A 57671-nucleotide genomic window follows, 5' to 3' on the forward strand; every position below is an offset into this window, starting at 1 on the left:
TGGCGGCCGAGGACCAGCGGGTCGCGACATCCGCCTCCTTGATCTTCTTGAGCGCGAGCGACACGGCCTCGGGGAAGCCGATCAGGCCCTCCTCGGGGTCGGGCACGTACCGGCTGATGTCGTGCTCCCCGCAGACCGACTCGTTGCGCAGCGACTCGACCAGCGGCCGCGCGATCCCCGAGGGGACCGGGGTGACCAGCCCCACCCACAGGCTCGACAGTTTCGGGGTGAGCACCCGCACCGGGATGATCACGCGATGGGGCAGGTCGGCCACGGACGCGTACCCCCGCATCATGTCGGCGTAGGTCAGCACGTCCGGGCCGCCGATGTCGAAGGCGCGGTTGACCTCGTCAGGGACGCTCGCCCAGGCGGTGAGGTAACGCAGCACGTCCCGGACGGCGATGGGTTGCGTGCGGCTGTGCACCCAGCGAGGCGTCGTCATGACCGGCAGTCGTTCGGTCAGGTGACGCAGCATCTCGAAGGAGGCCGAACCCGAGCCGATGACCACCGCCGCGCGCAGCACCACCGCCGGCACGCCCGCCCTCAGGAAGATCTCGCCGACCTCGGCCCTGGAGCGCAGGTGCGGGGAGAGCCGCCCGCCGGGGACGAGGCCGCCGAGGTAGACGATCCGGCGCACCCCGGCCCGCTCGGCCGCCGCCGCGAAGGTCTCGGCCGCCCTGCGGTCGTTCTCGGCGAACCGGCCGGTCCCGCCCATCGTGTGGATCAGGTAGTAGGCCACCTCGATCCCGTCCAGGGCCTGTCGCGTCTGTCCGGGATCGGTGACGTCCGCCTTGACGATGTGCGTCCGCGCCGCCCACGGCAGGTCCCGCAGCCTCTGCGGGGACCGCGCCATGCAGCGGACCTCGTGACCGGCCGCGAGCAGCTCGGGGACCAGCCGGCCGCCGATGTAGCCGGTGGCCCCCGTGACCAGACAGCGCGCCATCTCCGTGCCCTTCGTAGCCCCTTTCTCCGTCCGCTTCCATCAGGGGCCGAGGGGAATCCGGATCGGGCGCAAAGATGTCTTTGCCTTGGGCCGGCGGTGTCCTACTCGACGGCCCCCGACTGGGTGAGCAGGTCCTGGTACCAAGTGCGGTACGGGTAGTTGGTCGCCGGATAGTTCGCCGGCGGGTCGGTGGCGTTGCTCGCCGAGTCGAAGTCCCAGCCGCGCACGAGCCGCCCGGCCTGCCGTGCCGCGGTGATGAACGAGGACTGGGTGGCGGGCGCCGCGTAGAACAGCGCGCCCTGCTGGAGTTCCGCGCTGTCGCCCTGCTGGAACTCGTCGAAGGCGGTCTGCTGGTAGCGGATGCGGTCGCCGGTGTACCTGTCGGTGTCCAGCCGCAGGGTCTGGGACGGGGTCGGGCCGTCGGCGCCGGTCCACACGTGTACGCGGGAGGTGCCGCTGGTCGAGGTGGTCTTGTCGTAGCGGGCGTCGGAGGTCTTGGCGTTGCCGCTCCACGAGACCGTCATCGCGCCGGCGTCGAGCACGCCGTCCCAGGTCCAGTTCTGGCTGTTGCTCTGGCTGCGGTGGATCTCGCGTACCCGGGTGCCCGTCGCGTCGGTGAACCTGACCGTCGGCAGGACGCCGTCGTCGTACCGGCGGCTGGATGACCAGGTGATCTCGCCGTCGGCTCCGAGGCGGCCGGTGCGGTACCACAGCGTGGTCGCGTTCTCGGACTGGTGGACCTCGACCAGGTCGCCGTTGTCGTTCAGCGCGACGGCCGGTGTGACGCCGGTGTCGTACCTGCCGTGGCGTAGCCAGGTCACGCGGCCGTCGGGTCCGTACGTGCCGCTCCAGTACCAGAGCGCGCCCGAGCCCGAGTCATGCACCTCCACGACCTGGCCGCGGCCGTTGATCGCGACGGCCGGGTTGTAGCCGATGTCGCGTTTGTACAGGGTGCGGGTCTGGCCGTCGCCGGAGATCACCGGAAGGACTCGACCCCGCAGCGCGTCCACCGTCGGCGGGCTCGCCGGGTAGTCCTTGGCCCAGTACAGCCGCGACCCGAAGACGGAGGTGAGCTCCTGGTTGAGCGCGGCCAGGTTGCCGGCGGCGTACGAGGCGTTGTCGGTCAGGTCGTCCTTGATGTCGAGCGCGACGACGATCGGCGCGGCGGTGGGGTGCTGCGCGGACCAGGTGTTGATCACGTTGAGCCAGTCGCGCAGGAGGTTCGAGGCGGGGTTCCCCGTGTGGTCGACCAGGTTGCCCGGGGAGTCGTGGCCGACGGAGTAGTCGTGCGAGGTGGCGTAGTCGTTGTCGTGGATGTCGAGTTCGATGAAGCGGATGCCGTGGTCGAGTTGGTAGGCGATCGAGTTCTTGGCGCCGTCGACGTTGCCGGAGTAGCTGTTGTGCGTGGCGCGGAAGATCGCCGAGGGTAACGGGAGGTCCGCGGACGCCTCGGCGTTTCCGCTGATCAGCAGCGTGGAGGCGGCGACGGCGAGCACCGACAGGGCGGCTCTTGAGGGGGGCATTCCCTGATCTTCACATCCGTGGCAGTCCCCGACAATACGCTCCAGATACTGGGTTCGCGTGATGACTTCGATCTACCGCGACATTTCCGGCGGCCCGATTTGCTAAATTCCTTGCACGATGGGGCACTGTGTTGCCCAAGGGGAGAGCGGATGCGCAGGTGGACTGCTCCGTCCGTGATCGGCTGGACGCTCGCGTCGATCGTTGTGCCAGGCGCCGCGCATTTGCGCGCCGGGCGCAAGCGCACCGGTCTGATCATGGTGGGGATTTTCGGGGTGTTGCTGATCGGCGCCGTGGTGGCGCTGCTCAACGCTGAGGCACTGGCTGGTCTGCTCCTTGACCCGACCTGGCTGGCCGTGGTCACAGGGCTGTGCGTGGTGGCCGGGCTGGCCTGGGCCGCGGTCGTGATCAGCTCGTACATCGTGCTGCGCCCTGCCAGGCTGAGCAGGCAGGGCCAGATCGGGACGGGCGCCGTCGCGGGCGTGCTGGCGGTGACCGTGGCGCTGCCCTTCGGGCTGGTCGCCACGACCGCCCGCACCTCCAACGACGCGATCGGCAGCGTCTTCCAGGACTCGCCCTCGCAGCCGGTCGATCACAAGGATCCGTGGCGGGGACGTGATCGGCTCAACATCGCGCTGCTGGGCGGCGACGGAGCGAACTCGCGCAAGGGGGTGAGCATCCGCACCGACAGCATCAACGTGGTCAGCATCGACGTCCGCACGGGCGACTCGATGGTCTTCGCGCTGCCGCGCGAGATGGAGAACGCGCCGTTCCCGCCGGGCTCCGCGCTGGCCAAGCGGTTCCCTCCGCCGAAGAACTTCTGGCTGCCACCGGGGCAGGGCCGCGGCTCCGCGGACCTGATCAACGGCATCTGGGCCTACGCCGACATGCACCCCGAGGTCGCCGGCCACGCCGCCAACCGCGCGCCGGAGGCGGTCAAGGGCGCGCTCGGCCAGATCCTCGGCCTCAAGATCGACTATTACATGCTCGTCAACATGTGGGGCGTGGCGCGGCTGATCGACGCCCTCGGCGGCGTCACGATCCATGTCGAGCAGGACATCTGCTACGGCGTGGGCCGTTCCGACGGCGGCGTGGTCAAGGCCGGCACCCGCACGCTCAACGGCACCCAGGCCCTCTGGTACGGCAGGGCCCGCGACCATCCCGGCAGCACCTGCGCGGGCGCCGACAACCACACCCGGATGCGCCGCCAGCAGTGCGTGATGAGCGCCATGCTCACCCAGCTCAACCCGAGCAACGTGCTGCTGAAGTTCAACGCCCTCGCCCACGCGGCCAAGCAGACCTTCCGCACCGACATCCCGCGCGACCTGCTGCAGGACCTGGTCCCGCTCGCGCAGAAGGTCAAGGGCGCCCGCGTGTCCAAGCTGAACTTCGTTCCACCCGCGTACAACCCGGCCTACCCGGACTATCCACGCATCCGCAAGGCGGCGAGCGCTGCCATCGCGCGCTCCCGCGGCTCGGCCCAGGCCGTCCGCACCGCGCCCGCCACCCCTTCTCCGAGCAGTACGGCCACCGCCACGCGCTCGCCGCGGCCGCGCACCACGCAGCAGTCCGGCCGGGTGGAAACGCTGGGCTCGTCCTGCGTGCCCGGCACCGGCAAGAAGGGAACCTAGCCAGGGCTGCGCGCCGGCGTCGGCGCGCAGCCTCCTACTGCCCTTCCCACACAGGAAACACGTTCTCCAGGAAGGTCTTGGTCGACGTGAGGTAGGCCGAGCAGAGCATGCTGCCGAGGCGCGTCGCTCTGCCGTCACCGAGGCGCCGGGTGGGGACGCCCATGGCGTTCACGCTGCGCTCCACGGCCACGCTGGAGACCGCGACCACGGCGTCACCGCGCTGATCGACCCAGCGGAACGCCTCCCGTAGCAGCGCGCGGGCGAGGGGCCCGAAACCCGTCGCCACGGGACGGGACCAGCCGCGGCCGGTGGCCAGGCGGCTGAGCTCCCAGACGGCCGGATCACAAGGAGCCTGGCCGCCACGTAACGCCTCGGGAAAAACGTCGCGGAGCATGTAGGGACCGACGGTGGGCAGCAGCCGGCAGCACCCCGTGACCTCCTGGCGGCCCGCCACATGACTGATCACATAAACCGGGTCGCAGTCGTCGAAGGCATCGCGTTCCCGTCCGCGGATGCTGGCGACGTCCCAGCGGAGGCGTTCGAAGAACACTCTGTGGCGGAGGCGGAACATGCCGTCGATCAGCCACGCCGGCAGTTCGCCCGCTCCACCGACCACGATCCGTTGCGCGCGTCTGTCCCCCGGGAAATCGTCCACGAACACCCCTCCGCGAATGAACCGGCTCCTCGCCGATCACTTCTTTTCGAGTTGTTCGCGGCCCCGGGGGCTCAAGATGACATGATCTGCCGGTCTCTAGCAGGACAGCGGTGACGAGGCGAGTGCAACGTCGTCGTACCAGAGGGTGTCCTGGTCGCTGCCGTAGCTCTCCCAGCCGAGCCGTAGCGTGGCCGGGCGCGGCGCGGTGGTGCGGCGCAGCCACTGGGAGTCGATGTCCTGGGTCGGGGTCCCGTCCACGCGCAGGCCGGCGATCTCCTGGTCGTCCAGGTACGTACGCATCGACTGCGTGGTGGTGTCGATCTGGTAGCGGAGGCAGACCCAGCGGTTGACGGGGAGCGCGGTGCTGAGCGCGACGCCCGCCGGGCTCTGCTCGGGCAGGGTGGCGTCGTCGGATTCGCGGTTCCATTGCAGGGCGCCGTTCTGGCCGCCGATGCGCAGGTCGCGGTTGCCGTCATTGGCGTCGGCCATGGTGATCATGCTGACGTGGGTCGCGGGCAGGGCGGTCGTGTGCCGGACCCACATCCTGGCGTAGACCACCGGGCCGACGTGGGAGACGTCGCGGGTGGTGCCGACGAAGAGGTGGTTGCAGTACCCGCCGCCCCCGTTGACCCGCAGGGACTTGCCGCCGCTGTGCGCGATCGCGGTGTCGATCGCGGCCGTGCCGGTGCCGGCGCAGTTGGGGGTGACGACCTGCCAGTCACCGGACGGGCTGCCCGTCTGGTCCTCGAACCCCGAGCAGACCGTCGCCCCGGAGCAACCGGGCGGCACGGTCGGGGTGACGGTCGGCGTGACGGTGGGTGTCACCGTGGGGGTGACGGTGGGGGTCTGGCTCGGGGTCGCGGTGCCGTTGCAGGCCACGTCGTTGAGCGTGAAATCGGTGGGCGCGGGGTTGGCCGCCGACCAGGTGGCCTGCAGGCCGAACTCGGCGCTGCCACCCGTCGCGAGCGCGCCGTTCCACGCCACGTTGACCGCCGTCACCACCTTGCCGCTCTGCTCCACCTGGGCGTTCCATGCGCTCGTCACCCGCTGGTCCCCCGCGTACGTCCACCGCAGCCGCCACACGCTGAGTGCCGTCCCCAAGTTCGTCACCTTCACCTGCGCGGTGAAGCCTCCCTGCCACGAGTTGACGGTGTAGTCCACCTTGCATCCGACGGCCGCCGACGCCGGGAGGCTCACGGCGATGCCGCCGATCGCCAGGGCGACACAGGCGACGACTGCCCAGAGCCGGGCGGGCAGCGCGAGAGGACGGGACATGACATCGCTCGCCTTCTGGGCTCGGTGGGGCGCGGCCACAGAATGGGAGCGCTCCCAAACCATCTCCTGACGACGATGTTTCGCAGCACCGCGCCGAAGTGTCAATGCCGCCCCTCCCCTGCGCCCGCCGACCACACCTCCCCCGCCTCACCTGACCAGGCAAGCTCACCGTCCGACCGGCCCGGCCCGCGACTGAACCTTTCATCACCGTCACCGGCAGCACCCCGCTGTGTTGCGACCGGTAGGGTCACCCAGGACACAGCGCGGCGAAAGGGAACAACCCGGCGTGAACATGGGCGTCATCGGGCAGGCAGCGGGATTGTTCGCCGCCACCAACATCGACGACATCTTGCTCTTGGCACTCTTCTTCGCTCAGGGCGCCGGACGCCGGGGCGCGGCCGCGCGAGTCGTGGCCGGCCAGTACCTCGGATTCCTGGGCATTCTCGCCGTGGCCACGGCGGCGGCCTTCGGCGCCACCTTCCTGCCTGAGCCGGTCCTGCCCTATCTGGGCCTGCTCCCGCTCGCCCTGGGGCTCAAGGCGGCGTGGCAGGCGTGGAAGAACCACCGCGACGGAGGCGAGGACGACCCCACCGGCGAACATGACGGTGGGCCGAAGGCGCTGGAGGTCGCCGCCGTCACCTTCGCCAACGGCGGCGACAACCTCGGCGTGTACGTCCCGGTGTTCGCCACCGCCGGCGCCGGCTCGACGAGTGTCTACATCATCGTCTTTCTGGCGCTGGTCGCCGTGTGGTGTGCGGCGGGACGGTTCTTCGCCACCCGCCCGGTCATCGCTCAGGCGCTGAGCCGCTGGGGCCACATCCTGCTGCCGATCGTCCTGATCGGCGTCGGCGTGCTCATTCTCGTCGAGGGCGGCGCCTTCGGCCTGTCCTGATCCGCGGCCGGCGCCGGCTTCAGAAGTCCTGGCCTGGGATCATGTCACCACCTACGTGCATGCTTTTCATCCGTACGTGCAGGTGCCCCTCGGAAGGGAAGACAGGGGGCTGGGCGGGGAGTACGGAGCTCAGGACGTATCGGCATTTCTCGGCCACGCGGCAGGAAGCGTGGTTGTCCACGGCGTGAAACAGATCAAGGCGGGCCAGCGGCATCACGTGCTGCGAACCGAGCGCCCACCGCGATACGCGCTCAAGGGCGCGGGAAGCGATTCCTCGGCCCCGGGTCTCGGCCGATGTCCAGTAGCCCACCTCAGCGGAGGCGCCGGCGGGATCGACGCCTCCCTTGACCGCGATGTGGCCGACCGGCCGGTCGCGCTCCACTATGGCGAAGCTGAAGCGGACACCGTCGTCCCACCCACTTCTCTGATCGTCGATCCAGCGGCGGGCGTCTGCCTCGCTGACCAGAGAAGTGATCAGCCACCGGCGCATGAGGGGGTCGCGGTGAGCCGTCACGAGGGCCGCTGTGTCCTCGGCTCGCCACGGTCGAAGACACAATGCCGGCGCGGATGCGGTGGGTTCTACGTACATAACTGTTTTCATGGGCCCCCTGAGCCTAATGCCGGAGCCCAGGTCAAATGTCCGACCCACTGGCGCCGACTGCTGCAAAAGGGAAACCGCACCCTCTTCTTCGATATCGGAAGCAATAAGATCATCATAAATTTCGGACAGCTCTCCATGGCGCTCATTGAGCGTGTCGCATCGATTACTCATAGACGTTTCCGTCGCCACTCACTGCAGAAAGCCAGGATTCATGAGCGCCTGACCTGGGCTTATCCGATGCCGGCCCGCGAGCGCTGAAAGGGATCTTGACAGAGCTCCCCCGAGTGTTAGCATTACGCTGGATATCGGACAGACCGTAATGGGCGGAAAGGACGGTAAATGTCAGCGCTTCTTGAGATGGAACCCCGGGTGGCCGGGACCGACGTAATGGAGCCGGTCGTCGAGTTCGAGCAGCGGTGGGAGAGCCAGGTCGATCAGGACCGCTGCCCGGTGACGCGACCCGGAGTCTCGCTTATCTGCTGATTACCGAGATCGGCGCAGCGCGGACGTACCGGAATTCACTCAGATGGGGGGCTGACAGGAGATGGATGAGACGGGTTCCCCAGACTGGGTAGAACAGGTCGTCAGGCAATACGTCAGCGCCGACCACACGGTGACAAGCGGCCCTGTCTGGCTGGTTGTCAGGCCGGACGGGGCCGTTTTACCGGATCACGGATGGAAGTTACACGTATCTTCCCGCACCTCGAACTTTCCCGCGCTGGTGGAAAGACTGGTCCCATTCCTGGTGGCCGAAGGCTGCGTATTCAAGCTGGCTCGTTCGCAACAGGTGCTCCACGAGTTGAACGATGGCCAGTCAGCCGCGGAGAGCGTCGGTAAGGCATTTACCGTCTATCCGGACCAACAACTTGTCCGTGAAGTCGGCACCCGGCTCGCCCGGACGCTGCGCGGCCACCAAGGGCCGCGCGTACTCAGCGACCGGAGAGTGTCCCCGGATGCTCCGGTGTACTACCGGTACGGGTCGTTCGTCGCCCGACGGACCACCGACGCGCGCGGACAACAGATAACACGGCTGCAAGGGCCCGCCGGCGAGGAGTTCGACGAGCCCGCCGGGCTCAGCTACCGGCAACCCTCGTGGGTCGAGGATCCGTTCACCGGTGCTCGGACGGAGCCCGACCCCTCCCGCGGCGATGTCCTGCTCAGCGGACGCTACCGCGTCGTCGTCGGGATCAGGGAAGCCGCCCAGGGCAATGTCTACCGTGCGATCGACGAGCAGACCAACCGCCAGGTGGTCATCAAGCAGGCGCGCGCCTTCGTCGCCGAGCATGGCGATGGGAACGACGGCCGGATGCGGTTGCGCAACGAGCGTCGCATCCTGCAAGCTCTCGATGGAGTCGCCGGTGTGCCGCGGTTCCTCGACCACTTTCGGTACGGCGACGACGAGTTCCTGGTCACCACCGACTGTGGCCCTCGGACCTTGGCCGAAGACGTGCGGCAGAACGGTCCATACCCAACCGGGCCAGGCACAGGCGCGCGCAGCCTCGATCGGCTGGCGGGTGAGCTGGCCCGTATCCTCACCACGATCCACGAACGCGGCGTCATGATGCGGGATCTGTCCCCCGCCAACGTGGTGATCGGTGATGGCGCCAGCATCATCGACTTCGGTCTTGCCTCCTATGACGGAGTGCACCTGCCCGGGAGGACACCAGGCTATGCGCCCGCCCGGCAGGTACGCGGCGAGCCACCACGCGATGCCGACGACTTTCACACGCTCGGCATGACCTTGCTGTTCGCGGCAACCGGTCTGCACCCGGTGACCCTTGGCGACGATCCGGAGCTGCCGAGAACACGGGCGCTGCAAACGGTTTCGCGCTACCACGGTCAGGCGCCGTCGGAAACCATGTCCGCCATCACGAATCTGCTCGGCGACGAGGAGCGTGCGCGCACTGCGCTACGGCGGCTCGCGTCAGGGGACAACCGTCGGACAGCGCCCCTGCCATCGCCGTCGACGCCTGTGGTCACCGCGGAACTGGCCGCCGAGGTGATGGAGAACCTGGTGGGCGACCTGCTCGACCTGCTGGACAACGTACTGGAGGCTCCGGCCAACACGAAGGCCGCCAACGACGCGAGTGTCTACAGCGGAAGTGCGGGCATCGGCCTGGAGTTGCTGCACCATCGAGATCGGCCGGACGTGGAGCGGAAGGTGCGTGAGCTGGCGGCTTTCACCGAACGCGTCACGACAGCACCGTTGAGGCCACAACCCGGCCTGTTCACCGGCGTGACCGGGACGGACATGTTCCTCCAGGAAGCGGTCAACTGCGGCATCGGTCTGACGGACTGGCCGGGCCGGAGCCTGCCGCCACCGGAGTGGACATACGAGAACTTCGACCTGATCGACGGAAACGCAGGTGTCGGCCTGGGGCACCTGTATTTCTACCGCACCAACGGTGACCCGGCGGACCTTGAGATAGCGCGGCGCTGCGCGCGCATGGTGGCGGCGGAACAGCCGCTCAGTCCCAGCTCCACACCGGGCAAGGCCGATGTGACAGCCGGACGCGCACATGGCCTGGCCGGCGCCGCCGAGTTACTGCTCAGCCTCGCCGACGAAACCGGCGAGTCGTGGGCACTCGAAGCCGCCGCGGACCACGTGCGCCACCTTTCGAAACGCACCCGCACTCTCGTACGCGAAGCCAAGGACCCGGCGGCAGAGCCGATGACCATGTCCTGGTGTCGCGGCCTCTCCGGGATCGGGCAGACGCTGCTGCACGCGAGCAAGGTGCTGGACGACGCGTCCCTGGCCGACCTCGCGCGTCAGGGAGCCGACGTCTGCATCGCCCACATGCCACGACTGAGCACGCTCGGCCAGTGCTGCGGCGTGGCCGGTGTCGGTAACCATCTGCTGGACCTGGCCGTTCTGGAACAGTCCGAGCGTTACCTGGAGGCGGCTCACGACCTGGCGACTCATCTGCTGCTTCGAAGCGCCGGCCCGTCTACCCACCCCAGCTTCTTCGCGCCCGACGACCCTCCCGCCCGCTCACTTTCGTGGGCGCAAGGACTGACTGGCGTCCTGACATTCGTCCGCCGATTGGCGCGCGGCGGTCCCGGTTCTCTCGCGATCGTCATGTAATGACCGTGTCGGCATCACACCAACCGCGGCCCGGCCGGCGCTGCGCGTCATGTGTGCCGGACCTCCGCCTCTCGCCGACGGAGGTCCGGCGCATCCTGATCGCCTAGGGATTTCCCCAGCGTCTACCGCACGGCGGGGGAAGGCGCCGTGCTCTCGAGAGGCGGCTGCTCAGAGGGTGCCGAGGTGGGCGGCGGTGTGGCCGTCGGCGGCGCGGACGTGGCCGGCGGGCCGTGCAGGGGCGCGGCGGGCGCCGTGCCGCTCGGGGCGGTGCTCGCGGTGACCTGCGTGCTGATCGGGGACGGCGTGGGCGAGAGAGCCGGGGGTCGCGCGCCCGACGGTGCGGGCGTGACCGGGCGGGAGCGCGGCTGCCGCCAGGCCGGCTCGGTACGCCGCTCCTTGGGTCCGTGCCGTCTGCTGGGCTCGGCCTTCGCGCGGGTCTTGCCGTTCACCTGGTCGGCCACCGTCTCCCCGGCAAAAATCTGGTAGATCAGGACGCCGCCGAAGCTGATCGTGAACACCAGAGCACCCGCCGCGCCCAGGCGGAGCCACCTCAGCCGCCTGCGCGGCGGCTCCGGCGGCGCCCCTGTTTCGAAGCGCTTCCGCCAGCCGGTGGCGGTGTGCTGCTTGACCTTGTTGCCGGTGCGCCGCAGGTAGTGGGCGTAAATGTCGGTGCCGACCGTGGTGGCCACGCTCATCACCGCCGCGCCGATCACCGTACCCGCCACTCCCAGGTAGGAGGCCATGACCGCGGCGGTGAGCGCGGCCAGGGCGCCGCCGGCGATCTGTGCGACGCTCAGCCGCACCCGGCGCGGCTTCCCCCGCCCGTTTCGGGTGGTGCTCGTGCTCCTGCTGCCGGTCGGGGTCTTTCGCCTGGCGGTCATGCCTCCGCTGGCCAGCCTTCCTCGTGATCGGCGCGAGCGCGCCTGGCGTGGTCGGTGCTCGCGCCCGGGTCGATGACCCAGCGGGTACGGGGATCGAGGCCGGCTCACAACTCGGACCACAAGGGCGAAAGGTGGCACGCCAACCATGGCCATGACGGCCGAGCGGCGGCTCCCGGGCGCTGCTGGGACCAGCCACGATGGCATGCCCGGGCAAGGCCGCCGGCCGTGGCGCGCGGCGGCCTGCCCTCCTCCTGATCAGGACGTTGCCATCTTTGGGACATCCGTCGCTCACCGGCACCCTGGGCACGACACCGCCCAACCATCCGATTGCGGTCGCCGGCGTTGAGGCTTTCCCCGCTGTGGGGGGCCGTCCCAGGCGCCCTGGGACGGTGTGACGTCAATGCTTCGCGGAAGCCGGGGCGTTGGTTGCGGGCGCCGGACGGGAGTCAGGGGATGAGCAGGGTCTTGCCGAGGGCCGTCCGCGCCTCGATGGCGGCATGGGCCTCGGCGGCGCGAGCCAGGGGGTACGTCTGGCCGATGACCGGGCTGAGGCGCCCCGCCGCGGCCTCCGCCAGGGCGTCGGCGGCGAGCGCGCGCATGGCCGACGGCGAGGCGAACAACCGGCGGCCGGTGATCAGATCGACGCCGCGCCGGAGGAACTCGGCGGAGGACACGTCGGTGACCGATCCCCCGGCGGCGCCGAACATCAGGAAGCGGCCACCGGGCGAGACCAGCCCGAAGGACGTGCGGCCGATCTCGCCGCCCACCCCGTCGTAGGCGACCTGGACGCCCGCACCGCCGGTCGCACTGCGCGCCCGGTCGTCCCAGCCCGGCTCGGTGTAGTCGAGGGTGACGTGGGCGCCGAGCTTGGCGGCCAGGTCGAGCTTGCGCCGGGAGCTCGCGGTCGCGATCACCTGGGCTCCGGCGCCGAGGGCGAGTTGCACGAGCAGGGTGCCCAGGCCGCCGGCGGCCGACTCCACCAGCACCCACTCGCCGGGCCGCGGTTCCGCCGAGCGGTGGAGGCCCAGCGCGGTACGGCCGTCCGCCAGGAGCGCCACCGCGTCGTTCAGGCCGAGCCCGTCCGGCACGGGGATCAGGCCGGCGGCCTCGGCCACCGCCTTCTCGGCATAGCCGCCGGAGCCGCCCAGTGACGTCACCACGCGCCGACCGGCGAGCGCGGGATCGGCCTCCGGGCCGACCGCGATCACGGTGCCGCCCACGCCGTTGCCGGGGATGATCGGCGGTACGGGCAGTGGCACCGGCGCGCTGCCGGACCTGATCTGCGTCTCCACGAACGGGATGCCGATCGCGGCCACCTGGACCACCACCTGGCCCGGCCCGGGCTCCGGGTCGGGCGCCTCGCCGGGCACCAGAACCTCCGGACCGCCGAACTCCCTCAACCACACAGCTCTCATGATTCCTCCTGCAGCTTTTATCGGAGCGTATCGCTCCGACAAAAGCATCGGAGCGATCCGCTCCGAATGCAAGCCGCTCTCAGAGAAGGAGGGGACGCTACTCGTCGGCGGGAAGGGAGAGCGTGGACACGAGGACGTAGTCGACCCGGACGTGCCGATAGGTCACGTCCTTGTCCACGCGGTCCGGCAGGTTGGTCCGGTCGCTGCCGGAGCTCGACTCGCGCTCGGGGCTGCCGGTGAAGTCGACGCGCGTTCGTGGCACCTCGCCGAAACGGAGCTCGTCCGCCTTCACCGTGGCCGTGAGCTCGATGTCCGCCGATTCAGGCGGCACCGGCTTGCCGCTGCCGGCATTCATGAGCCACCGTCCGGTCGCCGCCGGAGGATACGAGATCGCCGGGGCCGCTCCTCAGGTTCGGGCTCCTCCTCGGTGCGACGGCGGACGGGCCTGCCCTCGCGTACGGGACGCTTGGCGGGCCTTCTCGCCACCCGCTCCCGGTCGTCGGCGGGCTCGCGCTCATGACCACCGGCGACTTCCCTCGCCGTGTCACCCACGGATCCGGCCGTCTTTCCGACCTCCTGACCGACGTCCTCCACGGCCGCACCGGTCTCCCGGCCGACCTCCTCCACAGCCCCGCCGGTCCCCCGGCCGACCTCCTCCACAGCCCCGCCGGTCCCCCGGCCGACCTCCTCCACAGCCTCCCCGGCTCCATGGCCGACGTCTTCGACGGCCTGCCCGGCGCCACGGCCGAGGTCCCGCACCGCGCCCCCGGCGCCCACGCCCACCTGTTCCACGGCTTCACCGGCCCCGCGGCCGAGGTCGCCGACGGCCCGGCCGGCGCCGCCGCCGACGTCGCGAACGGCCGACCCCAGGCCGCGCGTCAGATGCTCGAGGATCTGTGGGTTGTCGTCGATGGTCTGCAGCACCCTTTCGAGGATCAGGGCGACGTTGTGCAGCCGTACCTTGAGCAGTGCCTGCGCCTCGACGCCCTTGATGTCCAGCTCCACCCGCCCGAGCGCCACGTCGGCGCCGACATTGAGCCGGAGCAGGTCGAGGACCTCGGCGCTCAGCGACACCCGCGCCCGGAGGTCGTTCACCTCGAGATGGATCTCCTCGACCTTGACGACGGGAACGTCGAGGAGGACGTCCGGCTCGTCGCTCGGCTCGCTCGGCGCCACCTGGTCGTGCCGCTCCCGCTCACGCCTGCCGGCCCCGCGGTCGAGGTCCTTCCGTTCGCGCCGGCTCCAGAATTGGTATCGGCGCGGTTGCTTACCTGCACGGTCGTCACCCATGAGACCGCCTTCGGTTTCCGGGTCTGAATCCCTCCCTGCAGGATATCGAAATCGCCCGAAACGCTACAAAAGGCGCGCAAAAGAACATAATCCCACCCAGGAGGCGAGAGCCCATGGTCGACGTGTTCGCGAAATGCCGGCTGCCTGAGGCGTACCAGTTCGTCAAGGACCTCGGCGTCTATCCCTATTACCGGGCCGTCCAAGAGCGGCCGGGCGAGGGCGAGGTCGTGATCGACGGGCGGGTGCTCGTACAGGCGGGCTCCAACGACTACCTCGGCCTGTCGGGTGACGAACGCGTGAAGGCGGCGGCGGTCGAGGCGACGCGGCGGCTGGGCACCGGGACCGGCGGCTCACGCCTCAGCAACGGCTCGCTCACCCTGCACGAGGAGCTCGAAGGACGGCTGGCTGCCTTCCTGGGCCGGGAGGCGGTCATGGTGACCAGCGCGGGCTACCTGGCCAATCTGGCCCTCGCCGCGCTGATCGGGCCCGGTGACACGGTGATCGGCGACCGGCTCGTCCACGCCTGCCTGATCGACGCCGTACGCGTGGGCGGAGCGCGGTTACGCCGCTACCGGCACAACGACATGGACCACCTCGAACGGCTCCTCGACGCCGGCGATCCCGATGCGGGGCGGCTGATCGTCACCGAGGGCATGTTCTCCACCTCCGGCAGCGTGTGCGCGCTGCCGGGCATCGCCAAGCTCGCCCGCGCGTACGGCGCCCGCGTCGTCATGGACAGCGCCCACGACGTCGGCCTGCTCGGCGCGAACGGGCGGGGCGCGGCCGAGGAGCAGGGGCTGGAGGGCGCGGTCGATCTGCAGACCATCACCTTCTCCAAGGCACTGGGCACCCTCGGGGGCGCGGTGGCCGGCCGCGCGGAGATCATCGCCTACCTGCGGCACTACGCGCGGTCCATGGTGTTCACCGCCGCGCTGCCCCCGGCGTGCGCCGCGGCCGCGCTGGCCGCCCTGGAGATCATCGCCGCGGAGCCGGAGCGCCGCCACCGCCTGCGGGCGACGGCCGAGCGGTTGAGCGGGGAGCTGGCCGCGATGGGGTACGCGGTCGTTCCCTCCCATCGGCCGGTCATCGCGGTGCCGGTCGGCGACGACCTGCTCTGCTTCCGGCTGTGGCGGGAGCTGTTCGACGAGGGCGTCTTCACCACCGCCATGATCTCGCCCGGAGTCCCGCCCGGCCAGGCGCTCATCCGGGTCAGCATCACCGCCACCCACACCGATGCCCAGGTGGAACGCATCGTGTCGGCGTTCGCCGCCGCCGGGGAGCGCCTGCGGCTCTTCTCCGATGCGCAGGGACGGCCAATTGAAACAAGTTACAGTCAGCCCTTAGGCTGGAGGGCATGATCCTGGACCGCTTCCAGATCACCGGCGCCGCCGCGATCGTCACCGGCGCCGGCCGGGGCATCGGCGCCGCCACCGCCGTCGCGCTCGCCCAGGCAGGGGCGGACGTGGCACTCTGCGCCCGCACGGAAGAGCAACTCCGCGCGGTTGCCGACCAGGTGGAGAAGGCAGGCAGGCGAGCCCTGGTCGTCCCCGGCGACCTGGCCGTGCCGGGCGCCGCCGAGGCGCTCGCGGAGCGGGCCGCGGACGCCTTCGGGCGGCTGGACATCGTCGTGAACAACGTGGGCGGCGCGCTGCCCCGCGCGTTCCTCGACACGAAGCGCAAGCATCTCGAGAACGCGTTTCAGTTCAACGTCGGCGTCGCGCACGAGCTGACCAGGGCCGCCGTCCCCCATCTCCTCCAGGGCGGCGGCGCGGTCGTGAACATCTCCTCCGCCGTGGGCCGCGTGGCGGGGCGCGGCTACCTGGCCTACGGAACCGCCAAGGCGGCACTCGCGCACTACACCCGGCTGGCCGCCCTCGACCTCGCCCCCGCCGTGCGGGTCAACGCGGTGGCCGTCGGCGCGGTCGCCACCTCCGCGCTCGACATCGTCATGAACGACGAGGCCATGCGTACCCAGATGGAGCAGGCCACGCCGCTGCGGCGGATAGGCGAGCCGGAGGACGTGGCGGCCGCGGTGCTCTACCTGGTCTCCCCGGCCGCGCGCTACCTGACCGGCAAGGTGCTGGAGGTGGACGGCGGCATCGACCAGCCCAACCTCGACCTGGGGCTGCCCGACCTCTCATGACCTGACGGCTCATACGGCGACGGGAAGGTCCGTACGCCGGTGCAGGGACTCTGCGGCGTTGATGAGCATCTTCGTCGCGTGGGCGAGCATGGGGTTGGGGTCGGTGGCGCGGCACACGGTGAAGACCCGGCGAACCTGCGAGGGGTCGCTGAGCCGGAACACGCACACGTCGCGCGACTCGATCATCGCCAGCTCCGGCACGATCGCCACCCCCAGCCCCTTGCGTACGAGCTCGAAGGGCAGGTTGTAGTCGTTGGTGCGGAACAGCACGTCGGGATCGAAGCCGCTGGCCGCGCAGATGTGCGACAGGTTGAGCGAGGCGTCCATGCCCTCGGTGTAGGAGATCCACCGTTCGGCGGACAGTTCGCCGAACTGGATGCGCTTGCGGCCGGCCAGCCGATGGCCGGTCGGCACCAGCACGTAGAGCGGCTCCTCCATGATCAACGTCATGTTCAGGTCCTTCGGCCGGCTGTGCGGCACCATGCCGTACTCGAAGACCACGGCCAGGTCGAGCCGGCCCTCGTTCACCGCGGGAATGGTCCTGTGCGGATCGCCCTCCTCGTAGCGGATGTCCACGTTGGGGCGGTCGCGAAGAAACTCGGCGAGCACGGCGGGCACCAGCCGGAATCCGGCGGACCAGAAGCTGCCGAGCCGCAGTCTGCCCCGGTGGGCGGTGGCGAAGGACCGCATCTCCTCCTCCGCCGCCTCGAGGTCGGCCAGCAGCCTCGTGGCCTTGCGGGCCAGCTCGGCCCCCGCCGCGGTGGGCCGGATGCTGCGCGGCAGGCGCTCGAACAGCTGGACGCCCAGGGTCCGCTCCAGCGAGGAGACCTGCTGCGAGATGGCCGACGGGGTGAAGCCGAGACGCTTGGCGGCAGTCCTCAGCGAGCCGGTGGCGACCACTTCACGGATGGCCTGCAACTGCGCCGGGGTAAGCATCGATCCAACTTAACAGTACGGCGATGAGCATCACCAGATCGCGAGCCAAAATGCGGCCACGCGATCGCCTGTCTGGCTCGGCTGGCTGGTGAGATCGAGGAAGAGGATAAGGACGACTGAACAGGATGTGCACCAATGCGCATGCTCGCTCACCTTGTCGTATCTAAACGGACCCCCAATATTGGTGTTTACGGAACGTAGTAGTACTGAGCCAGAGAGGGGGTGTCCTGCGCGATGCGGTCCACCCAAGCAGCCGCCGCAATCGGCCTGGCGGGACTCCTGTCCCTGACCGCTTGTTCGGGAGGCGGCGCTGCTTCCCAGGCGGCCGCCCCGGCGCAGCAGAAGAGTCAGGAGTTGCACGACCTTCTGCCCGACAAGATCAAGAAGAGTGGCACGCTCAACGTCGCGGCGGGTCACAACTACCCGCCGCTGGTCTTCCTCGACACCGACAACAAGTCGGTCATCGGCCTGGAACCCGAGCTGATGAAGGCCGTCGGCCAGGTGCTCGGCGTCGAGGTGACGTTCAGCCAGGCCAGCTTCGACAGCCTCATCGCCGGCGTGCAGGCACGCCGCTACGACCTGGCCATCCAGGCGATGCTCGACAAGCCAGAACGCCGCGAGAAGGTCACCTTCGTCGACTACTTCAAGACCAGCAGCTCGCTCCTGGCCACGGAGAAGGACGCACAGGCGATCAAGTCGCTCGACGATCTCTGCGGGAAGACGGCCGCCGTCGAGCAGGGCACCGCCCAGGCCGACGACGCCGAGCAGCAGAGCAAGAAGTGCACGGCGGCGGGCAAACCGGCGGTCAAGGCGCTGGTGTTCCCCGACACGGTCGGCTGTCTGCAGGCCGTCTCCACCGGCCGGGCCAACGTCTTCATCGGCGGCACGCCCACCATCACGTACCAGGCCGAGCAGTCCGGCGGCCGGATGAAGCAGGTGGGCGAGCCCTACCGCTTCCTGCCGTACGGGATCCTCGTCAACAAGGAGGACCAGAACCTCTCCAAGGCCGTGCAGCAGGCGCTGCAGAAGCTGATGGAGAACGGCTCCTACGCCAAGATCCTCGACAAGTGGAAGATGTCGTCGGGCGCCCTCGACAAAGCGGTGATCAACGGCGGCGAGTCGTGACCACGACCCGGCAGACCGCGCCCCCGGCCGCGCAGGAGCGGATCCAGGCCGTGCCGCTCCGCCATCCGGGGCGTTGGGTGGGCGCGGCCGTCCTGGGCTTCCTGGCGATCTTCCTGCTGCAGGGGTGGGTGGCCAACCCGCGCATGCAGTGGGAGGTGGTCGGCGAGTACCTCTTCTCCCCCGCGGTCCTGAGCGGTCTCGGCACCACGCTGCTGCTCACGCTGCTCGCCATGGTGGTCGGCATCGCGGGCGGCGCGGTCCTGGCCGTGCTGCGCATGTCGCCCAACCCCTTGCTGTCGGCGCTGAGCGCGTTCTACATCTGGATCTTCCGCGGCACACCGCTGCTGGTGCAGCTGCTGTTCTGGTACTTCCTGTCCGCGGTGGTGCCGAAGATCGGACTCGGCGTGCCCTGGGGGCCGACGTTCTTCGAGTTCGACACCAACCAGATCATCACGCAGCTCGCCGCGGCGGTGCTGGGCCTCGGCCTGCACGAGGCGGCCTACATGGCCGAGATCGTGCGTGCCGGCATCAGCTCCGTCGACCCCGGCCAGACGGAGGCGTCGCAGGCCCTGGGCCTGACCCGCTTCCAGACCCTGCGCAAGATCATTCTTCCGCAGGCCATGCGCGTCATCATCCCGCCGACGGGCAATCAGGCCGTCTCCATGCTCAAGACCACCTCCCTGGTCTTCGCCATCGCCGTACCAGAGCTCCTGACCTCCATCCAGGGCATCTACTCCAGGAACTTCCAGCAGGTCCCCCTGCTCACGGTGGCGTGCTTCTGGTACCTCGTGGCCACGACCGTCCTGAACGCCGGGCAGCACTACATCGAACGCAGGTTCAGCCGATGAACACCCTCATCCGCGCGGAAGGCGTGCACAAGCGTTACGGGACGCTCGACGTGCTCAAAGGCATCGACCTGGAGGTCGCGGAGGGAGAGGTCCTGGCCGTGATCGGCCCGTCCGGGTCGGGCAAGTCCACCTTCCTGCGCTGCATCAACCACCTCGAACGCATCGACGCCGGCCGCCTCTACTTCCGCGACCGCCTGATCGGCTACGAAGAGCGCGACGGGAAGGTCTACGAACTGCCCGACAAGGCGATCGCCGCCCAGCGGGTGGACATCGGGATGGTCTTCCAGCGCTTCAACCTCTTCCCGCACATGACCGCGCTCGAGAACATCATGATGGCGCCGATCATGGTCAAGGGGGAGCAGAAGGACGAGGTGCGCGAGCGCGCCCACGCCCTGCTGGCCAGGGTGGGGCTGGCCGACAAGGCGCACAGCCGCCCCGACCAGCTCTCCGGTGGCCAGCAGCAGCGCGTCGCCATCGCCCGCGCCCTGGCGATGCGGCCCGATCTCATGCTGTTCGACGAGCCGACCTCGGCCCTCGACCCCGAGCTCGTGGGCGAGGTCCTGGACGTCATGCGCGACCTGGTGCGCGCTGAGGGCATGACCATGATCATCGTCACTCACGAGATGGGATTCGCCCGCGAGGTGTGCGACACCATCGTCTTCATGGACGACGGGATCGTCGTGGAATCCGGGCCACCCGGCGCCGTGCTCGGCGAGCCCCGGCACGAGCGCACCCGGGCATTCCTCAGCAAGGTTCTCTGACCCCACCAAGGCCCCAGCAAGGCTCTCCGGCCCCCGAAGGAAAGATATCCACGTGTCCCGCGTCATCGTTCTCGGCGCCGGAGTGCTCGGCGCCTCCGTCGCCTACCATCTGGCCGTCGCAGGGGTTCAGGTCGTCGTCATCGAAGCCGGCGGCCCCGCCGCGGGAACCTCCAGCGCGACGTTCTCCATGGACGTCACCCATCTGAAGACCCCGCGCACCTACTACGAGCTGAACCGCGCCGGCGCCGCCCTGCACGCCACGCTGGCAGAGGAGCTCGGAGGCACGTCGTGGCGGCACCCCATGCCCGCCATCCAGTGGGGTGACAGCGAGGAGAGCCAGCGGGGGCTCAGGGAGCGGGCCGTCCGCCTCAGGTCCTGGGGGCATCCCTGCCGCATCGCCGACCCGTCCGAGCTGCGCGAACTCGCCCCCGCCGTCGACCCCGCGGCGTGCACGGCGAGCGAGCTCGTGGTCCACGACCAGAGCGCGTGGTACGACGCCCCGCTCTTCGTTCAGCGCCTGCTCGACCGCGCCGCCACGCTCGGCGCCGACATCCGGTACGGCCTGCGGGCGAACGCGCTGATCCGCCGCGGCGACACCGTCACCGGCGTCGAGACCGGCACGCGGCGCTGGGAAGCCGACTGGGTGGTCAACTGCACCGGCCCGGACGCCGACCGCGTCGCGGCGCTCGCCGGCACCGACCTCCCCATGAACCGGATCCCCGGGCTGGTGGGCGAGAGCACCCCCGTCCCCGAGCTCCGGCTCGACGCCATCCTGGCCACGCCCGAGGTGGACCTGCGCCCCGCCCCCGGAGACCGGATCTGCTCCATCTCCTGGCCCGTCGACGCGCTGCTGCCCGCTCAGAGCGACGACGCCCTGGCCGAACGGTTGCACGCCGGTGGCCAGCGCGTCCTTCCCGCGCTGCGCACCGCCCGGCTGGCCGGCGTCCGCCTCGGCGTCCGGCCCGTGCCGGCGGACGGACTGCCGCTGGCGGGCACGCACCCCGGCGCACCCGGCCTCTACCACCTCGTCACCCACAGCGGCGTCAACCTCGCGCCCGAGCTCGGCCGCCTCGCGGCTCAGGAGATCGTCAACGGTGAGGGTCCCGATCTCGCCGAATACCGCGTCACTCGCGGCGCCACGACATCCGTGCAGGACGAGAGCCTGACCCTCATGACCACCCGCTGACCTCCGCCCGGCCCTCCGTGGAGCACCCGGCCACCAGCGACGACGTTCACCTGGCCACGGGAGGCGGAGCCCGTGGCCGACGGGCCGGGCTATGGTGGCCAGGTGGATGAGGTCAGCGTCTCCCGAAGGAGATGACGAACGGGCATTCGGGCCCGTGCCGGTCGTTGCGCGCCTCGTAGGAGTCCAGGTATTCGCCGTTGCGGCGCACATGGATGAGGTTGCCGTCGAGCGTGCACCGGTTGCCGGACGCGAGGAGGTCGGCGAGGGGGTCGCTGTGCTCGACCGGATAGAGGGATTCGACGCTCTCGTAGTCGATGTTCACCTCGTCCGCCGACCGGGTCACGGTCTCTCCGGTGAAGCCGTACATCCGCAGTTCGGAGACGCACAGCAGCGGTTTGGCGCTTTTCCGCTCGATCTCGTCGGCGTACGCCGGCAGCTCGGCGCGGATGACGTCGCGCAGGCGTGCGGCGTACTGCCGGGTGGAGGCGCAGGTGTAGGAGCACGGCATGTACGCGATGAGCCCGTGCACGCGGTGCCGGATGAACGGGTTGCACAGCAGCGACGGGTCGCCGCGGGTGTTGCGGAGCGCCGCGTAGTAGGTGTTGTCGTCGTTCCAGTTGTTGCGGGCCCGGAAGAAGTCCTGGCAGCAGCGGGGATAGCCGAGGGCGTCGCCGAACTTGTCGTGGTCGGCCCGGTGCTTGTTGACGAGTTTGCCGTTCACGATCAGCGGATACCAGCCCGCCGCCACCACGCGGTCGAGCGCTGCGCTGTCGCGGGCGATGAAGACGTGTGCCTCGGTGCCCTCGGTCAGCGCGGGGGCGAAGGCGGCGCGGGTGGTGGTGAGCTGACCCGGCGGAACCTGCGCGAGCTGCGCGGAGAACCGGTCGAAGCAGGCGTCCACGTGATACCGCAGTCCGAGCTCGCCGACCAGGGCGAGGAACGGGTGCCAGCCGTCCTCGGGGATCCACGCGTCCATCGCGGGTTTCAGGCCATGAGCCACGGCGATGAGGGTCGGGAGCTGGGCCCCCGCGAGCGTCGCCGCGACGAAGTTCCAGTAAGGGCTGCCGCGCAGTTCGGCTTCCACCGGCTCTGACACCGGCAGCAGCACCGAACGGGGGTGGGCGGGAGGTGCGGACGGCAGCATGAGGATCGGCGCTGCTGACGGCCGTATGTCCTGGTCGGCGGCGGGCGGTTCCGCCTTGGCCATGAGCTGCTCGGTCTGGGTGAGGATGTGCAGGGCCTCGTCACGCCGCCCCAGATGCCGCAGTGCGAAGGCGTAGCACTGCCAGAAGTACGGGCTGCGCGGATCCAGCCCGACGCAGGAGGCGTAGTGCTCGGCCGCCGCGCGATAGTCGCCTCGCACGTACGCCACATGCGCGGCCGCCAGGTCCGCGGTCAGTGACGTGCCGGGCGTGACGGACGGCAGTTCGACGTCCTCCGGGAGCGCCCGGGCCGCCTCCAGCAGCGAGTCTCCCGGATACCAGCGCCGGACGACGCCGTTGGGGACCCACTGTTCGGGCAGGCCCAATGTGCGCAGGACGCCGGCCGCCGCGGGATCCGGCAGAACCGGCGCCGGCTCGTCCAGCATGGGCGAGGGCGGGTTGCGTTCGTCCCAGCGCGCCCGGTGCGCCGCGAGGTCGGCGTCGATGCGGCGGCGGTCGCCGGGCGGGGGCAGCGGCAGCCCGTCGGCGCACTCTTCGGCCCACGCGGCGATCTCCGCGACGAACGCCGTACCGAGCGGCGACAGGATGGCGTGCTCGCGCAGCCCGTCCAGTCCCACGCGGATCTGGCGGCCGATCCGGTAGGCGCGAGCCACGACCTCCTCGGGCGGCATCCCTCCCGCGTCCGGGAGGTCGAGCAGGCCGCGGTGGAAGTGCGCGGCCATGGTGAAGCTGTACACCGCGTGCAACAGGCCGGTGAGCGGCCGGGGGTCGTCCCGCCAGGGCGAATAATGCAGGGGCTCGCCGGCGTCGTCGACGATCAGAGGGACGATCGTCATGATCGCGTTGAGCTTCTGGTGCCCGTACTCATGCACGAGCGCCTCGACGATCGACAGTGGCCTGCCCAGGGAGAGCGCGACGAGGCCGGGCGCTTCGCGGAAGCTGCCGCTGAGATGCCGCCGTTCGTCCGGGGAGTGGACCGGGACGATCACGTTGACTCCGCCGGACAGCTCTTCCGCCAGCGGCTCGGACACCCGGGCGATCAGGTGCAGCTGCTCCTCCAGGGTCGCGCGCCAGCGCTCCGCGGCGGCCGGGTCCAGGTCGGCGAAGGAGAAGTCGGCGCGGCCGCCGAGCCGCAGGTCGTGGTCGAGCCAGTTGAGCTCGATGCCGCCGGACAGCCTGGGGACCCGGAACGACGGCGGGTCGCCGGCGAACGTCGCGTCCTTGACCGCGAGCCGGGCACGGCGGCGAGGCTCTCCCATGGTCAGCGTCAGGCCAGCGCCGGGCAGGCTGACCCGGCCGTGGGCGTCGGCGCGGACGGTCGCGTCCAGCTGCCCCGTTCCCGCCAGGTACAGCGCCGCGCAGGCCGGGCGCGCGAATTCCCGGAGGTGGGGAACGAGATGGACGTCGGGGAAGCGTTCGTGGGCACGCCGGCGGACCAGGTCCCAGGCCACCTCGACCCAGAAGGCTGTGCTGGGATGGCCCAGCACGCGCCGCTGGACAGGTGCGGCCGCCTCGGTCAACGCTTCGAGGCAGCCGGGGAACCCCGACGCGGCCAGCACCGGCTCCGGCAGCAGGGAGGCCAGGCGCCGCACTCCGACGAGCGTGTTCAGGTAGCGCGACGCGAAGACGGCCCGGGTGGTGTCGGTCCACCCGCCGGGCCTGGCGAACGCCGCGATGGTCGATTGATCGAGCCGGGGAGTCACTGGATGTGCCCTTCGTCGCGCCTGGCCAGGCTCTTCAGGTCGGTGCGGACGGTTCCGACAATGGTGCGGATCAGCTTCATCAGGTCCGCGCAGTACACCGACGGGTTGGCGAACCCGTTCTCGTGCGAGTAACGCTGGGGGAAGTAGCCGCCGCCGCAGATGCGTACCAGATCGCAGGCCCGGCAGGTGTCACTGAGGGTCGCCCACGCGTTCTGCCGCGCCTGGACCTTGGGGGAGGTCAGCGCGTCGTCGAAGCTGTGGTCGAACAGGTTCATGCCGAGCTGGCAGGCGCCCGGATGGGTCACCTTGAGCGTGTCCACGGCCTGGATCTCGCCGTTGGTCTCCACGACCACGAAGTCGACCGGCTGCAGGCCCCACTCCTCCGAGCTCTGCGTCGCGCCGAGGAAGAGCGCGATGATGTCGCGGAAACGCCTGATCCTGATCGGCTGGGGCTTCTCGGCGTACCAGACGTCGAAGATCGGCAGGAGCCAGTCGGCGTACGGCGTGGCCTCGGGGGAATCCTTGCCCGGCGGCCTGCGGTCGTGGTGGCCGAGCGGCAGGAGGAAGTCGACCGACGACGGGCCGAGCGAACGGAAATACGAGTAGGTTTCCAGCGGATCCGCGGCCAGGTCGACGACCGCGAGGATGCCGCCCCACAGCCGGGGCGCCGTCTGTAACAGGGCGATCGCCCTCTCCACGGCCTCGAACGAGGAACGGCCCGCGTGGTCGAGCCGGTGCAGATCCTGGACCGAACGGGGGCCGTCCATGCTGAGCCCGAAGGAGAGCTCCCACTCCTGGCAGAAGGCCAGGACCTGCTCGGTGTACAGGACGCCGTTCGTCTGCCCGTTCCAGCGGATCCGGACGTCAGGCGCGTGCCGGACGACCGTCTCGAACAGCGTCCGCAGATAGTCCACGCCGAGCAGCAGCGGCTCGCCGCCGTGCAGGATGATGTCGGCCTGCGGCAGGCCGTGGGCCAGGGCGTGCTCGTTGATCCGCTGTCCCAGCCGGGCCGCGGTCTCCACCGACATCCGGTGTGGCTGCCCCCGCCAGGACTGATCGGCGTGGTGGTAGACGTAGCAGTAGTCGCAGTCGAGGTTGCACCGCGACGCCACCTTGCAGATGAATGACTTGAACGGCTCGGCCTCAGACACGTCCGGACCACGAACTGAACGAGCTGAATGAGCTGAACGAGTCGAAGGAACTGAACGAGCTGAAGGAGTCGAACGAGCTGAACGCGCTGTGCTGGCTGTGCTGGCTGTGGGCGCTGAAGGCGCTGAACGAACCGAACGCGCTGTGGCGGCTGTGCGAGCTGAACGCGCTGTGCCGGCTGTGCGAGCTGAAGATCTGCCCGAGCGTGCCGCCGGCCATCTCCTGCGGGTAGAGCTCCGTCAGGATCTGCCCCAGCACCGTTCCTTCCAGTTCCTCGACGGAGCTCAGGTCGTACTCGCCGAGCTCCAAATCGATGCCCTCGAGAGAGATCTCCTCGCCATCCGATGACTCGGCCATCCGAAACCTCCAGAGCTGGACATCCCTTTGGGGGACTTCGCCCGATACGAGGCAGCAGGGTCTGCAGACATAGCACAGCAACTCCGCGTGATTAGTCAAGCCTAAGGAGTAGCGGCCGCCGTCAGAGGGCGAGCGCGCGGACCGCGTCCTCGTCCACGCCGATCCCCAGGCCGGGGCCGGTGGGCACGTGGGCGACGCCGTCGGCGACGGTGATGACCGGATCCGTGGCGTAGGGGCTGGTGATGAACTGCCGGCCGTTGAGGTCGACCGGCGTGTCCACGCCGAACGCGGCGAACAGGTGGAGGGAGGCGGCCAGCCCGATGTCGGACTCCGTGAGGCCCGAGCCCATGATCGCCAGGCCGGCGTCCTCGGCGAGCTGGCACTGGCGCAGCGCCAGGGTCAGCCCGCCGCAGCGCTGCACCTTGGCGACGGCGACGTCGATGGCGTCGAGCCGGACGAACGTCGCCAGGTCGCTCGGGTGGCGCAGGCTCTCGTCCACGGCCACCGGGATGGGGCTGGCGTCACGCAGGCGGCGCAGGCCGGCGATGTCGTTGGACGGCAGCGGCTGCTCGAAGACGGCGACGTTCAGATCGGCCAGGCGCCTGGCCACCCGGAGCGCGACGGCGGCCGTGTAGCCCTGGTTGGCATCCACCCAGAGCACGGCGTCGGGGGCGGCGGCGCGCACGGCCTCCACGATGGCCACGTCCTCGTCCTCGTCGTGCAGGCCGACCTTGACCTTGACGTGGCGGTAGCCGTGCGCGCGGCCCTCGGCCACGGAGCCGGCGGCCGCGTCCGCCGACTCCGTGGCCACGATCCAGGCCATCTCGATGGTGTCGCGCCTGCGCCGGCCCCACAGCTCGCCGAGTGACACACCCAGGCTGCGGGCGTAGGCGTCGTGGCAGGCCACGTCGACCGCCGCGCGTGCCAGCGGCATGCCGATCGAGAAGCCCTTGCTGATGGTGCGGTCGAAGGCGCGGCAGAGCCCGTCCAGGTCCCACAGCGGACGGCCGACCGCCGCCGGTGCCAGGTAGCCCTCGATGGTGGAGACGATGGACTCGATGGTCTCGTACGTCCAGGAGGGGATCGGGGTGGCCTCGCCCCACCCGGCGGCGCCGTCGTCGGCCGTGACCTTCACCAGGACTCTGACGGCCGGACGGCCGCCTTGGACGACGGAGCCGCCCGCGACGGCGAAGTCGCGCAGCGAGGGCAGGGCCACGGTGAAGGTTTCGACGCGTGCTATCCGGTTCACGTTTTTCAGTACCATTCGGATTTGTCGACCAGATTGATCAGTTCGCGCCCGGCCACGAAGCGCCGGGCGTTCTCCAGCAGTACGGCGAAGCGCCGCTCGTCGGCGTGTGGCCCCACGCCCGCCACGTGCGGGGTGATGATCACGTCGGGACGCCGCCAGAGCGGGTGATCGGCGGGCAGCGGTTCGGTCTCGAAGACGTCCAGGGCCGCGCCGGCCAGGTGTCCCGCGGACAGGGCGGCGACCAGGTCGTCGAGCCGCAGGATGGGCCCGCGGCCGATGTTGACGACGTACGCCCCGGGCTTGGCCAGCGCCATCCTCCGCGCGTCCATCAGGCCCTCGGTGGCGGGGGTGTGCGGAACGGTCAGGATGACCAGGTCCGCCTCGGGAAGCAGGCGGTCGAGGCCGTCGGCGGGCAGCACCTCGGCGAAGCCCGGCACGGGGCCGCCGCGCCGGGCGTCCACGCCCACCACCCTGGTGCCGAACGCCGCCAGCAGCCTGCCGACCTCGGCCCCGACCGCGCCCACTCCCACCACCAGGGCGGTGGCCTCGCCCATGGAGAGCACGGCGCGGTCGTCCCAGTCGGGCGCCCAGCGCGCGCCCGCCTGTTCGCGGGCGTACCGGGGCAGGCCTCTGGCCAGCGCGAGCACGAGAGCCAGCGCGTGCGCGGCCACGTGGTCGGTGTAGGTGTCACGCATGTTGGTGACCTGCACGGGGTGCGCGACCAGGGCCGGATGGTAGAACCCCGGAGGCGGCCCGGCCTGCGCGGCCTGCAGCCAGCGCAGCCGTCCGGCGTGCGCCAGCAGGTCCGCGGGCAGGGTGCCGTAGGCGGCGTCGGCCTCCGCCAGCGCCTGCTCCACCTCCTCCCGCGTCTCCGGCCGGCGCACGACGAGCTCCGGCACCGCCTCCTCCAGCCGGGCCCGCCAGTCGGCAGTGGCCGGATCGTGCGGCGGCAGCAGCACCAGGGTGGTCGGGCTCATGCCCTCAGCGCCAGGCCGGACTCGGTGATCTCGTACAGCAGGGGCTCTCCCGCGACGTAGCGGGCGAGTTCCTCGGCCATCGCCTCCCCGTGGCGGCGCCGCTCGTGGCCCAGGCTGCCCGCCACGTGCGGGGTGACGACGATGTTGGGCATCGTGAACAGCGGCGATCCCGCGACGGGCGGTTCCGGGTCGGTGACGTCGAGTACGGCGAACAGGTCGCTCCGCCGGCCCAGCACGTCCACGAGCGCGGCCTCGTCCACGAGGCCGCCGCGGGCCGTGTTGATCAGGGTGGCGTCGGGCTTCATCGACTCCAGCAGCTCGGCGCCGACGAGGCGCTGCGTCTCGGGGGTGAGCGGCGAGTGCAGGCTGACCACGTCGGAGGTGGCGAACAGCTCCTCCAGGCCGACGAGGCGCACGCCGAGCTCCTTCGCCTGCTCCGGGTCGGCGTACGGGTCGAAGGCCTGCACGTCGAGGCGGTGGTGGGCGAGCAGCCGCGCCGTGGCCCGGCCCGTGGCGCCGAGCGAGACCAGCCCGACCGTCGCACCGTAGGCGCCCAGTTCGGGTCCGCGCGGTGCGGTGGCGGCGGCGGCACGCGAGGCCAGCACGTAGCGCCAGCCGTGCTTGAGCGCGTACAGGATCTGGGAGAGCGCGAACTCGGCGACCGGAGTGGCGTTGGCGGTGGCCGCCGAGGTGACCCGGACTCCCCTGGCCCACATCTCGGGGGTGACCATCGACTTGATGGAGCCCGCGCCGTACAGCACCAGGGAGAGCTTGGGCGCGGCGGCGAGCAGCTCGGCGTCCAGCTTGGGCGCTCCCCACCCGGTCACCAGCACCTCCAGGCCGGCGAGCACGTCGGGGGTGATCCGGTCGGCGGCGAGAAGGGGCGACGTGATGGTCAGGTGCTGCTCGATCGCCTCCCGGGCCTCGGGGCCGTAGACGTCGTCGAAGCGGTTCGGGTCCATCACGTACAGGCCGTTCAGCATGAACTCTCCTTCAGGCGAGCCGCGGCTCGCACGCTGGCCAGGCGGGCGGGTGAGCCGAGCCCGGCGTGGTAGTAACGTAGCTGCCGCGCTCCCCCGGCGACGAGGTCGGCGGCAAGTGCCGGGATCCGGGCGTGGCCGTCCTCCAGCACGGTGAGGTTGGCGACGAGGGGCACGTCGGTACGGCTCGCCGCGGCCTTCACCTGGGCCAGGGCCGCCTCCTCCTGGCCCCAGCACTTGAGCACGTAGGCGTCGACCGGCGCGTCGAAGGTGGCCAGGTCGATCCCCACGTCGGGGCCGGTGACCTGCGGGTCGTCGGTGGCCATGAGCAGCAGCTCGCGGCCGCCGGCCAGCGCCGCCACGGCCCGGACCAGGTCACCGATGACCTGGCCGCGGTGGCCGTACAGCGCCTGGGCGCGCTCGCGGCCGAGCACGTCGTCCAGGCTCGTCCCGGCCGGGACCCCCTCCTGGAGCTCTCCGTCCACGGCGGCGCGCACGTCGCGCGCCAGCTCCTCGACGTCCAGGCCGCGCCCGGCCAGCCCGGCCCGGCAGGCCGGGCAGAGGCAGATGGACAGCAGCGCCCTGCCGCAGGCGGACAGGTGGGCGCCGGAGGTCTTCTCGTGGTGGCCGGCGTGCTCGGCGCCCAGCCAGCCGCACGCCTCCAGCATCAGCGCGGGCACGTCGTACTGCTCGCAGACCTCGCGCACGAGGGTGAGCGCGTACTCGTGGACGTCGGGCTGGGCGGGGCAGAGCGCGTAGGGGTAGGGCTCGCCGTAGGCGTTCCTGACCGTCAGGTCGGGCGCTTCGCGGCCCAGCACCGTGGAGTGCGTGAGCACCATCCAGGCCTCGGCCCGCAGCCCGGCCTCCGCCAGCGCGGCCAGCGCCGTGCCGAACCTGTCCTCGTCGGGCACCCCCCAGCTCGGCGGGTACGGCCGGAGCCGCCCGCGCCAGCGGTCGGGGCGCAGCCGGAAGTAGGCCGCCGCGTGCTCGGCCTGCACGACGCGGTGGCGTGGATGCCACGGGGTGATGGCCCGGACCGAGTGGTAGGCGGCCTGCAGGGTCACCGTGCTCACGCCGAGACCGGCGATGCGCTCGGCCCCCGCGGGGTCGCCCACGACGTCCCAGGTGTAGGCGAAGGCCCCGTGCCTCATCTTCAAGTGGAGTGTCACCCCTTCGTGGCGCCGGCCAGGCCGCGCGTGAAGTAGTTCTGGAAGAAGAGGAAGATCATCAGCATCGGCAGGAACGAGATCGTCATGCCGGCGGCGAACCCGGTCCAGTCGGTGGCGTGCTCGCCCTGGAAGGACAGCATCCCGACGGCGAGGTTCTGCAGGTCGGGCTGTCCGAGCGTGAACACCAGCGGGATGTTGAACTCGTTCCAGCTGCTGATGAACTGGAAGATGACCACCACCGCGATGACCGGTTTGGCCAGCGGGAGGATGAGACGGAACGTCTTGAGGAAACCGGCCCCGTCGAGCTTGGCCGCCTCGAACAGGTCGGTCGGGACGCTGGAGAAGAACCCGACGAACAGCAGGACGTAGAGCGCGCCGGCGCCGCCGGACATGGCCAGGATGACCCCGGCCCGCGTGTTCAGCAGGCCGAGGTTCTCGATCAGCACGAACTGCGGGACGATGATCGAGGCGACCGGGATGAAGAGGGTCCCCACGATCATCCGGTAGAGCAGGGTGCGGCCGGGGAACTCGTACCTGGCCAGCACGTAGCCGCACAGGGCCGCCTTGATCAGTTCGATGAGGGTCGAGGCGACCGAGTAGAGCACCGTGTTGAAGAAGTATCCGGAGAACCCGGCGTTGACCCAGGCCCGTACGAAGTTGTCGAAGTTCAGCTGGTCGGGCACGAGGCTCGCGCCGCTGGTGAACATCCCCGCCTGGGTCTTGAACGCGGCCGAGATCGTCCACAGGAAGGGATAGACCCACACGAGCCCGACGACCAGCAGGATCGGCAGGGCGATGAGGTTGGCCCGCACGGCCTGGCTGCGCCGGGGGGTCTGAGTGCCGTCTGTCTTGGTGCCGGTGGTCTCTGTACCGTTCGTCCTGGTGATCGTCGCCATCAGACGCCGTACTCCTTCCTGAGCCGCTGGGCCCGGCGGACCGCGACGCCCTGGGCGGAGACCACGACGAAGGCGATGACCGAGAACAGCAGGGCCGCGGCCGAGGCGTAGCCGTAGGCGAACGGCACCGTGCCGAAGGCGTTCTGGTAGATGAAGTAGGACACCACGTAGGTGCTGGTGCCGGGCCCGCCCGCGGTGAGGGTGACGACCAGCCCGAAGACGTGCATGGCGTTCACGAGGCCGAGCAGGGTGATGATCACGGCGACCGGCTTGATCATCGGCAGTGTGATGCGGGTGAGCTTCTTCCACTCCCCCGCGCCGTCGATGGCGGCCGCCTCGTAGACCTCCTCCGGCACGTTCTGCAGCGCCGCGATCCAGTAGATCATGTACTGGCCGAAGATCTGCCAGATGGAGACGAGCACGAGCACGAGCAGCGCGCTCCACCGGTTGGCGAACACGTCGAACCCCTGGTCGACCAGGCCGAGGTCGCGCAGGATCGCGTTGAGCGCGCCGTTGGACGGGTTGAGCAGGTAGGTGAAGACCAGGCCCGCCATGGCGACGGGGATGATGAGCGGCGCGAAGAACACCGTCCGGAAGAACCGCTTGCCGCGCAGCCACTTGCGGGTGAGCACGATCGCCGCCAGCAGCGAGATCGGGAGCTTGATGGCGGTCGTCAGCAGGGCGAAGATCAGCGTGTTGACGACCGAGAGCCAGAAGAGCGGGTCGGCCAGGATCGTGCCGTAGTTGCCGACCCCGACGAAGTGGTCGATCGGGCCGATGCCCGACCAGTCGAAGAAGGAGTAGTAGATCGTCGCGAGCAGCGGCCAGATGGTGAAGCCGAGGTAGAGCAGGAGGAAGGGGGCCAGGAAGACGATCAGCCAGACCCTGTCGAGGCCGCGGACACGCTCGCGTGAGTGATCGGCGCGTTCGGGCGCGCGCCCGGCGGGCGACCGGTCCCCTTCCGTCGCCCTCTCCCTGCCGGGGGCGAGGGCGGTGCCGGTGGTTGTCATGGATGTCCTCACGAGGGAGAAGGGGGCGCCGCCCGCACGCGATGGCCGGCGGCGCCGTCCGGGTCAGCCGCGGTACTTGTCGGAGGTGTAGTCCTTGGTGTGGTCCCAGTCGGAGAAGGTGTAGCAGTCCATCGACACCTTCAGGCCGGCGGCCGCCTCCTGCTTGAGCCCTTCTTCAAGGGCGGCCTGCCGCTGCTTGACGATGGCGGCGCCCACCGTCGCCAGGGACTGGCCGCTGACCAGCGCCTCGCCCATGGCCTCCCACTCCCCGTCGGGGCTCTTCGCCAGCGCGTTGACGTACGCCTTGGACTTGGCGATGTCCGGGCACTTGAGCAGCGGCACGGGGAGCTGGACCCGGTAGCCCGGCTTCGATCCGATCTGCATGATCTGCTTGAGCGCCGGGTCGGTGACCATCTTCTCGTTGTCGACGTAGGCCAGCGTGCCGAAGGCGCTCTTGTAGTACTGCTTGACGAAGTAGCCGTTGGGGTCGGTCATCCACTGGATGAACGTCCACATGGCGTCGGGATGCTTGGTCTGCGAGCTGACCCAGTACTTGTTGGTGTCGTACTTGCGGCCGGCCGCGCCGGTCTGCCCGCCGTCAGGGTCGACGCGCGGCGCCACCACGTACTTGTCGCTGCTGAAGCCCTGGCTGGCCCACACGCTCGGCAGCCAGGTGCCGTCGAACATGATGCCGGCCTGCCCGGCGGCGAACTGCTGGCGGGAGAAGTTCTTGTCGTTGGTGCCCGGCGCCAGGTACCCGGCCTTGCTGAGCTCCTGGATGAAGGCGAAGGTCTTCACCTGGTCGGGCTGGGTCAGGTCGAACTTGCCGGTCTTGTAGTCGAAGAACTCGTCCGTCGAGACGCTGCTGATGAGCCCGTACCAGATCCGCTGCATGTCCACGCCCTTGGTGGGGGCGGCGATGCACTGCGCCTTGGTCTTGGCCTTGATCTGCGCGCAGGTGTTCTTGAGGTCGGACCAGGTCTTCGGCGGGTTGTTGACGTCCAGCCCGGCCTGCTGGAAGACCTGCTTGTTGAGGAACATGTAGCCGGAGCCCCAGTACAGGTTCTCCGAGAACGGGAAGCCGTAGGTCTTCCCGTCCTGCACGTTGATGCCTTCCAGGAAGGAGCCGTCCGGCCAGCGCTTGGCGAAGTCGGCGGGGACGGTGCCGCCCGGGCTGAGCGGGCGGATCCACTTCTGGTCCAGGAGCTGGGAGAGCCCGGTCGCGTTCCAGTAGAACATGTCCGGCGCCTGGTTGCTCTGGAAGGCCAGGGGCAGCGTCTTCATGTAGTCGTTCTGGGTGATCGAGCGCCACTCGATCTTGATATCGGGATGTTCCTTGGTGAACTGGGCGCCGATGTCCTTGTGGAAGTTCACCTGTTCGGCGGAGAAGTCCCAGATCTGCAGCGTGGTCTGCGAGCCGCCGCCGCCGCTGTTGCCGTTGCTCGATGTGCCGCACGCAGCCAGGAGCACTGATGCCATGGCCGCGGTGATCATCGCGGTAGTGCCACGAGGTTTCATGGAGCCCTCCCAAGGGGCCGGAGGTGCTGGGGCAGCTGGTAAGCGCTTGCCCGGGGGGTGGGTCCGAGAGTAACCCCGGCTCATAATCTGATTCAAGGCTTGTGAGAAAGCGGTTTCAGATGGATGCTCGGCCATGATGCCTGTCAACCGGCATCTTGAATCGATCGCTACAAGCGCTTTCTGAGATTGGGAGTACGCGTGCGCCTGCTCGCCTTCACCAAGCCCTTCGGCCCCATCGACGCCGCCTCGCTGGCCGAGGCGGTGGCCTCGGTGGGCGCCAAGGGAGCGGATCTCCTCGTTCGTGAGGGGCAGACGGTCAGCCCCGCCGACCCCGGCGGCATCGCCGTCGTCGCCGCGGAGCTCGAGCGCCGCGGCCTCACCCTCGACATCGTCACCACCGACATGCTCGACGCCGGCGCGGACGCCGAACGGATCATCGCGGCCTGCGGCGAGAGCGGCGTCCCCCTCGTGCGGGCGGGCTTCTACCGCTACGACCCCGCCACCGGATACCGACGCCAGCTGGAGGAGTCCAGGGCCGCGCTGTCCCGTCTGGCCGGCCTCGCCGCCCGGCACGGCGTAAAGCTGGCACTCCAGCTGCATCACGGTACGATCCATCCGTCCGCCTCGCTCGCCCTCGCACTCGCCGGCGACCTGGACGAGGTGCGCTTCTACGCCGACCCCGGCAACCAGGCCAAGGAGGGCAGCGAGGCATGGGCTCTCAATTTCGATCTGCTGGGCGACCGGATGGTCTGCATGGGAGTGAAGAACGCCGTCTGGCGGTCCACGGCGGACGGCTGGGTGTGCGAGTGGCAGCCGTTCGCGGACGGTGGCGTGGTCCCGTGGCCGGAGATCATCCCCGGGCTGCGCGCCCGCGGCTATGCCGGCCTGCTGTCGCTGCACGTCCACTACCCGGCGGCCGACCCGGTGGCGGCCGTACGGAAGGATCTCGATCATCTGCGCGAGCTGCTCGGCTGACGGGCGCCACACGGGGGTAGGAGGAGCAGGTGCGTAATGTGCGGCAGGGCCGCGCGCCACGGGTGACGATCAGCGACGTCGGGGCGGCGGCAGGGGTGTCGGCCTCGACGGTCTCCCGCGTGCTCAACGGCACGGCCAAGGTCGATCCCTCGCTCGCGGAGCGTGTCCACGACGCGGTCAGGCAGCTGGGCTACCGGCCCAACGCCGCGGCGCAGGGTCTGGCCCGCGGGGAGTGGGGCACCATCGGCGTGCTGGTCCCCAACCTGGCCAACCCCTACTTCCCCGACGTGCTCAAGGCCGTCTCGGCGGTCGCCCACTCCCACGGGCGCCGCGTCATGGTCATGGAGTCGGACGACGACCCCTCGATCGAGCAGGGCCTGGTCGAGGACCTGATGCGCAGCTGCGACGGGGTGCTGCTCTGCTCCTCCCGCATGGAGCGCGCCGACCTCGTCGCGCTGACCGCACGGGACCACCCGCTCGTCCTGCTCGACCGGATAGTCCCCGGCATCGCCGCGCCTGCCATCTCCGCCGACTTCTTCGGCGGGATGATGCTGATCTGCGGCCACCTGGCGCAGCTGGGCCACCGCCGGGTCGCCTACCTGAGCGGGCCCGAGGTGTCCTGGGCCAACGCCGAGCGGATCAGGGCGCTGGAGGCCGCCAAGGCGTTCGGCATCTCCGTCACCATCCTGCCGTGCGGGTCCACCAGCCGCTCCGGATACGAGGCCGCCGCCGAGGTGGCCGGCACCGGCGCCACCGCGCTCACCACCTACAACGACCTGGTGGCCCTGGGGGCGGTGACCCGGATGCGCGAGCTCGGGGTGCGGGTGCCCGAGGATCTGTCGGTGGTCGGGTTCGACGACATCGCACTGGAGCACGTGGCGCACACGAGCCTGACCACGGTGTCGGTGCCCCGCGGGCAGCTCGGCAGGCAGGCGGCCGAGATGCTGGAGGCCCTCATGACCGAGGGCCACGACGGAGAGCCGGTGAGCCTGCCGATGGAACTGCACGTCCGCGACAGCAGCGCACCGCCCCGGGTGACCGTCTGACTGTTGACAAGTGAGGGCGACGGCGGGAACCCTGTCCTGAAAGCGCTTTCCCAGCGGAGGAGAGAGAACCCGTGGACACCGACGACCGCGCAGGGCGGCCTGGCGACGACCGAGACGACCTGAGGCGGCAGGTGTTGGACCTGGTCGATCCGCTGATCTCCCGGTTCAGCCCGGGCAGGGGGCGGCTGCGGCTGGGCTTCAACACGGCGCACTACGACAATGCGGCCGCCGAGCTGGAAGCGTTTGCACGCCCGCTGTGGGGGCTGGCGCCGCTGGCGGCGGGCGGCGGGGCGTTCGATCACTGGGAGCTCTGGCGCACGGGGCTCGCCGCCGGGACCGACCCCGAGCACCCCGACTACTGGGGCGCGGCCTTCGACCGCAACCAGCGGCTGGTCGAGACCGCCGCCCTCGGCCTGACGCTCGCCCTGGCCCCCGAGCAGATCTGGGACCCGCTGACCGGCAGGCAGCGCGACACGGTGGCCGCCTGGCTGCGGCACGCGGTCACCGTGGAGCCGAACGACAACAACTGGCTGTGCTTCCCGGTCATGGTGGGGCTCGGGCTCGACCGCGTCGGGGTCGCCCACGACCACGACGCCAACGCGGCCAGACTCGACCGGCTGGAGGAGTTCGACCTCGGACGCGGGTGGTACACCGACGGGCCCAAGTGGCAGCGCGACTACTACATCCCGTTCGCCATGCACTACTACGGCCTCATCTACGCGGCGCTCGGCGACGACGAGGCCAGGGCCGGGCGCTTCCGCGAGCGGGCCGCGGCGTTCGCCCACGACTTCCAGCACTGGTTCACCAGCGAGGGGGTCGCCGTCCCGTTCGGCAGGAGCCTGACCTACCGCTTCGCGCAGTCGGCGTTCTGGGGGGCGCTCGCCTTCGCCGGGGTCGAGGCGCTGCCCTGGGAGGTGACCAAGGGGCATCTGCTGCGGAACCTGCGCTGGTGGGCTGATCGGCCCATCCGCGACACCTCCGGGCTGCTCACCATCGGCTACGGCTACCCGCAGCCGCACATGGCCGAGCAGTACAACGCGCCAGGCTCGCCGTACTGGGCCATGAAGGCGTTCCTGCCGCTCGCCCTGCCCGCGGAGCACCCGTTCTGGGCCGCCAAGGAGGCCGACGCGCCCCCGCTGCCCGACGTCAGCACCCAGCCGGAGGCCGGCGTGGCGCTGATGCGCTGCGAGGAGGGCCGGCACGTGGTGCTGCTGAGCGCGGGGCAGCACGCCCCGTGGGCGCGGCACGGCGCGGCCAAGTACGCCAAGTTCGCCTACTCCACGCGTTTCGGCTTCAGCGTGCCGGCCGGGACGTTGGGGCTCGAGCAGGGCGCCTTCGACAGCACGCTGGCGCTCAGCGAGGACGGTCTGCGCTGGCGTCCGTGCGAGCTGCCGCACGACGTCTCCGCCTCCGACGGCGTCCTGTACGCGCGCTGGACGCCCTGGGACGACGTGGAGATCGAGACCTGGCTGGTGGCGCTGCCCCCGTGGCACGTGCGGGTGCACCGGATCAGAACCGGGCGGGCGCTGCGCACGGCCGAGGGCGCCTTCGCGGTCGACCGGGACCGGCCGCCCACCCGGGTCGACACCGGTCCCGGCCTGGCCAGGCTCGACTCACCGCACGGCCTGTGCGTGATCGCAGACCTCTTCGGCCGGCGGGAGGGCACCCTCGTCACGGCCCTGCCCGGCACCAACGTGCTCGCCCCGCACACCACGATCCCCACGCTGACGGGTGACCTGCCGCCCGGCGAGCACCTGCTGGCCTGCGCGGTCATCGGCCTGGAGGCCGCCCGCGGGGGCGCGGGCGGGTGGCCGGAGCCTCCCGTGTGGGATTCCGTCGAGCCCCTGCTCGACCCGGCGCCTACTCGGACACCCCAGGAGGGATGAGCTTGTAGTCCGGGATCGTGGGCCTCACCCGCTGGTACGCCTGCTCGTCCGCGTCCGCCGCGGCGGCCTCGGGGATCTCGACGCGCCCGAGGTAAGGCCCCTGCAGGCAGTGGTCGCACCAGAAGTGGGCGTCGCCGACGAGCAGGTGCGGGATCCGGAGCCGGTACACCAGGCGGAGGCAGGCCCGTCCGCAGTTCGGGCAGTGCCCGGAGATCGCTCCGGGCAGCTCGTCACGGGCCTGCTCGTAGGCATGAAGCCAGCTCTCCCATCGGAGTGCCTCGTCATGGGTGTTCGGCAACGGGGTCCACCTCTCGTCTTCCGCCCTACGTACCCGCCGGCTCCTCCCGCGTCACCGGTTACGTGGATGGTTGGTCCACCACTCCTCCTCGAAGGCGTAGGCCCGGTCTTCATACGGCTCCGCCTCTTCCTGGGACGTCGGATAGGCGCCGCCCGCGCGCAGATCCTCCACGTGGAACCGCTCGTGGGCGAGGGTACGGGCCAGCAGTTCCTCGCTGCGGAAGGCCGCCCGCCGCAGCAGGACCGCCTGGTTGGGAAGGGTCACCCCGGCCAGCCCGTCGATCCTCTTGTCGATCCTGATGGTCAGGTCGTCGATCCGGATGTCCCAGTCCTGCGCCACCCGCCGGACCGTGTCCATGTTCATCGGGAGCCTGGCGCCCCAGCGCGGCCTTTCTCCGGTGCGAGCCAGCCTGAAGGAGTCATCGGCGGACACCCCGAACGTGCCCGCACCGTCGCCGCCGCCGTCCCTCGCGTCCGACAGTGGCGACTCCCCTGCGGCGAGGCAGGCCGAGCCGGCGCCCGTGACGCCGCGGCAGGGGTCCAGCTGCACCGCCGGGTCCTGCGGGACGGCCGGGCCCGGATCGACGCGGCAGTCCTGCATCGCGTCCGCGCCGAACACCCCCGAGCACCCGCCGACGACGTGCGGTGCCGGGTCGAGCCCGCCGTTGGGCTGCCCGTCGCCCGCCCCGGCCTCGGTCGGCGTGAAGGTCACGCCGACCCTGTCGAGGATCTTGTCGATGGCGTTGTCGACCCTGTGCGTGAGGCCCTTGTCGAGCGCGTCGGCCAGCGAGGTGCCCGCAGGACCGGGCAGCCGGTCATGGTCGATGGGGCCCGGCTTGGTCGCGCGCGTCTTCGCGGCGATGTCGGCGAGCTCCTGGGGCGTGGGCGGCGGAGGCGGAGGCGGGTCCGCCTTGGGCGTCTTCCTGGGCGAGCCGTTCTTGCCCGGGTCGGGGTCACCGTCCCCGTCCGGGTCGCCGGACTTCCCCTTGCCGGGCGAGGAGCCGCCGTCCGGGGAGTCGATGTACGGCCCGCTACCGTCCGGCCACCCCTTCCACCAGTTGTTCTTCCACCACTTCGCCGCGTAGTAGGCCACGCCGGCGGTGACGCCGACCGCCGCGAGGCAGTAGAGCCAGACCGGACCGCAGAACCGTGAGCCGCGCGCGGCCGCGCCGACCTCCCCGCCACCGGTGAGGACGAAGTCGGCCGCGGTCAGGACCGGCCTGGCGATGTTCACCTTGACGACCTTGATGACGTCCTTGGCGGTGCCGCACACGAAGGCGGGGCAGCCGAAGTGGCCGGTCGGGTCCATCCGGCCGAGCGGGTCGCCGTCCGCGTAGGTGAAGCGGTTGCCCTTCACCGACGGCATCGGGTCCACCTCGAGCGTGTCCCTGCTGGGGAACGCGCCGGTCCCGGGGTCGTACCAGCGGGCGGCCATGTTGACCTTGCCGGTGTCCGGGTCGGTCCAGCCGCCCTGGTAACCGACGCCCCGCTTGGTGCCCGAGCTGGCGACGACCTTCCCGTACGGGTCGTAGGCCACCGAATCGGTCAGCGCGCCCGCGCCGGTGAAGGTGGCGGTGAGGTCGCCGTGCCGGTCGGTGTAGGCGTACAGGCCCGCGATGGAGACCACGTCGCCCGCCGGATCCCTGCCGTAGAGCTCATCGCCCGCGGCGGCCGGGGTGTTGCCCAAGCCGGAGTAGCTGAACGCGCGGCCCGCGGCGGACGCGACCCGGTCCAGCCCGTCGTAGGCGTAGGTCGCGGCGCCGTCGCTGATCATCCGGTCGAACGCGTCGTAGCTCGTGGCGCTCGCGCTCCCGCCGGTCGGCGTCCTGGACTTCAGGGTGCCGCGCGCCGAGTAGGCGTAGCCGGCCGATCCGTCGGAGACCAGTTGGTTGCGCGCGTCGTAGGCGGCGGCAGCCGTGCCGGCCTTGGTCCGGTTGCCCGCGTCGTCGTACTCGTAGGCGACCGAGTTCCACGACGTCAGCCTGCCCGCCAGGTCGTAGCCGTAGGTGTTGGCCCCCGCGCCCGCCGTACCGGTCGTGGTCTTGCTGGTGAGCCGGTCGGCGTCGTCGTAGCCGTAGGCGACGGCGGCCAGCACCGCGCCCGCGGTGTTCTTGAGCGTGTCGGAGGTGGGCCGGTGCAGCGCGTCGTACTCGAAGGAGCGGGTGGCACCGCCGTAGTCCACCCCCTTGAGCTGGTCCATCGAGTCGTAGGAGTAGATCGAGGTCCCGCCGGTGAGCGGGTCGCGGACCGTTTTGAGCCGGCTGTTCGCGTCGTAGTCGTAGGTGGCCGTGCCCGCCTTGTCGGTGCGGGTCTTCATGCGGCCGTCGCCGTCGTAGGTGAACGACGCCGTGCCGGACGGTCCCGACGTACTGACGAGATGATCGCGGTCGTCGTAGCCGAAGGTGTCGCCCCCGGCGGAGGTCAGCCGGCCCACGTCGTCGTAGCCGAAGCTGTGGGCGGTCGTGGCGCTCTCGGCGCCCGCGCCGGTCTCCGCGGTGAGCCGGTTCAGCTCGTCGAAGGTGCGGGTGACGGTGACCCCGCCCGGCTTGGTGACCTGGACGGGGCGGCCGGCCGCGTCGTAGTCGGTGATCGTCCGGCGGTCGGCGAGCGTGGTGTACGCCGTGGTCGTCGGGACGAGCATCGCCGTCTGGAGGTTCCACGGGTTGTAGGCGTACGAGGTCGCGTTGCCGTTGCCGTCGGTGAAGCGGGTGCGGTTGCCGACCGCGTCGTAGCCGAACGTCGTGGTGATGGTGTGCGCCGACGTGGACTTCTCGTGCTGGCCGGTCAGCCGGTTCAGCGCGTCGTACTCGTAGGTGCTGACCCCGCCGCCAGGCCTGTTGACGGTGACCGGGTTGCTCCCGGGGTCGTAGCCGATCGTCATCGACCGCAGCTGTTTGCCCGCCGCGTCGAGATCGGCCAGCGCGGTCGCCCGGCCGGCGCCGTCGTACGTGAGCGTGCTGCTGGTGCCGTCCGGGTTGAGGACCTTGGTCACCCTGCCCGCGTGGTCACGGGTGTACCAGCGGGCCTGGGTCAGCGGGTCGACGTCGACGATGACCTCGCCCGCCGCGTTGTAGCCGAACTGGCTGCGCGCGCCCGACGGCGTGGTGACGTAGGTCAGGTTGCCCGCGTCGTCGTACTCGTAGGTGGTGGTGTACCCGGCCGAGGTCGGTGTGCGATCGACGGCGGTGGTGGAGATCCGGCGGCCGAGGTCGTCGTACGTCGCCCCGGTCAGCCGGCCCGCCTGGTCCCGCGTCCAGAGCAACTCCCCGGCCGCGTCGAAGCCCGACCGTGACTGCTTGCCCGCCGCGTCGGTGGTGGCGACCACGTTGCCGAGCTGGTCGTAGGTGTAGGTGTTGCCGTGGCCGAGCGCGTCCACGACGCTCTTCGTGCGGCCCAGCGCGTCGTACTTCGTGGTGGAGCCCGCGGTCACCGTGGCACCCGCGCCGAGCTGCGTGTACGAGGGCATGGTGAGGACGAGCGGCCGGCTCATGCCGTCGTAGGTGATCGTGGTCCGGTAGCCCTCGGCGTCCTCGCTCGTCACGACGTCGCCGAAGGTGTTGTAGCCGGACCGCGTCGTCGGCCTGACGTCGTACGGCGCGCCGCCCGAGTGCTCGATGGCCACCGTCGGCGCCTTGGTCGTCGTGAGCCGGCCCGCCTCGTCGTAGGTGTAGTCGGTCACCGCGTCACGGGGGTCGGTCATCGTCCGCGGCAGGCCCCGCTGGTCCCTGGTCCAGGAGGTCGTGAGCCATTTGTCGCCGTCGAAGACCTTCTGGGAGAGGGTCCTGCCCAGCGCGTCGAGGTCGAAGGAGGTCCACGTGTAGGCGTTGTTCTGCGCCTGGACGAGGGAGATCAGGTGGTCGTCGTCGTCGTAGCCGTACGTGGTCTTGCGCTTGATGCCGGAGGGGTCCAGCAGCGCCTCGGTGACCCGGTTGGCGGCGTCCACGGTGTAGGCGGTCGTGCTCTTGCCGTTGCCGCTGATCCGCTGGATGAGGTTGCCCGCGCTGTCGTAGGTGTTCTGCTCGAGCGGGATGTCCCGGGTGCTCCCGTCGGCGTTGTGGAAGCCCTCGGCCCAGACGGATTCGAGCAGGTTGTCGTCGTAGTAGCGGTAGCGGGTGGTCCGGCCCATGGCGTCGGTGACCGTCGCCAGGCGCCCGGCCGGGTCGTACGCGCGGGATTCGAGGACCAGTTCCTTGGGCGCGTCGTCGTCCAGCGGGTCGCCCACCCAGTTGGCCAGGCTGGTGGTCAGCAGCAGGCCGGTCGGCCCGTAGGTGCGCCGGTAGTCGGCGCCGGTGGCGTCCACGGTGCTGGTGAGGTTGCCGTAGTCGTCGTACCCGTAGGTGGTGGTGCTGCCCGCGGCGTCCTTGACGGACGAGACCCTGGCGGCGGAGTCGTAGGTGTAGCTCGTGGTGCGGGTGACGTCCTTGCCGGTCGGGTCCGTCTGCTCGACCTTGGTGACGTTGCCGTCGACGTCATAGGTGTAGATGACCCAGGGGAGGTGCTTGACGCCGCTGATCACGTCCGTGGTCGTGGGGCCGACCGTGGCGGTGAGGTGGTTGAGCGCGTCGTACCCCATGGAGGTGGTGACGCCGTTCGGGAACGTGTCGGAGATCTCCGTCACCGTGATGGGCCGGCCGGCGCTGTCGTTGTCGTACTTCGTGACGAGCCCGGCCGGGTCCGTCACCTGGGCGAGGTCGCCGTTCTGGCGGTAGCCGTACCGGGTGGCCTTGCCGGCGGGGGTGGTCACGGAGGCGAGCAGCCCGTCCGGGACGGTGCCGCCGCCGACGGCGGCCTCGGTGCCGTCGGTGTAGGCGTAGCTGGTGGTGCGGCCGTCGGCGGATCCGCCCACGGGAGGCGTGGTGACGGTGAGCAGGTCGCCCGAGATGTCGTAGGTGTAGCTGGTGCGGTGCGCCGGGTCGTTCCCGGCGCCGGCGCGGGCGTCGAACGCGCCGGTGAGCCTGTCGTTCCTGGGGTTCAGCGGGTTGCCGGAGTCCAGGTAGTAGGTGAAGTACGAGGTCTGGCAGGAGCGCGGTCCCCGGCAGGTCACCTTCATGACCGGGTTGCCCCGGTTGTCGTTGTACAGCTGGGTGGTGTGCCCGTCCGGGTCGGTCACCGAGGCCAGGTTGCCGTTGAGGTCGTAGCCGTAGCGGGTGGTGCCGCCGGAGGCGTCGTACAGCGAGGTCGGGCGGCCGCCGTTCTGGGGGTCGTAGCTGTAGACCATCGCCTTGCCGCGCGGGTCGGCGGCGAGCACGGTGGTGGCGGGGATGCCGAACGTCGCGACGTCGCGGTAGTGCGCCTCGATCGCGTCCGTGCTCAGGCTGCTCCAGTAGAGCGCCACCTCGTCGATGGTGCCGGTGAAGTGGCCCAGGGTGTCCGAGGGCTTGGCGGGCCAGTTGCCCGCGATGAAGCCGGCGCCGACGTAGACGTGGTTCTGCGCGACCGTGGACACCGGCCCCTTGGACCTGGTCCCGGCCACGGCGCCGTCCAGCCAGAGCCACTGGGTGCCGCCGGAGGCCGTCAGGACGGCGTGGTGCCAGCTCGCGTCGGTCACGGTCTTGCTCGTGGTGATCGGCGCGATCGCGGCGCCGTCCCAGAACTGGCCGCGCAGCTTGCCGTCCGTCCCCACGTACAGGGCGGGCGTGTAGTTCGCCTGCGGCCCGGCCGGGTCGGTGATGGCCTGGGCCTGGTAGGAGAGCAGGACGCCGGGCTTGGCGGTCTTGAACCAGAGCTCCGCCGAGAGGTCGCCGCCGCCCTTGATCTCCCCGTCGGGCAGCTCCAGGTAGGAGCTGGAGCCGTTGAACCCGGCGGCCGAGTCTCCACCGGTGGCCAGGAAGATGGGCGCGGTCTGGCTCAGGGTGACGTTGTGGTAGGTCGCGTCGGTGTCGCGCCCGTCGCCGTACGCGGCGCTGGCCGCCCTGGTGCCGGAGTACTCGGCGAGGCGGTAGTACTCGCGCGGGCGGGCGCCCAGGACGGCGTTCGGGTAGTACTCCGTACTGGCCTGCGTCTGGGCGGGGTAGACCTTCCACTGCCCGCCATTGGCGTCGGTCACCGAGGCGACGCGGTCGTTCTGGGTGTCGTGGACGAGCGTGGCCTGCAGCTTGCCCGAGGGCAGCTTGACCGTCTCCAGCGCGCCCGTGTACTGCCCGGCCGCGTACTGGGCGGCGACGGACGTGGGGCCGAGCGGGTGGGTGTAGAAGGCGGGGTCGTCGATCTGGCCGGTGAAGTGGCCGCGCGCGTCGGCAGGCGCGGCGGGGCACCAGCCCGAGGTGGTCATGTAGCCCGCCCCGACGCTGGCGTACGGCAGGTGGGTCGCCTTGATCTGCTTGGAGCGGCTGGCCACGATCGACCCGTCCACGTACAGGCTCTGCCAGGTTCCGCTCGAGGTCAGCACCACGTGGTGCCAGGTTCCGTCGTTCACCGCCGCGGTCGACGCCATCGATCCGCAGCTGCCGTCGTCGGCCATCTGGCCGTGCAGCTTCCCGTCGGTCCCGACGTACAGCATCGGCAGGAAGCCCCACGGGAGCGGGCCCCGTGAGTCCTCCAGCGTGTTCGTCTGCGCGCCGTACAGGACGCCGGCCTTGGTGGTCTTGAACCACATCCCGACCGCCGCGTACGTGGTGTCGTCGGTGATGCTGTACGGCATGCGCAGGTAGGAGCTCGTCCCGTTGAACGTCGCCGAGCCGTCCGTGGTCCCGGCCGGGGCGCCCGCCGCGCCGTAGGCCAGGTTGACCGCCTGCGCGTCGTCCTGGCCGACGAAGAGCTGGGTCTCGTTGGTCGCGCTCTGGTGGAGCCGGTAGTACATCGCGGGGGCGGCGTCCACGACGGACGTCCGGTAGTGCGACAGCATCTTGTAGGAGTACTTCGTGCAGGCCGTCGTCGTGCCCGGCGGGCAGACCTGGGCGAGCAGGCCGTAGCCGTAGCCGTAGGTCCACGCGGGCGCTCCCTGGGCGGGATCGGTGGCGACCGAGGTCACCAGCCCGCTGGTCCAGGTGAAGTAGAGGCCGCGGCCGCTGACCTTGTTCACGACCTTGGCGAGAGTGCCGTCGCCGTTGTAGGTGAGGTACTCGCCGTGCTGGTCGTCGTCGAAGATCCCGGTCAACCGGCCGTTCGGGTCGAACACGTACGCGCCGCCGGACTTGTCGCGGAGGAACCAGGCCGCCTCGGTCTTCACCAGGCTCACCGACCGGCCCTCGGGCGGCGCGTATGTGCCGTCGGGGTTGCGGCCGAAGCGCGCCTGCCGTCCGTCGGGGTAGGTGACCACGACGTTGCCCGTCAGGTCCTGATCGGTGACGATCTTCATGTCGTACGCGGTGGTCCAGCCCACGCCGAACATCCCCGCGCGGGAGTTCAGGCTGCTGTACGAGCGGGTGATCGCCAGTGCGGGACCGGCGGTGGTGAGGCTCGCGTCCGTGGTGGTGGCCGAGTACTGGCCGGTCAGCGGGTCGATGCCCTTGACGGCGGCCGTGCCGGCGCTGTCGGAGACGTGCGAGGAGACCAGGGGCTGCGGCACGACCGTGCGGAACGTGCTCCACCCGGTCGCCGGGCTGGAGTTCTTGCCGTCGGTGACCAGGGCCTGCCACATGTACTGCTCGCCCCACTTGAGCTTGCCCTGCGGCACCGCCCAGCTGGCGCTCTGCGCACCGGTGTTGGAGTCGCCCTTGACCAGGCCGGTCGCGGGGCACGTGCCGGGGTCGGAGACCAGGCAGACGTTGAAGACGAAGTTCAGCTCGCCGCCGGGCCACTCGTCCTCGTCGTGGCCGGTGACCGTGAACTCCGGCGTCAGTGTGGACTCCACGTACCCGTTGCCCGGCCACATCGAGTCGACCTGGGGCGGGATGTTGGCCACGGTCAGGCTCACGCACCAGACGGGCACGCCCCAGTCGGAGAAGAACTGCCCGTTCGCCACCATGTCCCAGCAGATCTGGTACGAGCCGGGGTTGAGCGGGTCGATCGTGGCGCTCACCTTCGCCGAGCCGTTGTTGCCGATCGTGGCGGGCAGGGCGGCGGCCGCCGTGGAGCTGCCCACGAAGCTGCCGCCGGTGGTGTACACCTTGTAGCCCAGCTTGACCGTGCCGGGGGCCCAGGAGTTCATCCCGTTGTTGATCACTGTGACGGGGAGCCTGCCGGCGCCGTTGGCGGTCACCGGCGGGTCGATCGTGGCGCCGGAGTCGATCGCGTAGAGCGCTCGCCAGGGGCTGTAGTCCACCTGGAGGTACGGCGGGTTGGCCGAGTTGGCGCTGGCGAACTCCTTGAAGCTGTCGGCGGTCAGCGCCAGGCCGTTGTTGCCCGCGCCGTTGGCCCAGTCGGACAGGGCGGACAGGCCCGCGCTGTTGATCCCGATCCACGCCCAGCCGGCGCCGCCGCAGGTGACGCCGCCGGTGAAGCTGGCCGATCCCCAGGTGGCGCCGAGAGTCACGCCGGGATAGGAGGCGATCGTGCCGACGTTCCAGCTGCTGGTGATGGCCTTCACCGTGACGGGGTTGGCCGAGCAGGAGTCCGACAGGGTGTTGTAGAGGAAGAGCGCGGCGCCGGTCACGTACGCGTGGGGGATCTGGGAGGCGAGGTTGAAGTTGATGTAGGTGTTGTTGCGCTTCGTGCCGTCCTGGGAGCCGACCAGGAGCTGGTCGCTGCCGGAGTGGTTGGCGCCGGAGTGGTTGTCGACGTAGGTGTCGGAGGCGGCGCCGCTGGTCGTGCGCACGTACGACGAGGGATCGACGACCACCGGGAACGCGCGGTTCTTGGCCTGCAGCCACTTCTGGTCGGCGCTGACGCGCAGGACGTCGCCGACGAGGGTGTACTGGACCGCGTCGGAGCGGGCGCCCTCGGCGTCGCGCATGAATCCGGCGGGGACGGTGATCCGTACGGCGCCCTGCTCGTCGACGAACTCCACGCCCTGCGACGTGCTCCGCGGCGTCAGGCCCTTGGTCTGGAAGGGGAAGTCCCAGGGACCCGTCGCGGCCTGGCGCGACGTCAGGACGAGCGACTCCTTGATGCCGTCCCAGGTGGTCTCGACCTGGAGGTCCGTCCCAGGCAGCACCTCACCGTATTTCACGATATTTCCTGAAACCTTGGCTTTGGTGCTTTTGGCGCCTTGGAGGGCGAAGGACAGGCTGTGCTCCCCGTCCAAGGTGAGCGATTGGAGCCTGGGGTCGGCGGCGTCGTCGGCCACCTCGACCCCGACGTCGTTGGCCGCCTGCCGCCAGCGTCCGTCCGCGCCGGTCAGGTTGACGTCGATGTCCGCCCACTCCCCGGTGGCCGTGCGATAACGCACTGGCCTGGAGTACGTGCGCACGGTGTAGGTGTGGTCGGGGTTCTGGAAGACCTTGGACGTCGCGTCGCCCAGGGTGGGCACCGCCCGGCTCTGCGCGGCGACGAACCCGTGGACCTCCTTGCTGCCCGGCCTGCCGGCCGCCTTACCCACCCGCTGCGGTGTGTTCGACAGCCGGGCCACAGGCTTGGGCGACTTCGGGGCCTCCCGGGGCACAGCTCCCTTGGGCGGCTTGGCGGCGGCCCGCTCCGGCAGCTCGGTCCGCGCCTGGGTCGCGTCCGCCGCCACCTGATGGGCACGGTTCGCCGCCGAGCCCATGCGCTGCTCGGGGAGCGTGGGCTCCTTGGGAGCCGCGTGGGCTGCCTGGCCCGCGACGCTGATGACAAGGGTGGTCACTGTCAGTGCCGCGCAAAGACGGGTGGCCCAACGTTTCCTCATGCCGACCTCCGGCGGAGACCGTATTCGCGACCTGTCCGTCCCACATCTGTACGGATGACGTGGATCAAGGACGTCTGAATGTTCCTGGTTAGGTATGAGATCCACTACGAGTCAGGTACTCTCGCCTCGTGCTGCACGGGCGCATCGCGGAGCAGGCCAGGATCACGCGACTTCTCGCTGGTGAGAGCGGCGCCCTGATGGTGCGCGGGGAAGCCGGGGCGGGCAGGAGCGCGCTGCTCGCCTTCGCGGCCGAGATCGCGAGTGATCAAATCGTGCTCCGCGCCTCCGGCACCCCGGAGGAGTCGCACTTCCCGTACGGCGGCCTCCACATGCTGCTGGCGACCACCCGCCCGCGCTGGAAACACCTGCCGGCCCAGCAGCGCGACGCCCTCGAACGCCTGGGCGAACCCGAGCCGGAGAGCCGGGTGCCCGGCGAGCCTGCCTGGCCGGGCTCGCCGTACCTGCCGGTCTGGAACCTCCTGCGCCACCTGGCGGGGCGGCGGCCCGTGCTCTGCCTGATCGACGACGCGCACTGGCTGGACCGGGAGAGCCTGGCGGTCCTGTCCTTCTGCGTACGCCGCCTCGCCGCCGCGCGCGTGGTGATCCTGGTGGCCGCCGAGGGCGAATTGCCCGCGCTCCAGGGGATCGACGAGCTGGACCTGCCGGGTGTCGACCGGCAGGCGGCGCTGGACATCGTCGCCGAGCGCAGGCCGGGCATCGTCCCGCAGGCGCGTGAGCGGATCGTCGGCGATGCGCGCGGCAATCCGCTGGCCCTGTGCGAGCTGGCCGCCGGGATCAGCCCCGCGCAGGTCGAGGGCAGGCTGTCGCCGCTGGGCCTCCACACCGGCTGGCCCGGGCGTTCGCGGCGGGCCGATCAGCTGTACGGCGCGTGCTTACGCGTCCTGCCTGAGCGGACCCGCTTCCTTCTCCTGCTGGCCGCGGCCGACCCCGCGGCCTCCCTGCCCGAACTTCTCGCCGCCGCCGGGGCACTCCCGGCCTCCGAGCTCTTCTCCACCGCCGCAGCGACCCCGGCCGATCTGGAGCCCGCCGAGACCGCCCAGCTGGTCGAGGTGCGGCCGGCCGGGCTCACCCCTCGCCACCTGCTGGTCCTGGTCGCCGCCTACCAGTCCGCGCCGATCTCGGCCCGCATCGCCGCGCACCTGGCCCTGGCCGAGGCGTCGCCCGAGCGGCGGGTCTGGCATCTCGCCGCCGCCGCGCTGGAGCCCGACGAGGAGATCGCGCGCGGGCTGGAGGCCATCGGGACGTCGCCGGCGCTGGAGCGCGCAGCCGAGCTGACCGCCGATCCCGAGTCACGCGGCCGTCGCCAGGCCGCCGCCGCGCTCGCCGCGTGCGACGCCGGCCAGCTGCGCCGGGCGGCGGACCTGGCGACCTGCGCGACCAGGCTGAGCACCGAACCCTCGACGTTGGCCTCCGCCGCCCGCGTGCTGGCCACCGTGGAGTCCGAGACCGGCTCGCCGGCCAGAGCCGCGCGGATGCTGCTGGATTCGGCGGCCAGGATCGGCGACGACGCCATGGCCGTCGTCATGATCGCCGACGCGATCCGCCTGTTCGGCTACAGCGGCGATGAAGGGCTCGCCGCCCAGATCGCCGCCGCCGTCTGGGCGGCTCCGGAGGCCTCGCGAGCCCCTTCGCAGGCCGCGCGGTCAGGAGCCCAGCCCACCTGGTCCGCTCCGCTGGCCCGGTCACTGCCCCTGCTGGCGAAGGTCATGGCCGGTGGCCCGCTCAGTGGCTTCTCCGCCATCGGCGAGCTGGTCGAGCACACGCCCGCCCTGGCTACGCAGCAGGCCATAACCGCCACCTCCTTGGGGCTGATGGCCGCCGACGCCGGCTCGGCGCTGCGCCTGACCTCCACGCTGGTGGCCGACTGCCGCCACCAGGACCTGATGGGGCTCCTGCCGTACGCGCTGCAGCTCCAGGCCCAGGCCCTCCTGCTGAGCGGCCGCAACGCCGACGCACTCAGGCAGGCCACCGAGGGGCTGAAGCTCGCCGGTGACCTCGGCCAGACCCACCGGATAGGGCACCTGAGCGGCCTGGTCGCGCTGATCGCCGCGTTGGGCGGCGACGAGAAGCGCTGCCGGGCCTACGCCGAGTCGAGCCTGGCCTACTGTGCCGAACACGACGCGCCGGCCAGCGCGGCGCTGGCCACCTGGGCGCTCGGCCTGCTGGAGCTGGGGCTGGGCCGGGCGGGCGCCGCTGTGGACCACCTCGAACGCGTGGTCGCCGGGCCCGCGCACCACCCGGTGATCGCGGTCCACTGCGCGGCGGACCTGGTCGACGCCGCCGTCCAGGCCGACCTGCCCGGCGCCGCCGTCGAGCCACTCGCCCTGCTGGAGCGGTGGGCGGGGGACACGCGCCAGCGCTGGGTGGGCGCGGTGGCGCTGCGGTGCCGGGCACTGGTCTCCCCGGACGGCGAGGCGGAGCCGCTCTTCACCGGCGCGCTCGACCTGCACGGCTCGTCCTTGGCGTCTTTCCAGCGGGCCAGGACCGAGCTCGCCTACGGGCAGTGGCTCCGCCGTACCAGGCGCAGGTCCGAAGCCCGCTCTCATCTGCGGGCCGCGCGTGCCGCGTTCGAGCAGCTGGGTGTGGCCCCCTGGGCCGATCGCGCCGCGGCCGAGCTGAGCGCGGCGGGCGAGGCGAGCCCCGCGGAGCGGCTGCCGGAAGCACTGCGCGGGCTGACGCCGCAGGAGCGGCACGTGGTCTTCCTGGCCGCGCAGGGGTCGTCCAACCGGGAGATCGCCGCCCAGCTCTTCCTCAGCCCGCGAACCGTCGGCTATCACCTCTACCGCGCCTTTCCCAAGCTCGGCATCACCTCACGGACCGAGCTGGCGGAGCTGCTGCGGCAATCCTGGACGATCACGCCACCGGCCGGAACGCCGCGGCCCGGAGTGGCACTCCGGGCTTGAGACCTCAGTCAGGAGGCGGGGCTGTGCTCTGCCGGACGCTGAGCGTCGTCGCGAGCTCGAGCCCGGCCTGCGAGGTGCGCTCCCCGCGCCCCAGGGCGATCGCCAGCTCGGTGGCGGCCACGGCCATTTCGGCGATGGGCTGATGGACGGTGGTCAGTGGTGGATCGACCAGGGCGGCGAGCGGAAGGTCGTCGAAGCCGACCACGCTCAGGTCCGTGGGGATCCGCAGCCCGAGCGCCCTGGCGGCCTGGTAGACGCCGAGCGCCTGCAGGTCGTTGCCGGTGAAGATCGCCGTAGGCGGCTCGGGGCGGTTGAGCAGGTCGAGCGCCGCCGCGTGGCCGTCCTCCGGGGTGAGATCGGTACGTACGACGAGGTCGGCGCGGACCGGCAGGCCGGCGGATTCCATGGCGGAGCGGTAGCCGTCCAGCCTGGCTCGGCAGCAGAGGACGTCGTCGGGACCGCTGATCATCGCGATCCGGCGGTGGCCCAGCTGGATCAGGTGACGGGTGGCCGATCGGCCGCCGCTCCAGTTGGTGGCTCCGACGAAGGGGACGTCGTCCGGCAGCTCCATGGACGCGGAGGACCACCTCAGCGGGGCGGACGTTCAGGAGGTACTGCGCCGCGCCAGGACGAACGATCAGCGGCGCTCGGCGCGGCCGCCCGGATACTCGACCACATCGATGTAGGGCATCTTCCTGAGCCCCGTACCATTTGATCTAGCGCGATTTACTGCGGAAGCCCTATTGTCGCCCGACGTGAAACCTCTCAAGATCGCGGCGCTCGCCTGCGCTCTCATCACCCCCTTAGTCGGAGCACCGGCCGCGCACGCCGCGGCATATCCGATGAAAAACCCGGTGCTCACCAAGAACGCGCTCTACCAGTCGGGCCAGCTGCCCATGACGACCTGCGACGAGTTGCCGGTCGAGCCCGAGAACCGCACCCAGGCCCGTGCCTACATCGACGAGGTCATCCGCTGCCTGGAGAACACGTGGGGGCCGCAGCTGAAAAATGCCGGCCTGCCTTATGAGCCGGTCAAGGTCCGGCACGTGAAGCGCCTGCCCAAGAAGTACTGCGGTTCCGAGAACGGGACCGAGGATTCCCAGGCGTTGTATTGCGACTGGGACCGCACGCTGACCTTCCAGGTCGGCAAGTCATGGCTCGACACCCCTTCGGACCTCTGGCTGTTCAACACGGCCGCGTCGATGTACAGCTATCACGTGCTGAAATTGGCCGGCATATACGACGCCGGCGAGGACCTCAGAGCTCGCAGCAAAGCCGAGCACCATGAGCAGCGGCGCCGCCTGTCCCTGCAGACCGAATGCCTGGGCGGCGCCTTCATGAAGAGCGTCTGGCCGATCAAGGGCAAGACCACGGCGGACTGGGACATGTTCCTCTGGTTCGTCCGGGGCGACGGGCCCGGCGACGTCCCCGAGTACGGCAGGACCAGCACCATCAAGAACTGGATCCGGGCCGGCTTCCGCACCGGCGACCCGGGTTCCTGCAACACCTGGACGGCACCCTCGTCCAAGGTCGCGTAACCCAGCGACCTCGTGCGGCTGGAGGCCTACGAAAGAGCCTCGCTTGAAAGCCCCGGAATCACCGGGCGGTCGCTGCCCGACGTCTGCGCCGCCATCGACGCCTCGGTGGTGGCCAGCCTCGATCCGCTGGACGACGACACCGCCCAGGCCCTCCGCGACGCGGGCGCGGACATCGTGTTCACCACCGAGGTGGAGGCCCACCCGACCATGCAGGGCATGGGCCGCCTCCAGGCCGAGCACCTCATCGCCCTGGGGCATCGACGCCTCGGCTACGCCATGCCCGAACATCCGCTGCTGCGCAACATCGCCGGCGACCGGCTGCTGGGGGTCGCCGAGGCCTGCGCGCGGGCGGGCATCGACCCCCCGCTGGCCCTCGACACCGAACTCGACACCGCCACGATGGCACGCGCGGCGCGGCGCTGGCGCCGGGAGTCGGTGACGGCCGTGTGCGCCTACAACGACGAGGTCGCGATCGCCCTCCTGTCAGCCATGCGCCGCGCCAAGCTCGCCGCCCCCGGAGATCTGGCGGTCATGGGCGCCGACGACATCCCGCTCGCCCAGGTGGCCGATCCCCCGCTCAGCACGATCGCCTTCGACCTGGAGAAGGTGGGCCGGTCCCTGGCCGAGGCGGTCGTGGCGAGCCTGTCAGACCGCAAGCCGCGCCTGACCCCCGCCTCGCTGGCTCCTCACGTCATCCACCGCGCATCGACCTGAGCGGAGGGCGACGCAGTACGGAGCCTTCAGCTCCTCCCTGCTTCGTGGACGCGGTAGTGCGCGTCCAGGAGCGGCCAGGTCACCGTGGCCATCTCGGCCGGGCTCCGGTCACATCCACCTTGCAGCCAGTCGACGGCCACGCCGATGAGCGCGCCCGCGATGAACGCGGCGGTGACGTCATAGGGGACGTGCTCGCGCGCATCACCGGCCTCGAGGTGGTCATGGATGACCGCGGCCATGCGGCGGCGAATGTGGTCGACGACGCGCGCGCTCCCCTGCGCTCCCAGCAGCGCGCGATAGAGCCCCGCGTGCTCGGCGAGGCTGGCGAAGAACGCCGCCAGCGACTGGATGGCCTCCCGCTCCAGGTCCGCCGGGTCGAGGCCCAGGGTCGGCAGCGACTCGATCAAGCCGTCGATCATCGCGGTGCAGGCGTCCTCAGCCAACTCGTGGACGTCCCGGTAATGGTCGTAGAACGCCGAGCGGCTCACTCCAGCGCCCTCGGCGACGTCGGAGACGCTGATCCGAGACAGGTCCTGCTGCTCGACCAGCTGGATCAGCGCCCGCGCCAGCGCTGATCGGGTGCGGCGGACACGCCGGTCGCCCGATGGGGTGCTGCTCTCTTTGCTAGTGGCCACGCCCGCCAGCATATCGAACGACTACATGTGTAGGTTATCTTGCAGATGTAGGCTAACGTGTGGACGGCAGAACGAAGGGATCTCGACATATGTGGACACGTGTAGGCCGGGCCACCCCTCTTCACCCGAGCAACGCCTCGTGACCTCGCCCGGAAGTGTGCTGATCGCCGGTGCTTCGGCAGCCGGCCTGAGCACAGCGGAGGCGCTGCGGCGGCACGGCTATCGGGGGCGACTGACGCTGCTGGACGCCGAGCTCCATCTCCCCTACGACCGGCCGCCGCTGTCGAAGCAGGTCCTGACCGGCGCCTGGGAGCCGGGCCGCGCTCAGCTCCGTACCGCGGCTCAGCTCGACGCCCTGGACGCCGAGTTCGTCCGGGGCGAGCCCGCCGTCGCGCTGGACGCGGCCGAGCGCACGGTCACCACCGCCTCCGGCCGCGCGCTGCGGGCCGACGCCGTGGTCGTCGCCACCGGCCTGACCCCACGCCGGCTCGCCGGCCAGGACGGCCTGGCGGGCGTGCACGTGCTGCGCAGCCTCGACGAGGCTCTCACCCTGCGCGCCCACCTGACCGCCGGCACCCGGCTCGTGGTCGTGGGCGAAGGGGTCCTCGGCGCGGAGCTCGCCGCCACCGCCCGCCTCCTGAACCTGGAGGTCACCCTCGTCGGCATGGGGCCGGCGCTGCTGCGCGAGCAGCTCGGCGATGTGGTCGGCGGCCTGCTCACGCGCACGCACGCCGAGCGCGGGGTACGGCTGCGGCTCGGCGTCGCGGTCGACGCGCTGATCGGCGCCGAAGGCAGGGTCACGGGGGTACGGCTCGCGACGGGCGAGCTGCTGCCCGCCGACGCCGTCGTGGTGGCCATCGGCTCCCGCCCGGCGATCGACTGGCTGGCCGGCAGCGGCCTGCCCCTGGGCGACGGGGTGGAGTGCGACGCCTGCTGCCGTGCCGCTCCCGGCGTCTACGCGGTCGGCGACGTGGCCTCCTTCGAACACTCGGGTCTGGGCAGACGGCTGCGCCTGGAGAACCGCACCAACGCCACCGAGCAGGCCCAGGTGGTTGCGGCCAACCTCCTCGGCGCCGATCGCCCGTACACGCCGATCCCGTACTTCTGGACCGACCAGTACGACATCAAGATCCAGGCCCATGGCCTGCCCTCACCGGCGGCCGAGGCCACCGTCGTGGAGGGCGACCCTGAGCAGCACCGCTTCGCCGCCGTCTACCGCCAGGACGGCCGGGTCACCGGCGTCCTCGGCTGGAACATGCCCAAGCAGGCCCGCCTCCTGCGGCAGCAGCACCTGAACACCTGAAAGACCATCCGCTCCTTGCCGCCACAGGCGGTCCGGGAGCGGCCCATCGCATACTCGATGACGAGACCTCCATGAGGAGATGCCGAATGAGCGCAGACGAGCAGGTCCTGACCTATCCGATCACGAGCGACGCGGCGCTGGAGCCGCCCGCGGAGTGGGCCGAGTTGCGCGGCAAGTGCCCGGTGGCCCACGTGACGCTGCCCAGCGGCGACCAGGCGACGCTGCTGACCCGCTATGCGGACGTCAAGCAGGTGCTGGCCGACCCGCGTTTCACCCGTCTGCTGAACGCCCCCGACGCCGCCCGGCTGTCGGCCACGGAGGACGGCGGACTGTTCAGCAGCGAGATGGCGGCGATCATCCCCGACGGCGGGGAGGAGCATCAGCGCTGGCGGCGCCTGGTCGGCAAGTGGTTCACCGCCAAGCGCATGACCGCCATCCGGCCCAAGATGGCGCAGATCGCCGAGGACCTCATCGACGACCTGGTCAAGCGCGGCGCGCCCGGCGACCTCAAGGCCGGTCTGGGCTTCCCGCTGCCGGTCTACGTCATCTGCGACATGCTCGGCGTCCCGGCCGAGGACCGGGACCGGTTCTCGTACTGGTCCGACACGCTGCTCAACCTGACCCGCTACGGCAAGGAAGAGATCGACGCCGCCCAGGCGGAGTTCTTCCAGTACATGTCCGACCACCTCGCCGCCAAGCGCGCCGAGCCCGGCGACGACCTCCTGAGTGAGCTGATCGCGGCCGGCGGCCCCGAGGACGGCGGGCTGAACGACCTGCAGATCCTGGTCACCGGCATGGCCCTGCTGGTCGCCGGGCACGAGACCACCGCCAACATGATCGGCAAGATGGTCTCCATGCTGCTGGCCGACCGCACCCGCTGGGAGCGGCTGCTGGCCGACCCGTCGCTGATCCGCACCACCGTCGAGGAGACGCTGCGCCTCGACGCCAACTCCGGCTTCGGCCTGCCCCGCTACCTACGCGAGGCCACCGAGGTCAACGACACCGTCCTGCCCAAGGGCACGACCGTGATCTGCAGCATGGCCGCGGCCAACCGTGACGAGAGCGCCTTCGAGCACGCGGCCGAGATGGACCTGAGCCGCAGCCCCAACCCTCACCTGGCCTTCGGCTCCGGCGCCCACTCCTGCCTGGGCCAGGCACTGGCCCGCACCGAACTGCAGGTCGTGCTGGAAGTGCTGCTGCGCAGGCTCCCGACCCTGGAGCTGGCCGTGCCCGTGGCGGAGCTGGAACGCGTGGAAGGGCTGGCCGTCGGCGGGCTGCGCACCGTGCCGGTCCGCTGGTGAACCCCGCGCAGAAGCGCGGATGAAGATTCCGTCCTGAATGATCGACTGCTTCTGGCAACGTTCGTCGAAGGCGGTTACCTTGATCTCAGTTCACGCAGCCGGTTCGTCTGGAGGAACGTCCATGAGAATCAAGCGCGGGATATTAGCGGCGGTGCTGGCCACCGGCGCGCTCACTCTCGGCTCGACCCCCGCTCACGCCATTCCGCCTCCCCCGCCGGGTGGCGACAACCTCGTCGTCATCAGCTACTACGCCGGAGATCAGCTCGTCGGGCAGCGCTGGTTCGGGTGCAATCGGCCCGCGGACCAATGGGGGACGCTCGAGGGCCAGATGAAGCTCTCCTTCACGCCCTGCTGAGGAAAGGGGGTTATCCGCTCCTCTCCACTCTCAACGTATAGCGCACCAGGGGGCTTGCGGCAAGACCCGGGTCATACCGCAGAATCGTCGGCCGAGGCTAGAGCCTGCGGAACAAGCCCCCTCACATCGGAGCCAAATCACGTGAACCCGCTGACCACCAGCGCGTTTGACCTTCCCGACCACCTCTCCCCCAAGGCCGACCCGGCGCTGATCGCCGGCGATGAGCAGCACTTCGCGGCCATCGCGGAGAGCCTCGAGCAGTCGATCGCCGAGCTGTCCGACCGCCTCGACGCCGAGCGCAAGGCGCCCGGCGGCAAGGGCCGGCAGGCGCTGGACCGGGACCTGGAGATCCACCGGCTGACCGCTCGCCTGCGCGCGCTGCGTCGCTTCGGTCTGGATCTGTGCCTCGGCCACATGGTCAGCGCGGACAATGCCGAGCCGGTGTACGTCGGACGACTCGGCCTCACGGACAGCACGGGTCGCCGGCTGCTGCTCGACTGGCGCTCCCCCGCGGCCGAGCCGTTCTTCGGAGCCACCCACGGCAACCCGATGGGGCTGGCAAGCCGCCGCAGGTATCGCTGGACCCGCGGCCGGATCAGCGACTACTGGGACGAGGTGTTCACCTCGGACGGGCTTGTCGGGCACGCCGCGCTCGACGACCAGTCCGCGTTCATCGCCAGTCTGGGCAGCAGCCGGTCGCCCCGGATGCGCGACGTGCTCGGCACCATCCAGGCCGACCAGGACGCCATCATCCGCGCGGGATCCCGCGGCGCTCTCGTCGTCGACGGCGGACCGGGTACGGGGAAGACCGTCGTCGCGCTGCACCGCTCCGCCTACCTCCTCTACTCCGATCCCCGCCTCGGTCACCGGCGGGGCGGCGTGCTGTTCGTCGGTCCGCACCAGCCGTACCTGGCCTACGTCGCCGACGTCCTGCCCAGCCTCGGAGAGGAGGGCGTACAGACCTGCACCCTGCGGGACCTCGTCACCGAGGGAGCCGCGGCGGCGATCGAGACCGACCCGGACGTGGCCCGCCTGAAGTCGTCCGCGGACATGGTGAAGGCCATCGAGCCGGCCGTCAGGTTCTACGAGAACCCGCCCACCAAGGGGATGACGGTCACGACCCACTGGTCCGACATCTGGCTGAGCGCCGACGATTGGGCCGAGGCGTTCGAAGCACCGGAACCCGGTACTCCGCACAACGAGGCGCGCGACCAGATCTGGGAGGAACTGCTCACGATCCTGATGGACAAGCATGACGACGATGACGTCTCGGCTGACCTGCTCCGCAAGTCGCTGCTGCGGAACAGGGAACTGCTCACGACCTTCAACCGCGCCTGGCCGCTGATCGAAGCGGCCGACCTCGTCGGAGACCTGTGGTCCGTACCCGCCTACCTGCGGATGTGCGCTCCCTGGCTGAGCCAGGACGAGGTTCGGCGGCTGCAGCGCGCGGACGCCCAGGCCTGGACGGTGTCCGACCTGCCGCTCCTGGACGCGGCACGGCAGCGGCTCGGCGACCCGGAGGCGTCACGGCGTAAGCGCCGGCATGCCGCCTCCGTCGCCGCCGAACGCGAGCGCATGGCGCAGGTCGTCGACAACCTGCTCGAGGCCGATGACGACGGTGAAGGCGTGGTGACG

General features: G+C 70.5%; 43 protein-coding genes (2 of these 43 cut by a window edge). 19 read left to right on the top strand and 24 right to left on the bottom strand.

What is annotated here, in order from left to right; all coding sequences use genetic code 11:
• Together AB0J64_RS15310 and AB0J64_RS15315 are read right to left on the bottom strand one after the other, a co-directional pair.
• A protein-coding gene (locus AB0J64_RS15310) for an SDR family oxidoreductase (protein WP_364026392.1) crosses the window boundary here: on the bottom strand, nucleotides 1-943 show its 5' portion. 563 nt of this gene lie to the left of the window's left edge; the window shows 943 of its 1506 coding nt (coding positions 1-943); the start codon lies at nucleotides 941-943; its stop codon lies off the left edge, out of view.
• Nucleotides 944-1044: 101 nt separating this feature from the next.
• Entirely contained in the window at nucleotides 1045-2466 is a 1422-nt protein-coding gene (locus tag AB0J64_RS15315; RefSeq protein ID WP_364026395.1) for a phosphatidylinositol-specific phospholipase C domain-containing protein, read from the bottom strand.
• Between the two features lie 150 nt (nucleotides 2467-2616).
• On the opposite strand from AB0J64_RS15315, the gene AB0J64_RS15320 reads away from it, so the two are divergent.
• Nucleotides 2617-4095 (top strand): LCP family protein, encoded by a 1479-nt coding sequence (locus AB0J64_RS15320; protein WP_364026397.1) that lies wholly within the window; start codon nucleotides 2617-2619, stop codon nucleotides 4093-4095.
• Nucleotides 4096-4129: 34 nt separating this feature from the next.
• On the opposite strand, the gene AB0J64_RS15325 is transcribed toward AB0J64_RS15320, so the two are convergent.
• Nucleotides 4130-4750: an acyl-homoserine-lactone synthase gene (locus AB0J64_RS15325; protein WP_364026400.1), complete on the bottom strand. Its 621-nt coding sequence runs from the start codon at nucleotides 4748-4750 to the stop codon at nucleotides 4130-4132.
• A gap of 96 nt (nucleotides 4751-4846) precedes the next feature.
• Nucleotides 4847-6025 (bottom strand): cellulose-binding domain-containing protein, encoded by a 1179-nt coding sequence (locus AB0J64_RS15330; RefSeq protein ID WP_364026403.1) that lies wholly within the window; start codon nucleotides 6023-6025, stop codon nucleotides 4847-4849.
• Between the two features lie 286 nt (nucleotides 6026-6311).
• On the opposite strand from AB0J64_RS15330, the gene AB0J64_RS15335 reads away from it, so the two are divergent.
• Nucleotides 6312-6917 (top strand): cadmium resistance transporter, encoded by a 606-nt coding sequence (locus AB0J64_RS15335; protein WP_364026406.1) that lies wholly within the window; start codon nucleotides 6312-6314, stop codon nucleotides 6915-6917.
• 19 nt (nucleotides 6918-6936) lie between these two features.
• Here AB0J64_RS15335 and AB0J64_RS15340 read toward each other — a convergent pair whose 3' ends face one another.
• Entirely contained in the window at nucleotides 6937-7689 is a 753-nt protein-coding gene (locus tag AB0J64_RS15340; RefSeq protein ID WP_364026409.1) for a GNAT family N-acetyltransferase, read from the bottom strand.
• Between the two features lie 373 nt (nucleotides 7690-8062).
• On the opposite strand from AB0J64_RS15340, the gene lanL reads away from it, so the two are divergent.
• Entirely contained in the window at nucleotides 8063-10603 is a 2541-nt protein-coding gene (gene lanL / locus AB0J64_RS15345; protein WP_364026413.1) for a class IV lanthionine synthetase LanL, read from the top strand.
• A 122-nt stretch (nucleotides 10604-10725) separates the two neighbouring features.
• On the opposite strand, the gene AB0J64_RS15350 is transcribed toward lanL, so the two are convergent.
• From AB0J64_RS15350 to AB0J64_RS15365, 4 genes are all read right to left on the bottom strand, one after another.
• Nucleotides 10726-11484 carry a hypothetical protein gene (locus tag AB0J64_RS15350; protein WP_364026416.1) on the bottom strand — a complete coding sequence of 253 codons (759 nt, stop codon included), beginning with the start codon at nucleotides 11482-11484 and terminating at the stop codon, nucleotides 10726-10728.
• A 446-nt stretch (nucleotides 11485-11930) separates the two neighbouring features.
• Entirely contained in the window at nucleotides 11931-12899 is a 969-nt protein-coding gene (locus AB0J64_RS15355; protein WP_364026419.1) for a zinc-binding dehydrogenase, read from the bottom strand.
• A 97-nt stretch (nucleotides 12900-12996) separates the two neighbouring features.
• A complete protein-coding gene (locus AB0J64_RS15360; RefSeq protein ID WP_364026422.1) occupies nucleotides 12997-13254 on the bottom strand; it encodes a hypothetical protein in 258 nt (85 codons plus the stop codon).
• Nucleotides 13251-14189: a hypothetical protein gene (locus AB0J64_RS15365; protein WP_364026425.1), complete on the bottom strand. Its 939-nt coding sequence runs from the start codon at nucleotides 14187-14189 to the stop codon at nucleotides 13251-13253. Before AB0J64_RS15365 ends, AB0J64_RS15360 begins: the two co-directional genes overlap by 4 nt.
• 113 nt (nucleotides 14190-14302) lie before the next feature.
• Between AB0J64_RS15365 and AB0J64_RS15370 the strand changes: the two genes are divergently transcribed.
• Together AB0J64_RS15370 and AB0J64_RS15375 are read left to right on the top strand one after the other, a co-directional pair.
• Nucleotides 14303-15547 (top strand): aminotransferase class I/II-fold pyridoxal phosphate-dependent enzyme, encoded by a 1245-nt coding sequence (locus AB0J64_RS15370; RefSeq protein ID WP_364026428.1) that lies wholly within the window; start codon nucleotides 14303-14305, stop codon nucleotides 15545-15547.
• A complete protein-coding gene (locus tag AB0J64_RS15375; RefSeq protein ID WP_364026431.1) occupies nucleotides 15544-16332 on the top strand; it encodes an SDR family oxidoreductase in 789 nt (262 codons plus the stop codon). The genes AB0J64_RS15370 and AB0J64_RS15375 overlap by 4 nt, the downstream gene beginning before the upstream one ends.
• 9 nt (nucleotides 16333-16341) lie before the next feature.
• Here the strand turns inward: AB0J64_RS15375 and AB0J64_RS15380 are convergent, their stop codons facing one another.
• Nucleotides 16342-17268 carry a LysR family transcriptional regulator gene (locus tag AB0J64_RS15380; protein WP_364026434.1) on the bottom strand — a complete coding sequence of 309 codons (927 nt, stop codon included), beginning with the start codon at nucleotides 17266-17268 and terminating at the stop codon, nucleotides 16342-16344.
• 354 nt (nucleotides 17269-17622) lie between these two features.
• Between AB0J64_RS15380 and AB0J64_RS15385 the strand changes: the two genes are divergently transcribed.
• Genes AB0J64_RS15385 through AB0J64_RS15400 form a run of 4 tightly spaced genes read left to right on the top strand, consistent with a single transcriptional unit; the run spans nucleotide 17623 to nucleotide 21188 of the window.
• Nucleotides 17623-18393, top strand: a complete 771-nt coding sequence (locus AB0J64_RS15385) for an ABC transporter substrate-binding protein (protein ID WP_364026437.1) — start codon at nucleotides 17623-17625, stop codon at nucleotides 18391-18393.
• Nucleotides 18390-19241: an amino acid ABC transporter permease gene (locus AB0J64_RS15390; protein WP_364026440.1), complete on the top strand. Its 852-nt coding sequence runs from the start codon at nucleotides 18390-18392 to the stop codon at nucleotides 19239-19241. Before AB0J64_RS15385 ends, AB0J64_RS15390 begins: the two co-directional genes overlap by 4 nt.
• Nucleotides 19238-20002: an amino acid ABC transporter ATP-binding protein gene (locus tag AB0J64_RS15395; RefSeq protein WP_364026443.1), complete on the top strand. Its 765-nt coding sequence runs from the start codon at nucleotides 19238-19240 to the stop codon at nucleotides 20000-20002. The genes AB0J64_RS15390 and AB0J64_RS15395 overlap by 4 nt, the downstream gene beginning before the upstream one ends.
• A 52-nt stretch (nucleotides 20003-20054) precedes the next feature.
• On the top strand, nucleotides 20055-21188 hold the full coding sequence (locus AB0J64_RS15400) for an FAD-binding oxidoreductase (RefSeq protein WP_364026446.1): 1134 nt from the start codon (nucleotides 20055-20057) through the stop codon (nucleotides 21186-21188).
• 112 nt (nucleotides 21189-21300) lie between these two features.
• On the opposite strand, the gene AB0J64_RS15405 is transcribed toward AB0J64_RS15400, so the two are convergent.
• The 10 genes from AB0J64_RS15405 to AB0J64_RS15450 form a co-directional block, all read right to left on the bottom strand.
• Nucleotides 21301-24054 carry an HEXXH motif-containing putative peptide modification protein gene (locus AB0J64_RS15405; protein ID WP_364026449.1) on the bottom strand — a complete coding sequence of 918 codons (2754 nt, stop codon included), beginning with the start codon at nucleotides 24052-24054 and terminating at the stop codon, nucleotides 21301-21303.
• Nucleotides 24051-25205, bottom strand: coding sequence for an FxsB family cyclophane-forming radical SAM/SPASM peptide maturase (locus AB0J64_RS15410; RefSeq protein ID WP_364026452.1), 1155 nt, complete (start codon nucleotides 25203-25205; stop codon nucleotides 24051-24053). The genes AB0J64_RS15405 and AB0J64_RS15410 overlap by 4 nt, the downstream gene beginning before the upstream one ends.
• On the bottom strand, nucleotides 25198-25560 hold the full coding sequence (locus AB0J64_RS15415) for a hypothetical protein (RefSeq protein ID WP_364026455.1): 363 nt from the start codon (nucleotides 25558-25560) through the stop codon (nucleotides 25198-25200). The genes AB0J64_RS15410 and AB0J64_RS15415 overlap by 8 nt, the downstream gene beginning before the upstream one ends.
• A 121-nt stretch (nucleotides 25561-25681) precedes the next feature.
• Entirely contained in the window at nucleotides 25682-26809 is a 1128-nt protein-coding gene (locus AB0J64_RS15420) for an enolase C-terminal domain-like protein (protein ID WP_364026458.1), read from the bottom strand.
• A gap of 5 nt (nucleotides 26810-26814) precedes the next feature.
• Complete coding sequence (locus tag AB0J64_RS15425; protein WP_364026461.1) at nucleotides 26815-27786, bottom strand: D-2-hydroxyacid dehydrogenase; 972 nt, start codon at nucleotides 27784-27786, stop codon at nucleotides 26815-26817.
• Nucleotides 27783-28769, bottom strand: coding sequence for a hydroxyacid dehydrogenase (locus AB0J64_RS15430; protein ID WP_364026464.1), 987 nt, complete (start codon nucleotides 28767-28769; stop codon nucleotides 27783-27785). The genes AB0J64_RS15425 and AB0J64_RS15430 overlap by 4 nt, the downstream gene beginning before the upstream one ends.
• Nucleotides 28763-29917, bottom strand: coding sequence for a hypothetical protein (locus tag AB0J64_RS15435; protein WP_364026467.1), 1155 nt, complete (start codon nucleotides 29915-29917; stop codon nucleotides 28763-28765). The genes AB0J64_RS15430 and AB0J64_RS15435 overlap by 7 nt, the downstream gene beginning before the upstream one ends.
• Nucleotides 29918-29931: 14 nt before the next feature.
• Nucleotides 29932-30831: a carbohydrate ABC transporter permease gene (locus AB0J64_RS15440; protein ID WP_364026470.1), complete on the bottom strand. Its 900-nt coding sequence runs from the start codon at nucleotides 30829-30831 to the stop codon at nucleotides 29932-29934.
• Nucleotides 30831-31841: a sugar ABC transporter permease gene (locus AB0J64_RS15445; RefSeq protein ID WP_364026473.1), complete on the bottom strand. Its 1011-nt coding sequence runs from the start codon at nucleotides 31839-31841 to the stop codon at nucleotides 30831-30833. Before AB0J64_RS15445 ends, AB0J64_RS15440 begins: the two co-directional genes overlap by 1 nt.
• Before the next feature lie 63 nt (nucleotides 31842-31904).
• Complete coding sequence (locus tag AB0J64_RS15450) at nucleotides 31905-33320, bottom strand: extracellular solute-binding protein (protein ID WP_364026476.1); 1416 nt, start codon at nucleotides 33318-33320, stop codon at nucleotides 31905-31907.
• 237 nt (nucleotides 33321-33557) lie between these two features.
• On the opposite strand from AB0J64_RS15450, the gene AB0J64_RS15455 reads away from it, so the two are divergent.
• From AB0J64_RS15455 to AB0J64_RS15465, 3 genes are all read left to right on the top strand, one after another.
• Entirely contained in the window at nucleotides 33558-34334 is a 777-nt protein-coding gene (locus tag AB0J64_RS15455) for a sugar phosphate isomerase/epimerase (protein ID WP_364026478.1), read from the top strand.
• 29 nt (nucleotides 34335-34363) lie between these two features.
• The gene (locus AB0J64_RS15460) at nucleotides 34364-35380 is read left to right on the top strand and encodes a LacI family DNA-binding transcriptional regulator (RefSeq protein ID WP_364026481.1); all 1017 of its coding nucleotides are present in this window, start codon (nucleotides 34364-34366) and stop codon (nucleotides 35378-35380) included.
• A 71-nt stretch (nucleotides 35381-35451) separates the two neighbouring features.
• On the top strand, nucleotides 35452-37266 hold the full coding sequence (locus tag AB0J64_RS15465) for a DUF2264 domain-containing protein (RefSeq protein ID WP_364026484.1): 1815 nt from the start codon (nucleotides 35452-35454) through the stop codon (nucleotides 37264-37266).
• Here the strand turns inward: AB0J64_RS15465 and AB0J64_RS15470 are convergent.
• Both AB0J64_RS15470 and AB0J64_RS15475 read right to left on the bottom strand, forming a co-directional pair.
• On the bottom strand, nucleotides 37241-37564 hold the full coding sequence (locus tag AB0J64_RS15470) for a hypothetical protein (protein ID WP_364026487.1): 324 nt from the start codon (nucleotides 37562-37564) through the stop codon (nucleotides 37241-37243). The two genes, AB0J64_RS15465 and AB0J64_RS15470, sit on opposite strands and share 26 nt — an antisense overlap.
• Before the next feature lie 51 nt (nucleotides 37565-37615).
• Entirely contained in the window at nucleotides 37616-47224 is a 9609-nt protein-coding gene (locus AB0J64_RS15475; protein WP_364026490.1) for a LamG-like jellyroll fold domain-containing protein, read from the bottom strand.
• Nucleotides 47225-47394: 170 nt separating this feature from the next.
• Between AB0J64_RS15475 and AB0J64_RS15480 the strand changes: the two genes are divergently transcribed.
• Nucleotides 47395-50190, top strand: a complete 2796-nt coding sequence (locus tag AB0J64_RS15480; protein ID WP_364026493.1) for a LuxR family transcriptional regulator — start codon at nucleotides 47395-47397, stop codon at nucleotides 50188-50190.
• A 4-nt stretch (nucleotides 50191-50194) separates the two neighbouring features.
• On the opposite strand, the gene AB0J64_RS15485 is transcribed toward AB0J64_RS15480, so the two are convergent.
• On the bottom strand, nucleotides 50195-50761 hold the full coding sequence (locus tag AB0J64_RS15485) for a substrate-binding domain-containing protein (RefSeq protein WP_364026496.1): 567 nt from the start codon (nucleotides 50759-50761) through the stop codon (nucleotides 50195-50197).
• A 184-nt stretch (nucleotides 50762-50945) separates the two neighbouring features.
• Here AB0J64_RS15485 and AB0J64_RS15490 point away from each other — a divergent pair, with 184 nt between their 5' ends.
• Both AB0J64_RS15490 and AB0J64_RS15495 read left to right on the top strand, forming a co-directional pair.
• Nucleotides 50946-51728: a hypothetical protein gene (locus tag AB0J64_RS15490; protein WP_364026499.1), complete on the top strand. Its 783-nt coding sequence runs from the start codon at nucleotides 50946-50948 to the stop codon at nucleotides 51726-51728.
• Between the two features lie 12 nt (nucleotides 51729-51740).
• Complete coding sequence (locus AB0J64_RS15495) at nucleotides 51741-52442, top strand: LacI family DNA-binding transcriptional regulator (protein ID WP_364026502.1); 702 nt, start codon at nucleotides 51741-51743, stop codon at nucleotides 52440-52442.
• 26 nt (nucleotides 52443-52468) lie between these two features.
• Here the strand turns inward: AB0J64_RS15495 and AB0J64_RS15500 are convergent, their stop codons facing one another.
• The gene (locus AB0J64_RS15500) at nucleotides 52469-53077 is read right to left on the bottom strand and encodes a TetR/AcrR family transcriptional regulator C-terminal domain-containing protein (RefSeq protein ID WP_364026505.1); all 609 of its coding nucleotides are present in this window, start codon (nucleotides 53075-53077) and stop codon (nucleotides 52469-52471) included.
• Nucleotides 53078-53216: 139 nt separating this feature from the next.
• Between AB0J64_RS15500 and AB0J64_RS15505 the strand changes: the two genes are divergently transcribed.
• From AB0J64_RS15505 to helR, 4 genes are all read left to right on the top strand, one after another.
• Nucleotides 53217-54380, top strand: a complete 1164-nt coding sequence (locus AB0J64_RS15505) for an FAD-dependent oxidoreductase (RefSeq protein ID WP_364026508.1) — start codon at nucleotides 53217-53219, stop codon at nucleotides 54378-54380.
• 86 nt (nucleotides 54381-54466) lie between these two features.
• Nucleotides 54467-55681 carry a cytochrome P450 gene (locus tag AB0J64_RS15510; protein WP_364026511.1) on the top strand — a complete coding sequence of 405 codons (1215 nt, stop codon included), beginning with the start codon at nucleotides 54467-54469 and terminating at the stop codon, nucleotides 55679-55681.
• A gap of 121 nt (nucleotides 55682-55802) precedes the next feature.
• Complete coding sequence (locus tag AB0J64_RS15515) at nucleotides 55803-56036, top strand: hypothetical protein (RefSeq protein WP_364026514.1); 234 nt, start codon at nucleotides 55803-55805, stop codon at nucleotides 56034-56036.
• Between the two features lie 141 nt (nucleotides 56037-56177).
• On the top strand, nucleotides 56178-57671 hold the 5' portion of the coding sequence (helR, locus tag AB0J64_RS15520) for an RNA polymerase recycling motor ATPase HelR (RefSeq protein WP_364026517.1). Its footprint extends 657 nt past the window's final position; 1494 of the gene's 2151 nt are visible here — the first part of the coding sequence; it begins with the start codon at nucleotides 56178-56180; the stop codon falls past the right edge of the window.

Source organism: Nonomuraea sp. NPDC049695 (assembly GCF_040674955.1).
Taxonomy (GTDB): domain Bacteria; phylum Actinomycetota; class Actinomycetes; order Streptosporangiales; family Streptosporangiaceae; genus Nonomuraea; species Nonomuraea helvata.

What these genes read in the sequence shown, in the direction of transcription:
- AB0J64_RS15315 (WP_364026395.1), bottom strand. Translation starts at nt 2,466, where the DNA reads ATGCCCCCCTCAAGAGCCGCCCTGTCGGTGCTCGCCGTCGCCGCCTCC.
- AB0J64_RS15320 (WP_364026397.1), top strand. Translation starts at nt 2,617, where the DNA reads ATGCGCAGGTGGACTGCTCCGTCCGTGATCGGCTGGACGCTCGCGTCG.
- AB0J64_RS15330 (WP_364026403.1), bottom strand. Translation starts at nt 6,025, where the DNA reads ATGTCCCGTCCTCTCGCGCTGCCCGCCCGGCTCTGGGCAGTCGTCGCC.
- AB0J64_RS15340 (WP_364026409.1), bottom strand. Translation starts at nt 7,689, where the DNA reads ATGAGTAATCGATGCGACACGCTCAATGAGCGCCATGGAGAGCTGTCC.
- lanL (WP_364026413.1), top strand. Translation starts at nt 8,063, where the DNA reads ATGGATGAGACGGGTTCCCCAGACTGGGTAGAACAGGTCGTCAGGCAA.
- AB0J64_RS15350 (WP_364026416.1), bottom strand. Translation starts at nt 11,484, where the DNA reads ATGACCGCCAGGCGAAAGACCCCGACCGGCAGCAGGAGCACGAGCACC.
- AB0J64_RS15355 (WP_364026419.1), bottom strand. Translation starts at nt 12,899, where the DNA reads ATGAGAGCTGTGTGGTTGAGGGAGTTCGGCGGTCCGGAGGTTCTGGTG.
- AB0J64_RS15360 (WP_364026422.1), bottom strand. Translation starts at nt 13,254, where the DNA reads ATGAATGCCGGCAGCGGCAAGCCGGTGCCGCCTGAATCGGCGGACATC.
- AB0J64_RS15365 (WP_364026425.1), bottom strand. Translation starts at nt 14,189, where the DNA reads ATGGGTGACGACCGTGCAGGTAAGCAACCGCGCCGATACCAATTCTGG.
- AB0J64_RS15370 (WP_364026428.1), top strand. Translation starts at nt 14,303, where the DNA reads ATGGTCGACGTGTTCGCGAAATGCCGGCTGCCTGAGGCGTACCAGTTC.
- AB0J64_RS15375 (WP_364026431.1), top strand. Translation starts at nt 15,544, where the DNA reads ATGATCCTGGACCGCTTCCAGATCACCGGCGCCGCCGCGATCGTCACC.
- AB0J64_RS15380 (WP_364026434.1), bottom strand. Translation starts at nt 17,268, where the DNA reads ATGCTTACCCCGGCGCAGTTGCAGGCCATCCGTGAAGTGGTCGCCACC.
- AB0J64_RS15395 (WP_364026443.1), top strand. Translation starts at nt 19,238, where the DNA reads ATGAACACCCTCATCCGCGCGGAAGGCGTGCACAAGCGTTACGGGACG.
- AB0J64_RS15415 (WP_364026455.1), bottom strand. Translation starts at nt 25,560, where the DNA reads ATGGCCGAGTCATCGGATGGCGAGGAGATCTCTCTCGAGGGCATCGAT.
- AB0J64_RS15425 (WP_364026461.1), bottom strand. Translation starts at nt 27,786, where the DNA reads ATGAGCCCGACCACCCTGGTGCTGCTGCCGCCGCACGATCCGGCCACT.
- AB0J64_RS15430 (WP_364026464.1), bottom strand. Translation starts at nt 28,769, where the DNA reads ATGCTGAACGGCCTGTACGTGATGGACCCGAACCGCTTCGACGACGTC.
- AB0J64_RS15435 (WP_364026467.1), bottom strand. Translation starts at nt 29,917, where the DNA reads ATGAGGCACGGGGCCTTCGCCTACACCTGGGACGTCGTGGGCGACCCC.
- AB0J64_RS15440 (WP_364026470.1), bottom strand. Translation starts at nt 30,831, where the DNA reads ATGGCGACGATCACCAGGACGAACGGTACAGAGACCACCGGCACCAAG.
- AB0J64_RS15445 (WP_364026473.1), bottom strand. Translation starts at nt 31,841, where the DNA reads ATGACAACCACCGGCACCGCCCTCGCCCCCGGCAGGGAGAGGGCGACG.
- AB0J64_RS15450 (WP_364026476.1), bottom strand. Translation starts at nt 33,320, where the DNA reads ATGGCATCAGTGCTCCTGGCTGCGTGCGGCACATCGAGCAACGGCAAC.
- AB0J64_RS15485 (WP_364026496.1), bottom strand. Translation starts at nt 50,761, where the DNA reads ATGGAGCTGCCGGACGACGTCCCCTTCGTCGGAGCCACCAACTGGAGC.
- AB0J64_RS15510 (WP_364026511.1), top strand. Translation starts at nt 54,467, where the DNA reads ATGAGCGCAGACGAGCAGGTCCTGACCTATCCGATCACGAGCGACGCG.
- AB0J64_RS15515 (WP_364026514.1), top strand. Translation starts at nt 55,803, where the DNA reads ATGAGAATCAAGCGCGGGATATTAGCGGCGGTGCTGGCCACCGGCGCG.